The following is a 56,098-nucleotide window of genomic DNA, read 5'->3' as shown; positions in this document are numbered from 1 at the left end:
CAGCCTACCCGCGATGTTCCGCCGCATTCAGGCCGATAACATTGCGCTTGAATCAGTCTGGAGCCATACGCTCAAGATGAGCGCGCAGGAGCGGACACTCCATGCGATACGCCACGCCGTGATTGGACAGATCTGGCTTCTGGCCACGCGTATCCCCTATTTCAGCCCGCGCAATGACATCAATCGGGAGACCCTGCTGCGCCTTGTCTTGCAGCTCGAAATCCCGGCGGTGCTCAAGCGCCTCTCGGAGATCTTCCCGCAATCCGCCGGTATCGTGACCGATCTGGATTTCCATGAGCCAAGCGGCCCGCGTGACGATCACGGCTTCAATCGCGAGCATGAAGAAATCTTCGCTCCCATGGCGCGTCTCTTCGCGGTACTGCGCGAAATCAGCGTCGCCGTCATGCATGCCAATGGATCATTCGGCTGAGACGCCAAGTTGGGAGGGCAGCGCCATGAGAGAACGCGTCTTCGGCATAGGATCATGCCATCCCAAGCGCATTCTCGGGCTGGCGATGACAATGGCCCTGGTTCTCCCGCTCCCGGCGAGCGCCGCCGAGCTGCCACCTCTGCGGCCACTCGCCCTGAACGAGGGTGAAACACGTTTCGCGCTTGGCGGAAAACTGGACCCGAGAGCGATCAGGGAGATCGCGCCCGACGGCGTTCTGCATGTGCTGCAGAGCTGGCGCGAGAATGGGAATGCTTGGGGATATCACGACCTCACGGTGACCGTGCGCGATACCGAAGGTCGCTTTTCTCAGGTAGGCAGCGACCCCCTGCCAGAAAACGCAAAGGACGGGCTGCGCGATCATTTGCAGGATGCCCCCCATACAGGCGAAGACGCCATTCTTTCCCTTGCCTTTGCGACTTCAGCGGACCCGGCGCGCCCCGGGTTTTATCTGGTGGAGTGCCAGAGGATGATCGATGGCCCGGTGCCAGATCCGGCTCCCGTCCGGCTTATCTACTTCAGACTCGTTGCCTCGGATGGCACACCGGGCTGGACACCTCTTTACTTCCAGTTTCAACGCGTCGTTCAACTGGAGGGCCGTTTTGACTCGGCAGACGAGGCCATCAAAAAGGCATTCCCGCCAGGGCGATAGAGAGGGTGCGCACGCGCCTGGCGATATGGACCCGGACTCAGCGAGATGTTAATCACGCAAGCGTGAGGTCTGGCTCTCTTCCGGGGAGCAAGGCCGGTTTTCTCCGTGGAGATTTGACATGCATCTGATCTGGACCCTGATCGTCGGCTTCTTTGTCGGGCTGATCGCCAAGTTCCTGATGCCCGGGCGCGATCCGGGCGGCTTCATCATCACGATCTTCCTCGGTATTGCCGGAGCGCTTCTGGCCAGCTGGATCGGGCAGAAGCTTCATTTTTATCATCCCGGACAACCTGCCGGCTTCGTGGCCTCGGTATTCGGCGCCATGATCCTGCTGCTCGTCTATCGCCTCTTCGCCTCAAACAACCAGCAAGGATAAAAGAAAGCCCCCGGCATCGCTGCCGGGGGGTGAAGGCGGCTGAACCACGGTCCAGGGGATTATTCCCCCGTGCGAAGGGATTATTCCCCCGTCCAGCCCTTGTAGCTGTCCACATTGTCCCGCGTGATCAGCGTCGGGGGCATCAGTCTCACCGTGCCTTTGGCGACCTTGCCGTCCTTGATGGCCTGTCCCATTGCGATACCATCTTTCCCCATCTGATAGGGATCCTGGCTGGCCGAAGCAACGACCGATGAGCGTGGGTCCTTCAGTGAAGAGACGATATCAGGCGCACCGTCGACGGAGGTGACGACAATTCCCTGACGATGGGCCTGACGGATGGCAAGATCGCCGCCAATGGCCTCGGGATCGTTGATTGCGAAGACTCCCTTCAGATTGGGGAAGCGCACCAGGAAGCCCTGCATGACCTTGAAGCCAAGGTCGCGTTCAGCCCCGCCATTCTGATCGTCGCTGACAATCTTGATATCGGGATATTTGGCGAGAACTTCCTTGCAGCCCTTCACACGGTCGATGATCGACGAGACCTGCGGACCGTTTTCGATCGCCACCTCGCCTTTACCATCCAGCTTCTTCGCAAGGTATTCGCATGAGATGCGTCCCGCCGCGACGTTATCGGTCTGCACCGTTCCATCCACACCGGCCGAGGCGACGTCCACTGCGATGACGGTAGCGCCAGCTTTCTGAACGCGCTTGACCGCGGGCATCACAGCCTGGGGGTCCACCCCATTCAGCAGGATCAGGTTCACACCGGAAGTGACGAAGCTGTCCATCTGCGAGAATTGCTTGTTGAGATCGTAATCCGCAGAAAGCGCATTGATACTGGCACTCGGGGCCACGCTCTTGAGCTGCGTGGTAGCGCCTTTCACCAGCGCGACGAAATACGGGTTTCCGAGCGATCCGACTGAGACGCCCACATTGCTGATGCCATCGGCCCGAGCCGCCGGGGCAGCGAGAACAGTGGAAAGGGCGAGCGCGCCGAGGAAGAATTTTGTGCGAGTGATCATCTTGAGACATCCGAAACGGAAGAAAGACAAACTGGGTGAGCGTTTGTGCCGGGGCGAAGGGACAATGGCCCCGGGGGTGAGCCCCTGAGAGGCCCACCCTGGGAGGCCCGGGCAGACCCCGGGGGAGCGCAGTGTCAGGTGCGCGCCGTCGGAGCCCGGAAGCGGTCGAGTGCCACGGCCACGATGATGACCAGACCCTTGACGATAAACTGCCAGATATCCGACACCCCGATGAGGATGAGGCCATTGGTGAGCACGGCGATCAGGAGCGCCCCGACGAGCGTGCCCCAGATCGAGCCGATCCCCCCGACAAAGGACGTACCGCCCAGAATGACCGCGGCGATGGCATCGAGCTCATAGGACTGACCAAGCTGCAGGCCATTTGCCGCGTAGAGGCGGGCCGAGGACATGACAGCGCCAAGCCCTGCGAGCAGACCTGAAGCCGCGTAAACGAACATCAGGACAAGTCCGACGCGAATACCAGCCAGGCGCGCAGCGGAGGGGTTGCCGCCGATGGCGTAGATATGCACGCCCAGAACTGTACGCCGCAGAATAAACCAGCTCGCCACGACTACAGCAAAAGCAATGACTGCGAGCCAGGGAATGGTGAAGGTCGAGGTGATCGCAATGCCATCATTACCGATCCAGGCGAAGGAAAGATCGGGATTGAAGATCGTGCGGTCATTGCCCATCAGCCGGGCGAGCCCTCGTACGGCGGTCAACGTACCCAGCGTCACGATGAAGGGAGGAATCTTGACCCCCGCAATCAGTGCGCCGTTGAATACGCCGATCAGCAGACCTGCGCCGAGACAAGCCGGCACAGCCAGCCAGGCCAGATGGGGCAATAGCGAGACAATCAGGCCGCACATGGCTGCGAAAGCCAGAATGGAGCCGACCGACAGATCGATACCGCCCGTCAGGATGACGAAGGTCATGCCCGAGGCCAGCACGGTATTGATGGAGGCCTGCTGGGCAATGATCGAGAGATTTTGGCCCGACAGGAACCGATGCCCGCCGAGAAAATGAAAGCCCAGCGCCAGAAGGATCAGAACGGGCAGCATGCCAGCTGCCTGCATGATGCTGCGTGTGGTTGCGCGCGCGTTCAGCTGGGCGGCAGGTGAGGCCGCCACCGCCGGGTTGAGAGTATTGCTCATTGACGTGATATCCTAGGCGGCGATTGGCGAAGGGGAGGCAAGCCCGACAGCAAGAGACATGATGGCCTCCTGCGTGATCGCACTGCCTTCAAGTTCACCCGTAAGATGACCCTCGCGCATGACGAGAACGCGGTCACTCACGCCAATGATCTCGGCCATTTCGCTTGAAATGACGATGATCCCCAGCCCCTGCGCCGCCAGATCATTGATGATGCGATAGATTTCGGTCTTTGCCCCGATATCGACGCCACGCGTCGGCTCATCGAGGATCAGCACCTTGGGCCCTGTTTCGAGCAGACGGCCCAGCAGGACCTTCTGCTGGTTTCCGCCGGAGAGTCCACCAACATTGGTGAGCATGTTCTGCGCCTTGATGCGCAGGGCAGAGAACGAGCCCGTTGCACGGGTGCGCCCCTTCGTCTGGTCAAGCACGCCCATTCGGGAGTCACGCTCGACCACACCCAGATTGATGTTGCCGCTGCAGGACATGTCGAGAAAGAGACCGAGCGACTTACGGTCTTCAGTCAGATAGGCAATGCCTGCTGCGAGCGCGTCGCGCGGCGAGCGGATCTCGATTTTTTTCCCATCGAGTAAAACACTGCCGCCCGTTTTGGGGTCTGCCCCGAAGATAAGCCGGGCGAGTTCCGTACGCCCTGCCCCGACCAGACCGGCAATTCCCAGCACCTCGCCCGGACGAAGCGCGAAGCTTGTCGGCTGGACGCGTCGGCCATCCGTCAGGCCCTCGACCTGCATAATCGGGGCCGCATCGCGGCGGACGTGATTACCGTCCTTTTCATAGAAGCTCGACAGATCACGCCCGACCATCATGCTGACGATCCGCGCCGAGGAAAGCTCATGTTTCTCGAGCGTCCCGACATGGGCGCCGTCGCGCAGTACCGACACGCGATCGGCCAGTTCGTCGATCTCATCCATGCGGTGGCTGATATAGATGAGCGCCAGACCCTTCGCGCGAAGCTGGCGGATCAGAGCGAAGAGCCGGTCGGTTTCACGGGCCGAAAGCGCTGTGGTGGGCTCATCAAGCACCAGAATGCGTGCATCGCGGTGCAGGGCACGGGCGATCTCGACGAGTTGCTGCTCCGCGACCGACATGGTTGACAGGCGATCTTCCGGGCCAAAAGGCGCACCGAGTTCCTTCAAGAGGTCCCGGCAGGCCTCGTTCATGGCGGCACGATCAATCATGCCGTTGCGACGCAGCTCCGAGCCTAGATGGATGTTTTCGGCTACCGTCAGGTTCGGCGCGAGGGCCAGTTCCTGATAAATGATCCCGATACCCAGCGCCCGTGCAGAGGCCGGGTTGGTGATTTTCTGGACCTCACCGGCAATGCGGATTTCACCGCCAGGATCGGCTGTATAGGCGCCCGAGAGGATCTTCATCAGGGTGGACTTGCCCGCCCCGTTCTCACCCATCAGCGCCAGAATTTCACCGCCATAGGCGATGAGGGAAACATCCTTGAGAACACGCACCCCGGAGAATGTTTTGGAAATACCCTCGACATGCAGGAGCGGCGTTCCGTCCTGCGTGTCACACGACGTGTGTTGGGCCAGAGTCATGGGACCAGTCTCCCGATTTGCGCCTGAAGCAGCGGGGAAAACTTGCTTGGTCCCCTTCTGCCGAAATCGAGAGAAGCAGATATTTTGTTAAATTTATATAATGTTTTTGCAATCTTTAATTAAGTAACGGAGATGTGATAGTTAATTCGCGTCCATGTTGATCGCATCCCATCAAAGCCGCGCAATGCGCGTCCGTACCCTCTCCCTCGCCGAGCCCCGGAGCGAATCGAACCATCAATCGGCTGAGTTCCTACCCCCGGAATCGAGCGCTTTAGCAAGGAAACCTTCAACGTTATCGAAACCCTCGGCCGCGATCATCGGAGACAGCATTCCGTCTATGGCAAGCATAGCCAGGCCATGGACCCTTCCCCATAGCCCAGCCATACGCGCCGCTCCGCCTTCAATCCCCCCTGTCGCCGGGTCTAAGCCCTGCGCGAGGCCACGCAGGGCCTCGAAGGCGGCCTGCGAGGCCGATTGCAGGACCTCACTGCTCTCCAGAAGCAGGGTACGCCGGAACATGAGCTGGAAGAGGTTCGGATTGGCGATGGCGAAACGAATATAAGCCATACCAGCCTCATGCGCGGTTGAGGCCTTACCCAGTGCGAGCGCCAACTCCCGATATCCCTGTGCGGCGAGGGCCGCCCGAAGCCCGGCCAGACCGCCATAATGCGGCACCGCAGCCGTTGCCGAGACACCCGCCCTGCGGGTGACGGCGCGCAGGCTCAGCGCCTCCAACCCGCCGGTCGCGAGCAGAGCACGCCCTGCCTCAAGAAGCGCATTGGCGAGGTCGCCATGATGATAGGAGGAAGATGGGTCGTTCATGGTGCCTCACAAAGTTCCCGTCGATCTTTACAATAAAAAGTTTGACGCCACCATGATCTGAGCGGCAATCTTTACGGTGGAAAGATACCAAAGCCGATTGAGGTACCCCTATGAGTTTCTCGTCCCGTCTCTCTCGCCTGCCACTCCGGGCAATCGTGCAGGAATTTGGTGGCCTCGCGCTTGTATGGGTTGGAGAGATGGCGGGGCTTGAGGCCTACGCCTTGCCTGCCAGTCTTGCGTTTGTGGGGGTGAGCGCTCTTCATCGCTATCGTCGAGGCGCGGGGTTCCCTCCGCCTTGGGTTGCACTCAACGGTGGCGCGATCGGCTTCGGGCTTGCGAGTATCCTGCTCCGAGACAGGATGAGCCCTGATTACTTCGCCGCGTTCTGTGCCGCCCTGATGGCGGGTTTATTCCTCTGGGGGAGCTTCTGGCGCATCTCCCTGATCGAACATCTGGCGCGGCAACGCGGAGGGGACGCGATGCAAGACCGTGCCGAAGCACCGGGTATCGACCGCTTTTTCAGATTCTACACGCGCATATGGGGAGCGTTTTTCGCGGTGCGTGCCCTCGTCTTCATCGACATGGCGCGCATGCCTGCCCATCACGGTCCCGAGGCCTTTGTTCTTCGGCTCAGCCTTGTCTTCATGATTGCAGCGAGCTTCTTCGGGCCTTCTCTCTATCGGCTCCATCGCGCCTGTCAGAGCACGAGATGACGCCTTATCCTTGAGAGGGGCGCCGCACCTCTCCTGCCCCGTACGCTTCGAAGCGCCAACAGAAAACGAAAAAAGCCGCCCCGAGGGGCGGCTTTTCCATGTTCTGAGACCGAGCCCGAAGGATCAGGCGCTCTTCGCCATGATTTCGTCGGCCACGTTGCGCGGCACCGGATCATAGTGATGGAACTGCATCGTGAACGACGCGCGGCCCTTGGTGGCCGAACGCAGATGCGAGATGTAGCCGAACATTTCCTTCAGCGGCACCTGAGCGCGGATCATGACGGTCGAACCGGCCGTCTCCTGGCTCTGGATGATGCCACGACGACGGTTGAGGTCGCCCACCACGTCACCGACATGGTCGTTCGGGGTCGTGATTTCCACATCCATGATCGGCTCGAGGATGACCGGGCCAGCATTCTTCATGCCTTCGCGGAAGCAGGCCTTGGCGGCGATTTCGAAGGCGAGAGCCGACGAGTCAACGTCATGGTACTTGCCGTCGAGCAGCGTGAACTTGAAGTCCACCGTCGGGAAGCCAGCCAGCACGCCCGTCGAGGACTGCATGCGGATGCCCTTTTCGACAGCCGGGATGTATTCCTTCGGAACCGTACCGCCAACGACCTTGTTCTCGAAGCTGATGCCTTCGTTACGCTCGACAGGCACGAACTCGATCTTGACTTCAGCGTACTGACCCGAACCACCGGACTGCTTCTTGTGGGTGTAGGTCTCGGTGTGGGCACGCGAGATCGTCTCACGATAGGCCACCTGAGGCGCACCGACATTGGCTTCAACGCCGTATTCACGACGCAGACGGTCCACGATGATGTCCAGATGCAGCTCGCCCATGCCGGACAGGATGGTCTGACCCGTTTCCTGATCGGTCTTGAGCTGCAGCGAGGGATCTTCCGCGGCCAGCTTCTGCAGGGCCAGCGTCATCTTCTCGACGCCGTCCTTGGTCTTCGGCTCGACCGAGATGTCGATCACCGGAACCGGGAACTGCATGCGCTCCAGAACAACCGGATCAGCAGCGTCGGCCAGGGTGTCACCCGTCTGGGTGTCCTTCAGACCCACGAATGCGGCGATATCGCCAGCCCCGACCTGCTTGACTTCCTCACGCTTGTCAGCGTGCATCTGGAACATGCGGCCAACGCGTTCCTTGTGACCCTTGGTCGTGTTCAGCACGGTGTCGCCCGACTTCAGGACGCCGCGATAGACGCGCACGAAGGTCAGGGTGCCGTACTTGTCGGAGATGATCTTGAACGCGAGACCGGCGAACTTGCCATCGGGATCGACCGGCACGATCGGCAGGAAGTTCTCGTCAACCTCTTCGCCTTCCGGCGGCGCGATACGGATGCCTTCGACTTCGTCAGGAGCCGGCAGGTAATCGATAACGGCATCGAGGAGCGGCTGAACGCCCTTGTTCTTGAAGGCCGTGCCGCACAGGACGGGACGGAACACGCCGGAGATGGCGCCCTTCTTGATGCACTTCTTGAGCGTTGCGACATCGACATCGCCCTTCTCGAAGTATTCTTCGATAGCGGCTTCATCGACACTCAGCGCGGTGTCCAGAAGGTTCTGGCGAGCTTCAGCTGCCTTTTCCTTCAGGTCATCGGGAATCTCGGCGTAGTGGAACTTCGCGCCCAGCTCGCCGCCTTCCCAGATGATGGCGCGCATTTCGACCAGATCGACCACGCCAACGAAGTTTTCTTCAATGCCGATCGGCAGCTGAAGCGGAATAGCGACGATGTCGAGCTTTTCCTTCAGCGTGTCGAACGCGCGATAGAAATCGGCGCCGGTACGATCGAGCTTGTTGATGAAGATGACGCGCGGCACGTTGTAACGGTCAGCCAGACGCCAGTTGGTTTCCGACTGCGGCTGAACACCGGCAACGCCTTCGATGATGAAGATGGCGCCGTCGAGCACGCGCAGCGAGCGGTTCACTTCGATGTTGAAGTCGATGTGGCCCGGAGTGTCGATGATGTTGATGCGGTGGTTTTCCCACTCGCAGGTCACGGCTGCCGAGGTGATCGTGATGCCACGCTCACGTTCCTGCGCCATGTAGTCGGTGGTCGTGTTGCCGTCATGCACTTCACCGATGCGATGCGACACGCCGGTGTAGTACAGAATACGCTCGGTCGTCGTGGTCTTGCCGGCATCAATATGCGCGGTGATACCGATATTGCGGATCTTCGAGAGAGCCGATTTGGCTTCTGCGACGCTGCTTTCGGACACGGGATACCTCCAGAATGCGATGAAAGGTGCTTCAGGCCGCCCCGAAACACCTTTGCCGTGGCCGTCACAGATCGACGCGCTATGCCAGAATATTCCCGGCGGTATGCCCTTCGGGAAGCTTGGGGAAGACGTCGAAGCCGGATCGACCAAGTCGGGCCTTGTGATCGAGTGGCTGAATGAAACAACCCGACCACGTTTTCAAGGCCAATTGTGTTGCTGCCTGCCTTTTCCGCCGGGGCGTCAGGCTGGCGCCGTCAGACTCAAGCGGTCTGAGCGGCCTTGCTTTCCTGAGCGCGCAGGATGCGACGCTTGATGACCTGAGCTTCAACCGGGAGCTTGCGGTTCGGCGTGCTGATCAGGAACGAGTCCAGGCCGCCATTATGCTCGACCGTACGGATACCCTGGGTGGAGAGACGCAGACGAACGCCCGTGCCCAGAATGTCGGACAGAAGGGTGATTTCCTGCAGGTTGGGCAGGAAACGACGACGGGTCTTGTTGTTGGCGTGGCTGACGTTGTTGCCCGTCAGCACACCCTTGCCCGTGATTTGGCAGCGGCGTGACATGGACTTGATCCTCGGTAGTAATATGATCGCCGAGACCACTCCCGGCATACGACGATGCGTTAAGGCGCGGCTTATGACGGAGCCCCCCGCTCCCGTCAAGCCGAAAGCGTCGCAAACTGTCATTCGCCGTCTGAAAAGGCGTCCGCACAGAGCAGTTCACCCGTGCGGATGCTGTCGATTGCGGTTTGCAGCATCCGCACCATCGTTTCGGCATCGGTGGTCCGGGCGAGCACGCCCAGCGAACCGCCGAGCAATGCCGAGGCGATCAGTTCGGTCGGCAGATTCTGCTCCACAAGATAGCCGATTGCCTTGTCGATCACGGCGCCGCACTGACGCAGTTCTTCGGGGATCTCGACGGCATCAGGGTCGTCAGAGAGCTCATGAGCCGCCTGACCCCGGATTTCCGCCTCGATATTCTGGTCGGGATGGAAGTCCTGGGCGAGGTCTTCGGCCGGCTTGGTCATGAGAGTTCTCCTCTTGAATTGGGAATGCGCGCGGCAGGCGATCTGGTGACCAGCCGGACGCGCATCATCGAGCAACAGTTAGGGAAGCACCGGCGAGAAAACTAGGTCGCTGCGGTGGATTGATGGGTCACCATCTCGAAATAAGGTCCATGTTGCGCCATCAGCACCTCATGGGTGCCCTGCTCGATGATACGCCCGGACTCGATCACCAGAATCCGTGTCGCGTGCCGTATGGTCGATAATCTGTGGGCTATGGCGATCGTGGTCTGGCGGGAAGTCACCTGACGCAAGGCCTCCATGAGCCGCAGCTCGGTGCCGGTATCCAGCGCGCTCGTCGCCTCGTCCAGCAGAAGCAGCCGTGGCTTGCGCAGAATGATGCGCGCCAGAGCGATACGCTGACGCTCCCCACCCGAAAGCTTGAGGCCACGCTCGCCAACCAGCGTTTCATACCCTTCCTCAAGGCCGTCGATGAAATCATGAATCTGGGCCAGCCGCGCGGCCTCTTCAATCTCCTCCTGAGTAGCCTCCAGATGACCATAGGCGATGTTGTAGCCGATCGTATCATTGAAGAGCTGCGTGTCCTGCGGGACCACGCCGATCATGCGATGCAGATCGACAGGAGCGAGGGTCGTCAGGTCCTGCCCATCCAGCAGGATAGAGCCTGAACGCGGCGCATAAGCCCCAAGGATGAGCCGGGCTATGGTTGATTTTCCTGCCCCGGTCGGGCCGACAAGCGCAATCGTCTCGCCCGGCCCGGCATCGAAGGAAAGGGTGTGCAGGATTTCGCGCCCGTCATAATCGAAACTGACATCGCGAAACGAGAGCGAGGCAGGCTCGATCCCTGCCGGAGCGCTGCCAGTATCCCTGCCCTCCCCGCCCCGGGGCGGCTCGTCCATCAGCTCGGTCAGGTGCTCCAGATCGACGCAGGCATTGCGCCACCCCGCATAGACGAGGTTGAGCGAGATGATGGCCTGATAAAGCGTACGCAAATAGGTCCCGATCAGCACGAAGGCCGCAACATCCAGTCTTCCGGCCGCCAGATCGCGCGCCGCCATGAGGAACAGGGCAAGCGTTGCCAGCGCGATCATGGCGTTCTGACTGACCGAGGACAGACCGGCGACAAAGGTCATGCGCAGACTGGCCTTTTCCTGCGCGCGCCGCGCGCGCTCATAGCGCGCATATTCATGGGGCTCATTGGCGAAATGGCGCACGGATTCGAAATTGAGCAGGGAATCGAGCAGGAAGTGCTGCGCGCGGCCATTGGCCTCATTGCGTTGTCGCCGCGCTCTGACCCGTTGGCGCACGAACCATTGCGCGAGGGCGATATAGCTGACGAGCGCTACAGCAATGACTGCCGCATATCGTGGACCAAGGAAATGGAACACGACGGCAATGGTCAAACCCGTATCCAGCACGGCTGGCAGCACATTGAAGAGCGCCAGACGCAACAACGTGTCTGCGGCCTCAGAGCCGCGCTCGATGGCGCGTGTGAGGGCGCCTGTCTGCCTGTCACGATGAAAGCGATAGGGCAGATCGAGCAGGTGCCTGAAGGCCTCCTGTGCCGTCAGCGCCTGGAGCCGCTGTCCAACCGGCTGATACACCAGTTCCTGCAACGCTGAGAAAACGCTCCGGAAGAAAATCAGCCCGGCATAGGACAGGATCAGCATAACAGGCACGACCACCCGCAGATCCGGCACCGAAAAATGCGCGACCAGTCGGCTGAACATGTAGGGTGTGGCCAGAATGCAGAGCCGCTCCCCCAAAAGCAGCAACAGCGTCAGGCCCATGCCGATGCGGAAAAAGCGGATGTCATGAGACAGGACCAGACGCCAGGCCCGGACAAGGCTGGTGACAGCGAGAGGCAAACGCCAGGAGAAGGACATGAGTCCAAATTGTGGTGTGCGTCAGCGTTTTGCAATCGCCTCCTGTTACGCGATATCGTTGCCCCTCAGAGTAGAGAGTACCGCCCTCCATGCACGACAATCGCCTTGCCCTGTTTCTGGCCCATATCAGGCAGTGCAAGACTGCCATTCTCCCCGGGGACAGACGCCTTTTTCGGGCGGGGGAAACGCCATTTGGTCTGGTCGATCCCCGCGCCTTCGCGGCCCTGACGGAGCTTGGTCTGGCTCAGGGGGAGGAGTTCCGCATCGAGGACGGCACACAGCTTGTCGGGCTGGGCGTTACCCTCGCCGAGCGCGGGCTCTATCGGCCTCATGACGAGCTCTTCGACGTGTTCGACAATCAGGGGAAGGTGATCGGCCAGATCGATCGTGGCGCCCTGCCCCTGCTGGGCTGCACCGCCGCCGGTGTGCATCTGAACGGGCTGGTGCAGAAAGATGGCCAATGCCTCATCTGGATGGGCCATCGCGCTGCGAACAAGCGCCTCGACCCGGGCAAACTCGACCATCTGGCGGCAGGGGGCATCTGCACAGGCCTCACCCCTATGGAAGCGCTTATCAAGGAGTCGGGGGAGGAAGCCGCTATTCCGCCCGAGCTCGCGGCACAGGCCCAACCCGTCGCGACCCTGCGCTATGCCATGGCACGGCCCGAAGGCCTGCGTCAGGACACGCTCTACTGCTACGATCTGCTCCTGCCAACCGAGTTCGTCCCGCAGCCGGTGGATGGAGAAGTGGCCTTTTTCGAGCTCATGGCGCTCGAACAGGTCTTTGCTCTGGTACGCGACACGAACGACATCAAATTCAACGTCAATCTCGTGCTGATCGACCTCTTCCTGCGCCATGGGCTTTTCACGCCCGATGAAAGCACGATCCTGCGTGCGGCGCTCGATGACCAGTGAGACCTCTGTCCTTGCTCCGGATTCTTCCGCCCAGCCACGCGCTGATTCTCGGAGTCACGCTGCTTGGGATTTCGGGATGTGCGACCGCACCGGCTCCCGCGCCGCAGGAAAGGATACTCTGCAAGGCGATTGCGGGTGCCCCCTCGGAATCCATCACCCTTGCTTTCGGCCTCTCGCTTCCTGGAGGAGGCGAGATCACGGAGGCCGACTGGGAGGATTTCCTCGCGCGCGAGGTGACGCCTGACTTCCCTGCCGGCCTTTCGGTTACGGAAGTGCGTGGACAATGGCAGGATACGCCCGCGTCACCGATCATCCACGAACGCTCGCGACTGGTATGGATCATCGCGCCTTCTGGTCCCGGTCTGGGCACGAAGCTGAGGGCCATACGCAACGCCTATAAAAAACGGTTCAACCAGAGTTCCGTCGCCGCGTTCATCCACTCTGGCTGCGCCTCCTTTTAGGCGTATCCTGCACCCTAGAGTGGACTGGCATGTTGACGCGCGACCGTAACTTGCCAGAAATGAGAATCGCCCTCCTGATGTGATTCAGGATTTACAGGAAAACAGGCAGCGTCTCCGGAACCGCGAAGCGTCATTTCACGACGGTCGGAGCGGGCGATGCTGGCCCCGAGGAACATGATGACCAACCCGAACGCCATGCCACCAGCCGGCCTGACCCGACCATCTGCCGAGTGTCAGGACCAGCCGGGGGAAGACGATCTTACAGAGGCGACCGGCTCACCCGTCGGGCGAGGACAAAGACGCTCCAGAGGTCTTCTCGGCTTCTTCTTCATTGCGCTCGCCCTGTTCACACTCAAGAACTTCCTGCCAGCCCTGCTTTGGGGCTGCGTCTTCGCCATTGCCTCCTGGCCGCTTTATCAACGTACCGAAAAGCGCTTCGGGCGGACGGAATGGCTTCCCATGCTGTTCACCGCGGCCATCGCGCTCATCTTTCTCGTGCCGCTTAGCCTAGTAGGATACAAGGCTGCCGAGGAGGCGCAGAGCGCGCTGCACTGGATCGACGAAGTGCGCCATACTGGCATACCGATGCCGGAATGGCTCAACGATCTGCCCTTCGAGCGGGCCCAGGTGGCACGCTGGTGGCAGAACAATCTCGTCAACCCGGAACACCTCAATCGTCTGTTCCACTCTTTCGATGCCGGTCATGGCATGGCCGTCACCAGGCAGGTCACCACGCAGGTTGCAAGACGTGCGACGCTCTTCCTGTTTTCTATCCTGACGCTGTTCTTCCTGCTCCGTGATGGTGCGGATATCATCCACCGTGTTCTGGTGGTGTCGAACCGGACCTTTGGCAAGCGCGGAGAGAAGCTGGCACGGCAGATGATCTCTTCGGTGCATGGTACGGTGGCGGGTCTTGTGCTGGTCGGGCTGGGAGAAGGCTTCGTGATGGGCATCGCCTATGTGCTGACCGACACGCCTCAGCCGCTGCTCTTTGCCCTGCTCACAGGCGTGGCGGCCATGATCCCGTTTCTGGGCCTGCCTACGGTCATACTGGCTGCCCTTCTGATCATCGTTCAGGGCAAGATGATCGCGGGCATCGTTATCATCGTGCTCGGGGCGATCGTGATTTTTGTGGCGGACCACTTCATTCGCCCTGCTCTGATTGGCGGAAGCACGCAAATGCCGTTCCTCTGGGTCCTTCTGGGCATTCTCGGGGGTGTGGAAACCTGGGGCTTGCTCGGCCTGTTTCTTGGCCCGGCCATCATGGCGGCCGTCCATCTGCTGTGGCGTATCTGGAGCTCGGATACGGAAAGCCAGCTTCGCGAGGAAGCACAATAGGCCTGCTCTCCAGAGGGCTTCTGATCGCTGAATCATGGGAAGGGCCGGCTCGACCGGCCTTTTTCATGCCCGTTGTCCGGGCGCATCGGTGCACAGACACTGGCACTTCCGCACCGGGCGAGATGCGCGATGCTGCACAGATCGACAGGCAAGTGCGTCTACACGCGGCGAAACCGCTTAGTCTTTGAATTTTGGAGATAAGAACCGCAGGACGAACGATATCGGGCAGGCGGGATTCGAACCCACGACCCCCAGTCCCCCAGACTGATGCGCTACCAGGCTGCGCTACTGCCCGTCAGTCCTGCGGTACAGGCCGTTTAGCAGGGGGGCGCTTATCCTGCAAGCGCCCCAGGCCAGTTTTTTGCACGATCAGCGTTTTCAGGCGCTTGGCAGCATTTCGCGCAGATTATCGAGCTCACCCAGCACATCCTCGAGGGCGAGACGCAGAGCCCGACGCTCGTGGCGCCACCGTTCTTCCTTGGCACGCAACTCTGCCAATTCATCCTGGAGAATGGCGTTCAGCTCTGCCGCGCTACCGCCCTGCGGGGGAGCGGAGACGGCTGCTTCCCCTCGAGCTTCCGCCTCGGCGTTAGCGAGCGGTGAAGTGATAGAGACTTGTGTGAACTCGGCAGGCAGGGCGTTCGTCTCTTCACCTGCATCGACAGCTCCTTCATTCTGAAACGCCCGATGACCTTCTCCAGGCTCTGCGATAGACGCCTCATCAGCATCAGCTGCCGTGGGGCCGGAATCCAGATCCACGCTCTGCTCTTCCACAGCGGGGTGGAATGCTGGAATCTCGAAAGGCGCTCGCGGGGTCTCTGACGCGGCGCTTCCTCCATCAACTCCGGTGGCTTGCCGGAGTTCGGGCTCTGCTGGCGCAGAAGCAACCACTGGAAGCGGCCCCACGGCTCCGTGCTCTTTCAGAACACGCTGCACGCCCTTGATCGTGTAGCCCTGCACGTAAAGCAGGTCCGTGATCTGTCGAAGCGTGTCGATATCCTCGGGACTATAATAGCGCCGTCCGCCACCGCGTTTGAGCGGCTTGACCTCGGGAAAGCGCGTCTCCCAGAAACGCAACACGTGCTGCGGAACATGAAGCTCGTCGGCAACTTCACTGATGGTGCGGTAGGCGTTGGGGCCCTTCACCAGCCGATCAAGATCGCTGCGCTCTTCAGCCCCCCGGAGCAGATCTGGTGCGGAGTGGGTGGTCGTCATGAATCATCGCCTTCACTGGCAAGACCTTCAATCGACTCGCCATTCACCTCGGCCCTGAGAATCTGGCTAGGCCGGAACACCAGCACCGAGCGCGGCAGAATCGGCACCTCGATACCGGTCTTGGGATTGCGGCCGACCCTGCGGCCTTTCTGGCGGACGGAAAAAGTCCCGAATCCGCTCAGCTTGACCGTCTCGCCTTTTTCGAGCCGCGCAGCGATCAGTTCGAGAACCGTCTCGAGCAGATCGGCGGATTCGTGCCGGGACAGCCCTACTTCACTATAGATGTGCTCTGCTATTTGCGCGCGGGTCACCGTGGTCATGACAGCACCGTATCATGACAGTAATGAAAATCAATCAAATCACTGTTCTGACATGACCCGTCGACGGGTTCTACAGACGCAGCAGCGCCGAGCCCCAGGTCAGACCCCCGCCAAGCGCCTCAAGCAGCACCAGGTCTCCCGGCTTGATGCGCCCGTCGCGTACCGCTTCGTCAAGCGCAAGCGGTATGGACGCCGCAGACGTATTGGCGTGACGATCAACCGTCACGACCACGCGATCGAGTGGCAGGGCAAGCTTCTTGGCCATGCCCTCGATGATACGCAGATTGGCCTGGTGTGGAACGAGCCAGTCAATATCCTGTCCCTGAAGCCCGTTCGCAGCCAGAGCCTCGTCCACCACTGAAGAGAGCTTGGCAACCGCGTGGCGGAAGACCTCCCGCCCCTGCATATGCAGCACAGGCTTTGCCGTAGCGGGTCCATCCACGTACAGGATGTCGCCATGGCTTCCATCACTGTGCAGATGGGTGGAAAGAATTCCAAGCCCCTCTTCCTCGGTAGCTTCCAGTACAACCGCACCCGCACCGTCGCCGAACAGGACGCAGGTCGTGCGATCCTCCCAGTCGACAATGCGCGAATAGACTTCCGTGCCGATCACCAGCGCCTTCTTGACCTGACCGCTGCGAATGAATGTCTCGGCGGTAGCCAGGGCGTAGACGAAGCCGGAACAGGCCGCCGTCAGATCAAAGGCGAACCCGGCCGCCATGCCCAGCTCCGCCTGTACGCGGACAGCCGTTGCGGGAAAGCACTGGTCGGGCGTCGCGGTCGCCACGATGACGGCACCAATTTCCTGCGCATCGATTCCGGCATAGGCCAGTGCAGCACGAGCAGAGTTGACCGCCATGCTGACGGCCGTCTCGTCCTCGCCGGCGATGTGACGCTGCGCAATGCCTGTACGCGTCCTGATCCATTCATCTGAAGTCTCGATACGCTCGGCCAGATCGGCGTTCGTGACAACCTGCTTCGGCAGATAGCTGCCAAATCCGGTCAGGCGCGCGCGCAGGGACATGTCGTTTCCTCTTGTACTGATGCCGGGAAGGCAGACCCTGCCGATACCAGCCTAACCGTTATCGCGCCAGTAGCGCCCAAGGCAGTCCCCGGAAAAGACAGACCATGCGTCAGGCCGCCGGGGAGAAGGCAAGGCAGGTTGGAGGCGGGTATGGCCAAGGACCTGTAAGCCCGCATCGGGCCAACAGAACCGATCAGGCCGCCGTCGTGGAAGAAGCGAGCTCTCTCTCGGCCTCGGCGGCCATGAGAGCCTCGACCTGACGCAGGCGATCGCGGATCTTCTCATTGATCGAATGGGTTACGGCATCCATCGCCACATCGATGGCGGCGGCAAAACCTTCGGCATCCGCGCCACCATGAGACTTCACGACAATTCCGTTAAGACCGACGAACACAGCCCCGTTGTATCGGCGCGGGTCGATCCATTCTTTCATGCGCTCCAGTCCGGGACGCACGAGAAGATACCCGATACGGGTCAGCAGGTTGGTCTTGAAGACGCGCTGCAACAGCATCGAAACCAGCTTGAGTGCGCCCTCACCCGTCTTGAGCGCTATATTGCCCGAAAATCCGTCGGTCACGACGACGTCGGTCGTTCCCGCTGTGATGTCATGGCCCTCTACGAAGCCATGAAATTGAGCGGAAAGCGGCGAATCGCGCAGGATATCGGCCGCGGCACGAAGGCGCTCGTCACCCTTCAACTCCTCGGCGCCGACATTCAGCAAACCGATACTGGGCGCAGGGAGACCGAGCACCGCCTTGGCGAAAGCCTCACCCATGACAGCAAACTCGACCAGATTGCGCGTATCGCAGGCAATATTGGCCCCCAAATCGAGCATCACAACGTCGCCACGGGCCGATGGATTAACCGCCGCCATGGCAGGACGCGTGATTCCGGGGAGCGTCTTGAGCACGATCTTGGCAAGAGCGAGCATGGCACCGCTGTTGCCAGCTGACACGACGCCGCCCGCCTCGCCCGAGGCGACGGCATCAATCGCCATGCGCAGTGAGGAATCCCGCATGCGCAGGGCTGCCGTCGGCTTCATTTCCATGGAAATGGAGGAGGGCGCGTGGCGGATTTCGCAGATGCGCTGTGCCTTGGTGTAGCGGGCCAGCTGCGGACGCAGCACGGCTTCATCACCGACCAGCAGAATCTTAGCTGTAGGATGTCGATCGGCTGCCCGATCCAAACCGGCCAGAACGATCTCGGGGGCATGATCCCCGCCCATCGCATCAATAGCCAAACTGTAAGGCGCAGCCTGGCTGGCCGGCACATTCAGGTCAGTCATGCTCCGCCCCGCGTCTCATTTCAAACAAGATGCGCTGGCTCTTTCACCGAGCCAGCCCCATCGAGCCTCAAACGCGAACGGTCGTCTTCAGCGTCTTGCCGGAAGCCACGACTTCACGACCGTCATAATGACCGCAATGCGCGCAAACATGATGCGGGCGCTTCAGCTCACCGCAGTTGCTGCACTCGGCGTGAGCCTGAACGGTCAGGGCGTGGTGGCTGCGACGCATGCCCATGCGGGACGGCGTGGTCTTTCTCTTGGGGACGGCCATGGCAGGAGCCTCTTTCTTCTTAGATCGTCCCTGCAACCGGTCGCCATTCGACCGCAGCGGGAAACGATACTGTTCACTATGATCAGGCGGGCGGCTCTAGCAGACCCGAGGCCGGGTCGCAAGCATCCTGTGCGTTTCTAGCTCAGATCCGTCTTTTTTTTGGGGAGAGACAGACCGGCCAGGGCACCGAACGGGTTGGGTCGGCCACCTGCTTCATCTGCGGTTTCCTCTGCCGCCTCACGGGGGGCTTCGTCAACCGCATTTTCAAGGGCGGCTCCCGGCTTGCGCGGATAGGCGGGTAACATCAGGGCAAGCTGCTCGCTGGCGATCTCTCCCAGGTCGAGTGCATTCCCCTCATAGGGAATCTCGTCAATCGCCTCGAGATCCGAAGCCGTTTCCTCTGAAAAACGACGTGCAGGAACCATCCGTACCGCAAAGGACTCATTCAGGGCGTCTTCGAATTGTTCCCCTGTGATCACGCATTCCAGCACCACATGGGCGGTCAGCACGCCTTCGAGTACAAAATTATCGGACGCTTCAGGAATGATGCGGAAACGACAGTCGAGCGCACGAACCGCCGGAATGTCCAGACGCTTTGCCAGCTTCCTGCACTCGTCCTCCTTGGCCTTGATCGTCTCGCTCAGCCCCTCATGGCCGATACGGTTGATAACCAGACGACGCGAGAATTCCGGCTGGGATGGAGGAACACTTTCGAAATCCTGTCTGTCGCTCATGGCTGCCTTCCTGACACTATCTGCGGCGGGAACATGCTTGCGCATCGGAAAAACCGGCGAGCAAGCTCCCTTTTCCGAATTGCCTTACCGTTGGTGTAAGCAATATAGAAGAGTCTGATCGTCTTGCGACGCTGATGAAACATCGTTTCCATCGCAGCACGACCATCTTACGAATCTGTTTCGATCACTGCAGGACGACATAGCCCGCCATGAAGAGCGCCTCCAAGAAGACCGCCCCGCGGCAGCAATCGCATGCGGGTTTTGCGCGCGCCCTGCTCTGCATCGCGCCGCTCGCTCTGGCCGGCTGTTCCGTTTTCAGCCCGATTCCCCAGAATCGCGGTTCGCTGATCGAGAAAGACGATTATTCCCAACTCGTGCCCGGAACCAGCACGCGCAATGACGTGACCGATCTGCTGGGCTCGCCCACGGCCCATGCCACGTTCGATGACAATACCTGGATCTACATCTCGATGGTGACCGTGCCGCAGCCACTCGGCTTCCCGCGGGTCACGAAGCAGAATGTCCTGGTGCTCGCCTTCGATAATGGCGGCGTTCTGCGTCGTATGGACACGCTGCATCGCAAGAATGGCTACAATGTCGGTATGGTCGGTGAAACCACCCCCACACCGGGCACCAAGATCAATGTCCTGCAGCAGCTGCTGGGCAATGTCGGTCGCTACAACCCGATGAGCAACATGGGCAGCACCTTTGGCGGCACGCAGGGGCCGCTGGGCGCCGGTGTGGGCACGGGTCATGGCGGTACGGGTAACTCGGTTCCCTGATATCTCCAGGGGCCAGGAAACGGTCCCATGGCCATGTTTTTTGGCGCAACCCTTTTCGGACGGGCCCGGTCTCAGGATCGAGCCCGTTTCCGTTCCAGGCACACCAACTGCCGCTCAAGGGATCTTCACCAAAGGTTACGTCCCAGCGCTTCGTCGAGGCGGAGGGAGATCTTTAGCGTTCGCTGAGTGAAAGAGACGGTAACGTCACGCTTTGGACGGGACTTCGATGGGTACGTAGTGCCGCTGTGCCCCGCTCTGCGTTTCAGCGCGGCAGCTTGAGCATCACGCGCAAGCCGCCCAGTGGACTGTTACGCAAAACCACGCTGCCACCATGCGCGGCCATGATGTCACGGGCGATGGTCAGGCCTAGCCCGCTTCCCCCTTCAGGGCCGGAAGTGCTGCTGAAAGCGCGAAATACATCCTTGCGCCGTGACTGGGCGATGCCGGGACCATCATCGTCAATGGTTATCTCGATCATGCGGCCGGTCTGACGCAGAGAAAATGTCATACGGCCTCCATGCCGGCGCGCATTCTCTGCCAGATTGATCAGGACGCGCCGCATGGCATCAGGACGGACCGGCACGATCAGACTCTGCTCGGCGTGAATGGCCAGCACCTCCCCTCCGGCTCGGGTCGTTGCCGCCGCCACATCGCGCAGTATGGCCAGCAAATCGGTGGGAACGGGATCTTCCTCGCCCTCCCCCCGTGCGAAGGAGAGATAGCTGCCGATCAGTCGTTCCATCTCAGCAATATCCGCCACCATGTCCTCGATATCAGGGCGCAGTTCCTGGGCTTCGATCGCTCCCTCCACAGGCATCATGGCCAGTGTCAGGCGCAGGCGGGTCAGTGGCGTGCGCAGGTCATGCGATACGCCCGCCAGAACGGCCGTACGCTGCGTCACGAAGCGGTTCACGCGCGCCTGCATGCGATTGAAGGCCAGGGCCGCCTTGCGGATCTCGAGTGCACCCTGAGGCTGGATCGGACCGTCATCACGTCCAAGCCCGAAATTTTCGGCCGCCTTGGCGAGACGACGCACCGCGCGCACCTGCCGCCCGACAAACAACCCGGCGACGATGAAAAGGAGAATGGCACTCCCAACCTCCCAGGCGACAAACAGCCAGATCGGCCCCACATCGAGGCGCTTGCGCGGCACGATCACATCCAGCACCCCGTCGCCCAACGGAATTTCCAGTCTCACGCTCTGACGTGTGGCGTTCCAGTCGATCTGACAGGGTGCATTGAAGATACGCTGCACCGCGCTCATCAGATCCTCGTCCATAGGACCGAGAACGAAAGGCATGCGGCGCGGCACGAATTTCTGTCCGGGATGGAAGGTGATGTCGAGTTGCATACGCCATCGCGCCTGCGCGATGATCCAGTCCTGTGACGTGGGCTGATGCTCGATCGAGTCCTTGATCAGGGCGAGATCGGCCACCACACTATCGGCGAGACGGCGCGAAACGACATTGAGATAATTCCCATAAAACAGCTGAAGCGCCACGATCTGCGTAATCAGGAGGGGCATGAGCACGATCAGCAGCGATCGCCCCTGAAAGGAGCGCGGGAGCAGCCTGCGTATCAGACGCTCCATCGTCCGTGCGGCCTGCATGACGGAATTCAGCTCCCGGGCTTCAGCACATAGCCCTTGCCACGCACGGTCTGCAGAAAGCGGGGCTCTTTCTGATCGGGCTCGATCCTCCGGCGCAGACGGGTCACCTGCACATCGACGGCCCGCTCACCGATCTCATCCATGCCAAGCGCCTCGGCAATGGCCTCACGTGATAAAATTTCGCCAGGGGACCGTGTCAGCACGCCCAGAAGCGCCGCCTCGCCGCTTGTCAGGTGCACGATCCCCTCCGGTCCCGTCAGGAGACCACGGCCCGTATCGAATTCCAGCTTCCCGAGCCTGAGGATCCGCGGGGCCCCGGTGGGGCGAGGCACATGACGCCGCAGATGGCTCTGAAGCCTGAGCAGCAATTCGCGTGGTTCGAAGGGCTTGCCCAGATAATCATCCGCGCCCGATTCCAGCCCGATGATCCGATCCGCCGGTTCGCCACGGGCTGTGAGCAGGATGATGGGCCAGACTTGCCCCTTTTCGCGCAGCCAGCGCGTCAGGCTCAACCCATCCTCGCCCGGCATGGTGATGTCGGCCACCATCGCGTCGGGCTGGGTCACGGACAGGATCTTGCGCGCGGATTCGGCGTCCATCGCCGTGGTGATCCGGAAACCGTGCTCGGACAGGAAGCGCTGCAAAAGGCGCAACAAGCGCGCATCATCATCCACCACAAGCACATGCGGTTGAGTCATGGCGTCTCTCCCTCCCCCTGCAATGTTGCCAGCACACGTCTGAACCCTTCAACGGCCTGACCGCCCGCAGCCCTGTAGGCCGACGTCATGCGATCGCGCAACGCGGCGAAAATCTCTTCTTCGATCGCCGCGCCCTGAGGCGTGAGGTGCAGATGCTTGAGCCTCTTGTCACGCTCATCGGGGCGCTGCTCCAGCAGGCCGCGCGCCATGAGGTCCTGCAGAACCCGGTTCAGGCTCTGCTTGGTGATGTTGAGACGCCTCAGCAGCGCGCTCATGGTCAGTCCTTGATGGGTCGAGACCAGAAACATCACACGGTGATGGGCCGATCCCAGTTGCTGGTCGCGCTGAAACGGGTCGCAGAGCGCACTCAGTTCGCGCCACGCCAGCAGCATGGCCTCATAGGTCAGGCGTATCTGTTCTTCACGAAGATAGAGATGCGCCTGACCCGGCGCATCGCGCTGTACACGCAGGCCCGACATGCTCACCCCTCGCTGTCGCGCGGAATGGCGAATTCCTCAGCGTAGCCGAAGCTCGCGAAATCGGTCATGCGCATGGTGTAGAGAATACCTTCGAGATGGTCGTATTCATGCTGCAGGACATTGGCATGAAAGCCCCGCGCCTCGCCGCTGATCACCGTGCCGTCCAGGTCGAGCCCCTTGTAAGCCACGGCGGCATGACGTGTCACCACACCGCGCAGGAGCGGCAACGAGAGGCAGCCCTCCGTACATTCCATGACTGCATCGTCCAGAGGCGTGATTTCAGGATTGATCAGCACACGCGGCGGAATCGGCGCCTCGCCCGCCATACAGCGCGGCTCTGGCACGTGGTAAACGAACAAACGCAAGGATTTGTGAACCTGAGGCGCAGCCAACCCGGCCCCCCGCGAATCAAGCATCGTTTCGATCATATCGGAGACGAGCTGCCTTATGGTCAAAGAATGAACGTCTTCAACCGGTTGCGCCTTCTGGAGCAGTACCGGATGCCCCATACGCGCGATCTTCAGCAACGCCATTACCTGATCCAGTCCTTACCCTTGGGGAAAAGTTCCCGTGCTGGCCTGCATCGTGACATGAATAAATTTCGGGCGATACTGCTCAAACCGTTTGTGTCCCCTCGAAAACCTGTGCTAAGGCGGCGACCTCTCTGGAACGCTCTGCCATCGGTATCGCGTTCCTGGCATCGCATTTACAAACAGACCATGATTTCCATGGTCGGACAGGAGATGGCAGACCCGTGCAGGTTCTGGTTCGTGACAACAATGTTGATCAGGCGCTCAAGGCGCTCAAGAAAAAGATGCAGCGCGAAGGCGTTTTCCGCGAGATGAAGCTGCGTCGCCACTTCGAGAAGCCCTCCGAGCGTCGCGCTCGCGAGGCCGCCGAAGCGGTTCGTCGTGCACGCAAGATGGAGCGTAAGCGCCTGGAGCGTGAAGGCTTCTGATCAGCCTGCCGAACCGGCAAACAGAACAACCGCCGTCTTCACGGCGGTTTTTTTGTGCCTGCAGGAGTCAGCTCTGATACTCCCCGACGTGAAATCCGGGTGAGAGGATACGCCCCCTCACCCGCTGGCATCTAAAGCGCGATGCCGTCAGTGCGTCATCGCAGCGTCCTGATCCATCAGGCTCTGCGACAGATAAACCGCTTCGAGCGCACGCTCATGGGCGATTTCGCGGGCATTAACCGTACCGGCATGGCCGCCCTCGGTATCCTCGTAATAATAGAAATCCTTGCCCAGTTCAGCGAGACGCGCGGCGAACAGACGTGCGTGAACCGGCCCGACACGATCATCCTTGGTCGAGGTGAAAATGAACGGCACGGGGTAGGTCCCATCCTTTTTCAGGTTCTGCAGGGGCGATATCTTCTGCAGAAACGCGCGTTCGGAAGGTATGGCCATATGGCCGTACTCGGCCGCCCATGAAGCGCCGGCTGCCATGGTCTCGAAATTTTCCATATCGAGCAGCGGCACCCCAATGATGACGGCCTTCCAAAGCTCGGGATGCTGGGTGAACTCGACCCCCATCAGCAGCCCGCCATTGGAACGTCCCCGTATCCCCAGATGATCCTTGTCGGCGATATGGCGCGCGGCAAGATCACGCCCGATGGCTGCGAAGTCATCATAGGCGTGTTGACGCCCCGATTTCATTCCCGCCTCATGCCATGCAGGACCGTACTCACCGCCTCCGCGTATATTGCCCACAACGTAGACGCCGCCGCGTTCAAGCCAGGTCTTGCCGATATCAGCATAATAAGTCGGCAGATATGAGAGATCGAATCCGCCATAAGCCGTGAAGAGCACCGGGTTGTGGTCGTTCATCTTCCAGTCACGGCGGTGCGTGACGAAATAGGGGATATTGACGCCATCGCTCGACTTGACCCAGAACTGTTCGGTTCGCAACCCTTTGGCGTCGAACAGGGCGGGCGTCGTCTTCACCTTGAGCGCCTTCGCCGCAGCAGCGTCGAAACTCCAGAGCTCTGGCGGGACGATATAGCCCTCGACCTCGAGATAAGCGTGACTCGCGGAGGAGGAAGCGGATTGCAATGAGGCGGAGCTCATGCGGGGCAGGATGAAATAGGCCTCATGCCAGCTCCCATCCTTTCCGGTCGGGGTATAGAGCCGCAAGGATGGCTGCACATCCGTATATACGACCGCGATCACCCCCTTTGAGGTGACGCCGATATCCGTCGTTGTCTCGCTCGTCTTGGGTGTGAAAACAAGGGAGGGCGTCTTGCCTGAAGCGAATGGGTCGACCGCCACGATACTGCCGCGCACAAAATGCCTGCCGGCATTCCAGTCCTGATCGAGACGCAGGATCAGCTTGCCAGAATAGTATCCTAGGAAGCCGATCTTCTGAGGGAGGGCAATCTGCCTCAGCTTGCCGGTCTCCGGGTCATAGATCCGGTATTCACTCCGGAAGAAATCGAGATTGCGTTGGATGATCGCAATCTTGCGTCCGGCCTCATCATGCAGCACCTGAGGCTCGACGATCATATCGCCCTCCTCGCCTCGGAAAATCTCCTTAGCCGCAGCGAGAGGCTGGCCGCGTTTGACCAGCCTCACGCTGAAAGGATAGCCAGAGCGCGTCAGGCTGCCCTCCCCCCAGTCGCGTGAAACCAGCAAGGTATCCAGATCGAGCCAGGCCACGCGCTGCTTGGAGCGCGGCAAATCGAAGCCGTCGGTGACGAAGCTGTTCGTGGTCGTGTCGAACTCACGATAAAACGCCGCATCCTCGCCGGAGAGAGACAAGGCGACGAGGCAACGCTTCGCCTCGGGCTCAAGGCAATCGGCTCCCTGAAACACCCAATCGCGCTTTTCCTGCTTCGAGAGCGCATCAAGATCGATGGCGGTCTTCCAGTCCGGTGCAGACTGAGCGAAGGAGGCGTCAGTCGTGACACGCCAGATTCCCTTGGGATGCGCGGCATCCTGCCAGAAATTCCACAAGCGCCCACCCGCCTGATCCGGCAGTGGCAGGCGGCCTGGTGCCTGTTCGACGCTCAGCACATCATCGTAGAATTTCTGATAGCGCTTGTCGGCTTGCAGGACATTGGCACTGCGGCTGTTCTGCGCCCTCACCCAATCGAGGGCCTGCTGTCCCTCGACCTGTTCGAGCACCGCACGAGGTGGCACGGCCAGGGCTGCCACTGACGGCCCTGGAGCGGCCAGCGCAGTCACGGGCATCATGAGCGGGACCGTAACGACCGGAAGTGACGAGCAAACGAGCAATGTCATCGCCAATAATAAGCGCCTCATGGCGTGTCCCTCCGTTGGATGATCTCGCGAGCCTAGAACACGCACTGACTGAGGGGAACCAGCCCGGCTTACGGAAATTGTCCAACAACGACGGCACGAAGCGCGCTACCGCGCGCCTGGATACTGATGCGACACTACTGTAACCGGCGTGGTGCGGAGCATGGCCTGCTGTACGCGCTTTCTCTGCCATGCAAGGGCTCAATCAGGCGGCGCTCCTGCCGCTTTCAGGGGAGCCGGTACAGGGTGACGTGGGCGGGTAGACTGAGCGTAATCAGCCTGTAGCAGATCATCGGTTCCCCCCTCAGCATCCGGCAGAGATGTCTTGTGACCTCCCCGCCCAGCCACGAGCTCGGGAGATCAGGCTTCTCACTCTCCCGAAGCAGCAGCATCGTCGGGCCTGGAGACTGTTGGGACCGATCCAGATACGCCCAGCGTCGGTCGTAGCTGAATACCGGATGCGCTGGGTCATGATAGGTCATGATCGCAGCCAGTGCATAATCTCCCACCACCAGGGCGCGGCCCGGCGGCAGGGCGTCGCGTACGCGCGCTGTCAAACCCGACCAGTCAGCTGCCTGGCGGGCAATCACGTCGTGATGGGCCGAAAGCCTGAGTGGGGAGAAAATACCTTGAAGCGTCACGAGCGCGGTCAGAGTCAGACCAAGCGCGCATGCCACGCCGATGCTGCGCGCTGTTGCAGCGGCAGCCAGAGCGGCCGCGGGATAGAGCACCACCGGCCAATTGGCCTGAACCCGCCCCCCGAAGGCATGCTGAACAAACACGATGACCGGCACGAGGCAAAGACAGGCCAGCAGCCGGGGGACACTCTCCATACGCGCGCGCCGCACACACCAGATGACCCCGAGACAAAAGAGCAGGAAAACTAGCGGCGTCGCGAGGCCGATCTGCCCCCCGGCGAGCTCGCCGAGAAAATTGAGCGCCCGGAGAGGGTGCCAATCCCCTGTTCTCCCCCCTTGCTTGAGGAAACTCGCCCAATGATGAGTCGCGTTCCAAAACACCACAGGCAGAATTGCCGCAAGGCCCACCACCACGCCCGCCAACACGCTACCCCACTGCCTCCTGATGCCTGGGGTGAAGAGTGCCCACAGGCCGCAGCCGAAAGCAGGCAGAACGGCCGTGTATTTACTGTCGAAGGCGAGGCCGAAAAACAGACCGATTGCCCCCCACCAGAGTCCTCGTCCGGTGACGTGAAGCCGCCCCAGAGCCCAGAGGGCCAGCGTCAGGAAAAAGACGAGAGGCGTATCGGGCGTGGCTGTTGCCGCGCCAAGTCCTAGCATCAACGTCGCATTGAGCAGCAACGCCGCACGATAACCGGCGGCGCGACTTCCGAGCAGGTCGCGACCGGCGCGAACCAGCACGGCGGACCCCAGAAAAGCGGAGACCGGACCAAGCAACCTGATACCCAAAGCATTCTGACCGCATAGATAGGTGCCTATGCGAATCCATGCAGCGATCATGGGCGGATGATCGAGATAGCCGGGCTGAAGATGCTGCGACCAGGTCCAGTAATACGCCTCATCGGGCGTGACGCCGAGCCGCGCGGCAAGAACCAGACGCAGCAGGGTTAGTACGGCCAGAAGCGCCCAGAACAAGCGTGTGGCGGCGCTTCCCTCAACCCGCCAGAAGGAGAACGTATCAGCGCCAGACGAGTGTTGAAGCAATCGCATAATTCCATACCACACCAATCACGGCTCCCGCCGCACTGGCATGACTCCAATGGCCGTGAGTATCGTAAAGGAGCTGCGCGACACCGATGTTACCAATTGCTCCGATCGCTGCGCCAACCACAAAGATACATAATCCGGGCAGCCAGCGTTTGCCGCGCAGCGGACGATCCAGATAGGTGATGCGGTTGTTGAGCTGGAAATTGGCGAGTATGGCGCAGGCCGTTCCGATAATCTGCCCGGTCGCAAAATCGGCGCCTGCGAAACGCGCCAATTCCGAAACCACAAGATTGACCGCAATGCCAATCAGGCCAACCGCTGCAAAGATGATGAAGCGCGTGGGCAGCCAGCCCCCACAACCACGCTCGATGAGCATGCCCAGAAACTGCACCATCACCAGCGGGCTGAGCTTGCTCTCACCCGCAACGCGCGGGCGAAACACGAATGGCACTTCGATCAAGCGTGTGTCGCGGGGCACGGACAACACTACCTCGAGCAGGATCTTGAACCCGGTCCCGGTCAGTCGGGGAACCGCCTGTTCGAACCGGGCACGGCGCATGGCAAAAAAGCCGCTCATCGGGTCAGAAAGCGGCATTGGCAGGATCGATTGTGCCAGCTTGATCCCGGCTTGGGAGAGCATATGACGCCATTGATTGGCGAGACCGCTGCTATCCCCCCCTTCGACATGGCGGCTGGCCACGGCGATATCAGCCCGATCCTCAAGCAGCGGCATGACGAGATCACGCAGGATACCCTCGTCATGCTGCAAATCGCCGTCCATGACAGCAATGACTGGCGCAGTGGAGGACAGGGCCCCTTCGATCACGGCTGAAGAAAGGCCGCGACGCCCCACACGCCGGATCAAACGAACGCGTGAATCGTGCTGGGCAGCCTGTTCGACAGCACGCGAGGTGCCATCTGGGGAATCGTCATCGACGAAAACAATTTCCCAGCGTAGCGACCCGAGCGCGCGGCGTACTGCCTCGATCAGGGGGCGTACGTTATCTGCTTCGTTGTAACAGGGAATGACGAGTGTCAGATCCGCGGGAAGCGGGAGGCTCATACGGGAACACCGGCCCTGTTCAGACTGGTGCGTATGGTCTGCAATGTCTGCACCCGCACGACATGATCCAGATCGGTCAGGCGTTTGGTCAGGTAATTCTGATGGGCTGCATCACGGGCAACAAGACGTACGAGAAAATCGCCGCCGCCACGGATCATGTGGCACTCGCGCACTTCTGCCCAGTCGGCAACTTCAGCCTCGAAGGCCTCGAGCACGCTGCCTTTCTGGCTTTCCAGCCCGATCAGGGCGAAAAAGGTGAGTGACCAGCCCAGGCGTGAGGCGTCGACATCGGCATGATAGCCCTCAATGACCCCGATCTCCTCCAGCCTTCTCACACGGCGCAGACAGGGCGGCGCGGAGATTCCGGTCCGGCGGGCCAGCTCGACATTGGTCATGCGGCCGTCGCGCTGCAATTCAGCGACGATCTGCCGGTCGATCGAGTCCAGATCGACGATCCCGCCACCCGTCTGACCTGAGGATGATGCGGAAGAGGAACTCCCCAGAGGCGAATCGCCTCTCGACGCATGATGATGGGGAATATGGTCGTCTGGGTCGTGGTCAGTCATCGTCACCGTGGGGTCGGTCAAAACTAGTCGGTTGGCAGGCGCGCTGCATCACCTATATCTGCATCCTGAACCAAGAGCCATGTCTCTTCACACTTGTCATGTCATATCGGTCCGACGCTAGCGGCTTCGGACCCCGATCGAGGACCCAATCAGTGACCCAGAGTTTCAAGACCGATCTGCTCGTCATCGGTGCCGGGCCTGCGGGCTACACAGCCGCCATCTATGCGGCGCGTGCCAATCTCAAGCCGATTCTCGTGGCGGGGCTTCAGCCGGGTGGACAACTGACGATCACCACCGATGTCGAGAATTATCCGGGATTTGCAGAGCCCGTTCAGGGTCCGTGGCTGGTCGAGCAGATGCGCCTTCAGGCCGAGCATGTCGGCACCGAGATGCATTATGACCTGATCACGGAATGCCGCCTCGATCAGAAGACCGACGATGGGTATTTCACTCTGACTGCGGATTCGGGCGCACGATATTTCGCGCGGACCGTCGTGATCGCCACGGGCGCCCAGGCGAAATGGCTTGGCCTTCCCTCCGAGGCCCGCCTGCAGAGCGGCGGCGTTTCGGCCTGTGCCACGTGCGACGGGTTCTTCTATCGCGGGAAGAAGGTTGCCGTGATTGGCGGCGGGAATACGGCGGTGGAAGAGGCACTGTACCTGACCCACCATGCCGACCATGTCACGCTTATCCATCGACGGGACACACTGCGTGCCGAGCGCATCCTGCAGGATCGTCTTTTCGCCAATCCCAAGATCACCGTCTTGTGGAACCATGCAGTTGAGGAAATCCTGGGTGCGGGCAAGCCGGAAACCGTCTGCGGCGTTCGACTGCGCGACACGCAGTCAGGGGCGGAGCAGGAACTGGCTGTAGACGGCGTCTTCGTGGCCATTGGCCACAGCCCCAACACGGCACCGTTTCGCGACACCATTGCCTGTGATCCCGAGGGCTATATCATCACCGTACCAGGAAGCACTCAGACCTCCGTGCCGGGCGTATTCGCGGCAGGCGACGTGCAGGACAAGAAATTCAGACAGGCTATTACCGCGGCTGGCACCGGTTGTATGGCAGCGCTCGAGGCCGAGCATCTACTGGCTGGACTTTCCTGAGTCAAAGATCGTTATTTCTGCGTAAGATCCCCCGCATAAAATGACTTGGCAGCGCCGTGGAATGCTGCCAAGTCAGAGTGATCAAGATTGCATGACCGCATGGAACAGCGCAGGATACCGATCATGCGATGCCCCATTTTCGCGCGGTCGAAGACGAGCTCTAGGAAAGCCGCATGGACTGGGACAAACTGCGAATCTTCCATGCCGTTGCCGAGGCGGGGTCGTTTACCCATGCCGGAGATCGACTCAATCTGAGCCAGTCCGCCGTTTCCCGACAGATTTCCGCGCTGGAAGAAACACTGAATGTGCCGCTCTTCCACCGTCATGCACGCGGTCTCATCCTGACCGAGCAGGGTGAGACACTCAATCATACGGTGCGGGAAGTCTTCTCGAAGCTGTCGCTGACCCAAGCCTATCTGAGCGAGAGCAAGGTCAAGGCGAAGGGCGAGCTCAAAATCACCACGACTTCGGGTTTCGGTCTCGGATGGCTGGCGCCGAGGCTACAGCGCTTCCTCGCACTCCATCCGGATATCGAGGTCAGCCTGATCATGGAGGATACGGATCTCGATCTCGGCATGAGAGAGGCCGACGTCGCCATCCGCATGCATCCGCCCAGGCAGGCCGATCTGATCCAGCGTCACCTCGCTAATTTTCCGATGCCCATTTATTCCAGCCAGGCCTATCTGGACCAGCATGGGATGCCCTTGAGCATTGCCGATCTGGCACAGCACCACCTGGTTGGATTTGCCGGACTTTCCCCGCCATTGCCAGACGCCTTCTGGCTGCTGGATCTGGTGCGTCGCCAGACACATGGCTCACTGCGCAACAAGCTCGAGATCAACAGCTTTCCAGCGATTGCGACCGCTATTGCGCATGGTGCGGGCATAGGCTCACTCCCCACCTATCTCGCACAGGCACATCCAGAGTTGGTACGTATCCTGCCCCATGAGCCCGTGCCGACCGTCGAAGCCTTCTTCGTCTATCCGGAGGAGCTCAAGATGTCCAAGCGCATCACCGTCCTGCGCGATTTCCTGCTGAGCGAGATTCACCCGACCAAGCCCTGAGACGACCCTCAGGGGCAAAGCTGTGCATCAGGCGTTCTTGCGGCCCTGGTGGTTCACGCGCTCGCGCAACTCCTTGCCCGCCTTGAAGAACGGTATCGTCTTCTCACCGACGGAAACGGTCGTACCTGTCCTGGGGTTACGACCCTGACGCGCATCACGCCGCTTCACCACAAAAGCACCGAAACCGCGTATCTCCACCCGATCACCTCTGGCAAGCGCTGAGGAGATTTCCGACAGAATGGTGTGGACGATCAGTTCGATATCGCGGGCGCTCAGATGAGGATGCGCTGCCGACAATTCGGCGATAAGTTCTGATTTGGTCATGATAAACTCTGTACGCTCGCGAAATCTGTAGGCAGGGCGATTCCGGCCCGCCCGTATCGGATCGGGACGGTTACCGTGGCAAAATCGCGACCGCACCGTCAAGTTTCTGATAGGCTGTGATCTGTTCAATCGCCTCGGTCACGCCGGACCAGTCTCCGCCGAATTTGTGATAGACGCGTTCCCAGAAGAATTTATCCGACTTGCGCAGAGGCAGCTCACGCACCGGGAGGTCCTTGCCGTTGGCAATCTGGGTCTTGAGCCACTGCGTCGCCTGCTCCTCATTGCCGATCTGATCGATCAGATGCAGTGGTACCGCCTGACGACCGGTATAGGGTCGGCCATCGGCCAGCTGGCGAATCTCGTCTACGGAACGATGGCGCCCTTTCGAAACCATTGTAACGAACTGATCGAACAGATCATCGACGATTCCTTGCAACATCACCCGCCCCTCCGGCTTCAGCGCCACGAAAGGCTGAGACTGATCCTTCATGGGGCCAGAGGTGATGGTGTCCGTTGTGACACCGATACGACCGAGCAGGGCCGATGCATCCGGGCGCACCATGATAACCCCAATTGAGCCCGTGATGGTGGAAGGATAGGCAAAAACGCGCTGGGCAGGAACTGCAATCATGTAGCCTGCCGACGCCGCGACGCCCTGCATCGAGACCGCAACAGGCTTGCGCGCGGCAAAAGCAGCGATAGCGTCGTGAATCGCGACCCCGCCTGTCACACCGCCACCCGGGCTATCGATGACCAGAAGCAGACCCTTGATATGAGGATCCCTCCCGGCCCGGGCGATGGCATCAAGCTGCGGCTTCACCCGATCGCTGATGATTCCCTTGATTTCGAACCGTGCGATCGCATCCGCAGGCGGACCGGCGTGGCGCGGGGCGAACAGAACCCCGCAGGTCACGATCAACGCTGCGATTGCAATGCCACGCCAAAGCAGAAGACGGCGGCGCTGCTGCGCGTAGACCAGGCGCAAATCACCCTGCGGCTCGAGATTCTCTGCCATGACCCGATTCAGCTCCTGCAAATAAAAAAGGCAACTCATCACAGGATGAGTTGCCTTTTCTGTCTCGTCTACAGGTTAAAAGCGTGATTACGCCTTTTTTGCCCGACCGCGGCGGGCGGGACGCTCTTCACCCTCGGCGGATTCTTCGGTGGTTGCGCGAGGCGCGCTGTCAGCACTGGCGTTGATCTTGCGACCCAAGCCGATTTCGCGAGCAAGATGCGAACGACGCTCTGCATAGTTGGGAGCCACGAGCGGGTAGTCGCTCGGAAGACCCCAGCGCTCACGATACTGCTCCGGCGTCATGCCGTAAGCGCTCTGCAGGTGGCGCTTCAGCATCTTCAGCTTCTTACCGTCTTCAAGGCAGACGATGTAGTCCGGGAAAACCGAACGCTTGATCGGCACGGCAGGCTGGGGACGCTCGGGCTCCGGCTCGGCCTGACCTGCGCCCTGAAGCGCATTGTATACTTGCTTGATCATGCCGGGCAGGTCTTCGCCCGTCATCGGGTTATTGGCAACGTGAGAGGAAACGATCTGGGCGGTCAGTTCGAGAAGGGCCACATTGGTTTCAGATTCTGACATTTATTTTCTCTTTGTTGAAGTTTAACTCTTTTAACTGGCTCTTTTATACCATCACTTTTGTGAGGTAAATAGGTTTAACGTTTTCTTCCATTGTTTTGACAATCTGACTCGTTTGTCGTTAAAGACCTCTCGAATTCACGACTTTTTGCCCTTTCCAGCAAGAATTTAATGCCTCTACCGGATGAAGACCTGTGTAATTTTCAGAACACTTCGTCAAAACCCGTGAAAATACAATAGTTATCGATTGTAAAATTTCTACTAAATCGCGCGGCGCACGAGTTGATTTTCTCTCCATGTCGTCAGATTACAAAATTTTTCCCGGCGCTATAGATTAGCCTCACGATTTCCTTTTGAAAACATCCGATATCGACACCCTGCGTCGTGGTGTTCGTTGATAGCGGCAAGACCTCATTCCCCCAGCCCTCTCTGTCACCGGTTTGGTAACAATTGTTCCGACTCGGTTATCACGGGTTTTCATGATCGGGTCCTGGCGAGGATCATAGCCGCTCTTTATGGCTACATTGTTGATTGGATCGATTTCATTGAGTGAACAGACCTTTAACAGAAGCTTTCTTTATAACTACCGATCCGCCGCAGCGTGGTTGGAATCAGCAATAGCGGCATCAACCTTGTCTCCACGGTCAGAATTTGCGTGAAATTCCTCCAAAATGCCCCCTCTCAGGGCGCGGCCCAACGCCGCTGAACATGTGCGAGGAAGTATTGATACGCTGCCATTTCTGTATCTGGCCGCCCTCCCCGGGCTCGCGATCGTCATCTCAGATTACTTGAAGTTCCATGACCATGCTTCACCCAGGGAGCATGCCTCGCGCGAAGACGGCGCCCCAGGAAACTGGACGCCCAATTCCTTTCAGCCGGACGGAGCTCGATATGAGAATCAGCGCGATGCGCGCCTGGCGCCTCACCTAACCAGGAGGCGACTCCCCCCATGCTATCGCGTGCGCGTCCTTGCAAGGATCGCCCCTGACGCCCTCCCTGAGACAGCCTGTGAAGATGACCGTGCATGACGATGCGGCGACTGAGCTTGAGCGGCGACGTTGGCCCGGCTCTGTCGACCCCATGCTTTCGCTTCACCCCAACGCGCTCTGATCTGGCGTTTGGCTACAGCACAAGGCGCCTTCAGATCCGACCGAAGGCCTGGCCTTACTGAATGTTAAGTTCGCACAGTGGCCTGGGCGCTTTTCTTGCAGTAGCCCGACTGCCATCATACTCGGCCCCGGCTCTTTTCGGCCTTCTGCAACGGTGTAAATCCCGCTCGTGCCCGTCTGGCGTTCCCTCTCCCATCTGTTCAGCCTGCCACTCCAGCCTGCCGGGCGCCTCGCGTTCATGCCGCGTCGGGAGAAATGGGCGTGGCTTTATGCTCCGTCGCCCCAGGCGGTCGAATTTGCGCTGCGCAATACAATTGCGGCGCTGCTCGCTCTCGGCATCGCCATGTGGATGGAACTCGACAGTCCGATCTGGGCCACCATGACGGTATGGGCGGTCGCCCAGGGGACGCGTGGAGAGAGCCTTTCTAAGGCGCGCTGGCGTATCGTGGGCACCGTGATTGGCGCCGTCGCTGCCATCGGGCTGTTCACAGTCTTTCCGCAGCAGCCCCTGCTCTTTTTCCTGACCCTGGCGCTCTGGATGGGGCTTTGCGCCGGTATCGCCACGTTCGTCAGTAATTTCAGGTCCTATGCCCTCGTACTCTCCGGCTATACCTGCGCCATCATCGCGATGGGCGCGGTCTATGACCCGGAGAACGTGTTCATGATCGCGGTCTCACGCTCGACCTATATCGCCCTGGGCGTGCTCTGCGAGGCTGGGATGGGGCTCGTCTTCGCCACCAGTCAGGAACGTCACGCCAGACAGGCCGTGCGCAACAAGCTGCAGACCGCGCTCTCTCTGGTGTCGCTTTCGATCGCCGATATTCTGTCGGACGCAGCGACAACGCCGCGCAAGGCGCGCGAGCTTTTCGCCACCATTCTGCGTCTGAACAGCGAGATCGAATTCGCCGAGATCGAAATGGGTCCTCATGGCCACGAGGGCGATCACGCCCGCGCCGCGCTGGCGGCCGTGTCCATTCTCCTTTCGCGCGGTTTTGGCATGGCGGCACGACTGGCCGCGCTTGCCCACAGCCATGGCAGTTTCCGCGAGACGTCCCACCATGCCCAGACCTTTCTGCGCAGTCTCGAGTCGCGCCTGACCGGGCGCGAGCCCATACAGTCGATTCTGGGTGAGTTGCACTTGCTCATCGAGGAATGCCGGATCCATGCAGCCCCCTTCGTCCGATCCGATCAGGAGCCGGTTGTCGAGCTTGGTCCGGTCGATGAACGCGTGCTGCATGTGGCGCTGGGCGAATTGCTGAATGACCTGGAAATCGCAATCATCGAATATGACGCCAGCACCCATCTGATCCCGGGCGACCGCTTCCATTTCAAGCTTCAGTCCCACCACGACCCGCGCAACGCGATCAATAACGGTCTGCGCGTGATGGCCGCCGTCTTGTTCACAGCCCTGGTCTGGGAGGTCACGGCCTGGCCCAACGGAACAGGCTTCATCTCGATGACAGCGCTGATCTGCGGGCTCTTCGCCACGCAGGAAAATCCGGTTCTCGGAACGACCACCTTCCTCAAGGGAACGCTCTGGTCCGTGGTGGCCGGAGGTATCCTGACCTTCATCTTCGTCCCGAAATTCGACACCTATGAGATGTTCATCATGGCCTTTGGACCGGCCATGTTCATAGGCGGCCTCGCCCGGGTCAACGCCGCCACAGCGGGTGCAGCCGCGGCCTACGGGCTGCTCATGCCCAGTATGGTGGGGGTACAGAACCATCACCGTCTTGATGAGATCGCTTTCTATAACGGCGCAACGGCCACAGTCATGGCCGCCTCAGCCGCCGTGCTGGTGTTTCACACCTTCCTGCCATTCAACCCCCAATCGGAGCGCCTGAGATTGCGCCGTCAGATGCTGGACGAGTTGCGCGCGCTGTGCCACCTGCGCAAGGCCCCCGAAACGCGCCAGTGGATCGGTCGCAATATCGACCGTTTTGCGCGCCTGATACGCCATGCCGGCCCGTCTCCCCTGCCCATCGTCGAGAGCTATCTGCAGGGCACGCTGGCAGTGATGACGATCGGGCTCAACGCCATCCGACTCCGCACATTGCTTGATCGCGAGCACCTGCCCGTTACGGCGCGTCGTCCCATCGAATTGCTGCTGGACCGCATGGAATATACCCGTGACAGACATGACCGACCCGCCCGCATCGCCGCAGCAGCCGTACGCCGGCTACGCGCACTCGATCGCACCGAGACGGATCTGGTCACGCGACTTGAGCTCATCCGTGGCATCTCCTATCTGGTGGTGATCCGCGATGAACTCGTCGCCAATGCGGCCTTCCTCGACGAAACCCATAAATTCACCAGCCATACAGTTCTGGAAACGCTGCGATGACGCGCATTCTGCCCTCTCTTGCCCTGCGCGGCACCACCTTGCGCTTCGTAGGCAACCCGTTCGAGATGCCCCCTGAGGAGGCCCTCAGGGCCGAACCAGGCAGCGTGGTCGTGATCGAGAAAGGGCGCATCGCCGCTATCGGCGCCTGGGAGACGCTGCGCAGGACGTTACCTCCCGACATGACGGTCATCGATCACGGCGCCTGCCTGATCGGACCGGGATTCATCGACGCCCATGTGCATTATCCGCAATTCGGTGTCATCGCCTCCTATGGCGAACAATTGCTTTCCTGGCTCGAACGCTACGTTTTCCCCGAGGAGCACCGGTTTGCCGAGCCCGCCTATGCCCACCGGGTGGCCTCGATGTTCCTGGATACGCTGCTGACCCAAGGCACCACGACAGCCGCCGTCTATTGCACGGTCCATCCGGAATCGGTCGAGGCGTTCTTCACCGAGTCCCGGTCGCGCAATACACGCATGATCGCGGGGAAGGTGCTGATGGACCGCAACGCACCGGATTATCTGCGCGACACGGCTCGGAGCGGGTACGACCAGTCCCACGCGTTGATCGAGAAATGGCATGGCAAGGGCCGCGCCCACTACGCCGTCACCCCACGTTTTGCTCCTACCAGCACGGAGGAACAGCTTGAACTGGCAGGCGCCCTGCTCGACACCGCACCCGATCTCTTCATGCAGACGCATCTTCTCGAGACTGTGCAGGAGGAGCTCTGGGTGCGTGCGCTCTTTCCCCATAGGCGCAGCTATCTGGACGTGTACGACAAGGCAGGACTCGTCCGCCCCAGAAGTATATTTGGCCACGCTGTCCACGTGACCGAGCAGGATCTCACCCGCTGCGCCCATTCAGGGTGCACGCTCGCCCATTGCCCCACTTCGAATGCCTTTCTTGGCAGCGGAGCCTTTCGTCTTCTGGATGCCGTCAAGCGCGATCGACCCGTTCATGTCGCCCTTGGCACGGATATTGGCGGTGGCAACAGCCTTTCGATGCTGCGCGTCATGAACGACGCGTACACGGCGGCACAGGCACATGGAACCAGCCTGCATCCGGTTCAATCCTACTGGCTCGCGACGACGGGCGCCGCCAGAGCCCTCGGGCTCGATGCGCTGATCGGCCAGCTCGAGCCGGGTATCGAGGCGGATCTCTGCGTGCTCGATCCCATGGCAACCCCGATCCTGCGTCAGCGCAGTGAGCGGGCCGAGAACGCCTCGGATCTTCTCTTCGCGCTTTCGATGCTCGGTGATGACCGGGCGATCGCCGCAACCTATGTCATGGGCGAGCGTCACAGATCCGTCTCCGCAGGCTGATTTCTCTCGCTGCCCTCAACCGGCGCGCCCGGGGCACGCTCGACCTTCCCCATCGCAGGCTCTGGACAAGGCCTGTCGATCGGTGAGGAAGAATGGGCTGTTCTGCGTTCAGACCATGCCGCGTGCAGCCAGCCAGTCATGATACCATAAGGGCCATTCAGCCGTAACGCGATCGGGCTCGCCCATACCGAAACCATGCCCGCCAGAGGAAAGACGGTGATAGGCCACAGATGTGCCGATCGCCTCGCAGGTCTCGGCCATCAACGCCGCATTATACGGGTTGGCGATGCGATCGTTATTGGCATGCGTCAGAAAGACAGGGGGGTAGCCTGGGGCCACATGGCTCTGGACGGACCAGAGCCGGGCGAGTGCCGGATCCGGATCTGTGCCCACCAAATCGCGATGCGTCGCGGTATGGTCATAGGGCTTTTCAAGCGTGATGACCGGATAGATCAGGGCAGTTCCTGCGGGGCCCAAAGCCGGAGCACCCAGATCAAGCGATGCCAGCGGACCGGCCCCCTGCCAGTGGGTCGCGGTCATACCCATCAAATGTCCCCCGGCGGAAAATCCGAGCAGGGTAACGCGCGCAGGATCGATTCCTTCCGAGCGGGCGCGTTGCCCAATCAGCGCAAGGGCGCGACGGGCATCCTGAAGCGGAGCAAGAGGACCCTCGCTCCATCCCTCACTCGGAAGGCGATAGACCAGAACGAAGGCCGTAATGCCGCGTGCCGTCAGCCAGCGCGCCGCCGGATAAGCCTCTCGCTGCATGCCGATACGCTGATAGCCTCCACCCGCCGCCACAAGAACGGCACTGCCATTGGGGCGTTCGGGCCGGAAGATTTCCAGGCGTGGCTCCGCGACATTATAGAGCGCTCCCGTCTTGGTAGCCTGTTCGACGCCCTTCGGCCCTCCGCCGCCTGGCGGTGCATCAGGCCAGAGCGCGACCTGTTCGGGCGCTTTCGGGCTGGAGGGGCCGTGACAGCCCGCTAAAGTCGCGACCGAGCCAAACAGGGTAGAAGCCAGCATTCTCCGACGATCGATGCGCCTCGCCACAAACCTTTCGCTCGACATGAGGCTGGCTCCTTCGCGTGCCGTCAGGCCCTAGGCCTTTCTGACGAATTCCGATTTGAGATTCATGGCACCGATGCCGGGCACCTTGCAGGAGAGATTATGACCGTCATGCCCGTCAGTAAGACGCACACCCTTGATCTTGGTGCCCCCCTTGATAACGGAAGACGACCCCTTGATCTTCAGATCCTTGATAATGGTCACGGTGTCCCCATCCGCAAGGGGATTCCCATTCGCATCGCGAATGACCGAGTCATCAGCCTGGGCAGGCATACCCTCGGCAATGCTCCATTCGAGCGCGCATTCGGGGCAGACCCAAAGCCCGCCGTCCTGATAGATATGCTCACAGCCGCATTGCGGGCAGATATCGCTTTTCACGATCTTGTCGTCCTGTCTTCCTTGGCGCGAGCACCGGTTATCAACCGGTTCGCATTCCTTTTTCTCAATGGGTAACGAAGCCTCTACCCTTTTCTTCAGGGCATTTTCCAGAGCAACGTCAGAAAGAAATGAAAGGCTCAGCGTGCGGGGCGTCCGGACTAAGAGGCGCAAAACAACCTGCTCACAGGAAAAGCCGCGCACGTTCTGCTTCATCAGAAACAGAGGATTTCACCGCATTATATCAGGGAAAGCGACCGGCTGATCCGAAGGGACCCGTGAGGCGGGTCTGGCGGAGAGGGTGGGATTCGAACCCACGGTGCCCGTGAAGGCACAACGGTTTTCGAGACCGTCCCAATCGACCACTCTGGCACCTCTCCGTAACAGGATCACCCGGTCGTGGGCGGCTTATAGGGGGCAGATCATGCCCCTTGCAAGAGGGGATGAAACGATTCTTTCACCCAGCCCCGATTTGCCAGAGACGCATCGCCGCGATTTTCCGTCCGGCCCGGCTCGATAATCATTGACGGACCGGCCCCCGCTCTTGTAGTGAGCCCCCCTCGCGGGAGCGCTTGCGCCTTCTGCCAATAATAAAAAGCGACTGGGCAATGCCGACTGGGGGAAAACCCCGGCAAAATTGCCAAGAGATCGGATTGATAGAGAGTTAAACCATGTTCGCAGTCATCCGCACCGGCGGAAAGCAGTATCGTGTCGCCCCGCAGGCCACGCTGAAGGTTGAGAAGCTCGAAGCCGAAGCCGGCACGACCATCACCTTCTCCGACGTTCTGGCCGTTGGTTCCGACGCCGGCATCAAGATCGGCGCCCCGCTCGTTGCTGGCGCCACTGTTACGGCAACCGTGATCGCCCAGGACCGCCTGGACACGGTCATCATCTTCAAGAAGCGTCGCCGGCAGAACAGCCGCCGCAAGAATGGTCACCGCCAGCACGTGACCGTCCTGCGCATCGACGCGATCAACGCAGCGTAACTGACGCTAGAGAGAAGGAGAGACCTCCATGGCACAAAAAAAGGCAGGCGGTTCGAGCCGTAACGGACGCGACAGTGCAGGCCGCCGTCTCGGCGTCAAGAAGTTCGGCGGCGAAGCCGTTCTCGCAGGCAACATCATTGTCCGTCAGCGCGGCACGAAGATGATGGCCGGCTCGAATGTTGGCGTCGGTCGTGACCACACCCTGTTCGCCCTCGCCGATGGCGCCGTGAAGTTCACGCGCCGCGCCGAAGGCCGCGTCCACGTTTCCGTGACGCTGGCAGAAGCCGCAGAGTAAAGACTGGCCACAACCAGTTGACGGGAGAGGCCGGTCCGCATGGGCCGGCCTTTCTTGTTTGGACCGTTTATTTTTGGACGAAGACGAGACAGACCATGAAATTCCTCGACCAGGCCAAGATCTATGTGCGTTCCGGCGATGGCGGGGATGGTGTTGTTGCGTTCCGTCGCGAGAAATATGTCGAGTTCGGCGGTCCCGATGGGGGCAATGGCGGTCGCGGTGGCGATGTCGTCTTCCGCGCTGTCCCAAACCTGAACACGCTGATCGATTTCCGCTACACTCAGCATTTCCGTGCCCGCAAGGGCGGGAATGGTGCAGGCTCCGACCGCACCGGTGCCAAGGCCGAAACCGTGATCATCAATGTTCCCATCGGCACTCAGATTTTCGACGATGATCGCGAGACCATGCTGGCCGATCTCGATGAGCCCGGCAAGGAAGTGCTGCTCTGCAAGGGCGGCGATGGCGGGTTCGGGAACGCCAATTACAAGACCAGCACCAACCGTGCCCCGCGCCGCGCCGACAAGGGCTGGCCGGGTGAGGAACGCTGGGTGTGGCTGCGCCTGAAACTGATCGCCGATGTCGGGCTCGTAGGTCTTCCCAATGCCGGTAAATCCACGCTGCTTTCGGTGTGTTCGCGCGCCAAGCCCAAGATTGCCGATTATCCCTTTACCACGCTGCACCCCCAGCTTGGCGTCGTGCGTCTCTCGGCCACGGAAGAATTCGTCATCGCGGACATCCCTGGGCTGATCGAGGGCGCCAGCGAGGGCGCCGGGCTGGGCGATCGCTTCCTCGGCCATGTCGAGCGCTGCGCGATGCTGATCCATCTTCTGGATGGCACAGAGAGCCAGCTGGTCAAGAACTATCGCATGATCCGCGGCGAGCTCGCGGCGTATGACGAGACACTGGCCGAGAAGCCGGAAATCATCGTGCTCAACAAATGCGACGCCCTGACCAAGACCCAGATCACGGCCAAGACCAAAGCACTGGCTAAGGCCTCAGGGGCCGAAGTGTTCACCTTGTCGGCAGCCACTCATGAGGGGCTGGCCGAGTTGCTGCGTATCGTGCAGGATCGCGTCACCCAATACCGTCTGGAAGAACGCGAGAACACCCCGTGACAAACCGTCTGGCCGAAGCGCGCTGCGTCGTCATCAAAATCGGCTCGGCCCTGCTGGTCGATGCCGAAAACGCCGCGCTTCGCCATGACTGGCTCAATACGGTCTGCGAGGATATTGCCCGACTACGTGCCCAGGGCACGGATGTGGTCGTCGTCTCCTCCGGTGCCATTGCTCTGGCACGCACCCGGCTGGGGCTGGTCGGGCGCAGGCTGCGCCTGGAGGAGAAACAGGCCGCTGCCAGTGTCGGACAAATCCAGCTCGCCCAGGCCTGGAGCGCCGCTCTGGCCCTTCAGGGTCTGACTGCGGGGCAATTGCTGCTCACGCCGGGCGATACGGAAGATCGCGAGCGACATCTGAATGCGCGCGCCACCCTGCGTACCCTGCTCGCTCTGGGTTGCGTCCCGGTCATCAACGAAAACGACGCCATCGCCACCACCGAAATCCGCTTCGGCGATAACGATCGCCTCGGCGCGCGCGTGGCGCAAATGATCGGCGCGGATACGCTGATCCTGCTCTCCGATATCGATGGGCTCTACACTGCCGATCCAAGGCTGGACCCGAAGGCCGAGCATCTGCCCGAAATCGAGACCCTCACGGAATCGATCATGGCCATGGGAGGCGCTCCGCCACCGGGCTATTCATCCGGCGGCATGCACACCAAGCTGCTGGCCGCGCAGATCGCCACCCGTGCAGGAGCGCGCATGGCCATTGCGTCCGGGCTCTCGATGCACCCGGTCAGCCGCCTGCTCGATGGAGGACGCTGCAGCTGGTTTCTGGCCAGCGAGGATGCTGGTTCGGCACGCAAGCGCTGGCTTGCCAGCGCGCTTGAGACGAAGGGCAGTCTGATCATCGATCAAGGTGCAGCCCGTGCCTTGCTCAATGGCGGCTCCCTGCTCCCCGCAGGCGTTCGCGAGGTCGAAGGCACGTTCAAACAGGGCGATCTGGTGGTGATACGTGACGCAGCCGGTCACGAAATCGGTCGCGGCCTGACCGCCTATGATGCCGAGGACTCGCGCCGGATTGCCGGTCATCGTTCCGAAGAGATCACGCGCTGCCTTGGCCATAGCGGGCGCGACGAGCTAATTCATCGCGACGATCTCGTCCTGATACGCTGATCCCCACGAGCGAGGAGCTCTGGCCCACACACTCCCTACGCTACCCTATCTGACTTGCAACGGCGCGCGATGACCCGCCGAACACACGCCATGGCGGATCCGGCCATGTCCGCACGGCTTGATGACCGGATCGGAATTCAGGTCATCAGAGCGCTATCCCCTCCATTGACCTCGAATTCCGCACCGGTTGTGAGGGCTGCAGCCTCTGACGCCAGAAATACGGCGATCGGAGAAATATCCTCCGGTTGGAGCCATCCCACCGGTTCGACCTCGCTCCGGGCGCGATCGCGCCAGGCTCTGGCCGGTGAAACCTGGCCCTTGACCGAGTGGTGGGCCTGCTCCTCAACTGCTGCCAGACGCTGGGGATTTAGGGTCAGCGCGGTGCCGACGAGGCCGGGGATCACCGCATTGACCGTCATGCCATACGGAGCGAACTCCATGGCGGCGGATTTCATGAGCCCGATGAGGCCCCATTTGGAGGCCGAGTAGCTCGATCCGTTACGTGTTCCATGACGCCCCTGCATCGACGAGACGATCAGTACGCGGGCTCCGGGACGCTTGATCATATGTGGAACGAAGGCCCGCAGGGTTCGGGCGGTTCCATTCAGATTATTCTCGATCTGATCATCCCAATCGGCGTCATCCATATCGAGTATGGCTTTCCAGCCCTGTATGGCGGCATTTGCGACAAGGATATCGATCTGTCCGAGAGTTTGCGAAACCTGCGCCGCCGCAGCACGCATCTGGGCGATCTGCCGGATATCCGCCTTGATCACCATCGTCCGGCGGCCAAAGGCCCTTATCTGCTGCGCCGTCTCCTCCAGTTCATCGCCCGTTGCGGGCACGGCGTCAGCAACGGAGCTGATGGGCCCTGCGATATCGATCACGGCCACATCGGCCCCATTAGCCGCATATTCCACCGCGATCGCCCGACCTATGCCTCGAGCGGCGCCCGTGACAACCGCGACGCGTCCCGCCAATTGGGACCCACGTCCGGCATGGATGCTCCCCGCGCTGAATGCGGGAGCGGGTTGAGGCGTGGTCCCCTTCGACGAGGCCGCACCGGCCGTTATAGGCAATGCGGTCAACAATGCGGCCCCGCCGGCCAGCAGGGATCGACGGTCGCGTATCTGGGAAGCCTCGGTCGCGGCGCGCTGGGCGACCTCATCATGTCTACGGGTCATGTTGTTGTGACTCCTTGTCCTCACCTTCACCCGTGCAGGATACACGATCGTGCCAAGGGACGATAAACGAGAATCGCCAGCTTTATTTCTTGTATGCAATCAAATTGAGATACTCTATTCGAGATGACAATGCAATTTGTTGGTATTGACTATCGACTTTTTGTATATTTACTATATATTAAATTATTTTTCTCGATTAACACATTGCGTTTACCATTAAGCCGGCCTTGGACGTGGCTTGATTGGCCGCTCGTCAGCTTCGTGCATGGCTCGACATCCAGCTCCCTGAACGAAACATGACCCGTCGAGGGCGCACTCCCGCCCGGCGGCACCCCGGACTGGAGAGAGGGTCACCTATTGAAATGGATCGCGAATGCCCCCCCCCCTTCGGAGGCAACGTGCCCACTGAGATGTGCCTTGGGGGGCGACTATCGCCACAAGGACGGTGCGTGCGCTTTGCCTGAACAGCGGCGCATTGTGTCGCCGCGTGGACCTCAGGGCCGGGGGGGCCAACGCAGGGTCGGCTCGGAACGCACACGACGCGCACCGGCCTCCTCGGCCTGGCGCAACCTCTCCGCCTCGGCCGCGGCGCTGCGGGGAGCCATTTCCTGTCGCTGTCCCTCCACGCGATACCCGTCATGTCGCGAATAGTCAGGGCGAGAGGTATCGGGGCGAGAGGTTTCGGAGCGGGAAGCGTCAGGGCGCGACATGTCCGAACGGGCAGCTTCAGGACGGGTCGCCTTGAGCCGCCACGCCTCATCGCCATCTGGCACGGCCTGATTAGGGCTGCGCGCTTCCTGCCCTACGGGCGGGCGGGGCGGACGCGGGGCCTCGCGCGGTGGTGGGGGGTCGAAATGGGTCGGACGCAGAATACGCTCGATATTCTCCTGCGCACCGGATTCGGCATAGCTGTAATCATCGCGCGCCTCGGGCGGCGGCGTCTGACGCTCCTGGGCTCGATCCACGGGCCGCTCTGGCGCACGATCCCGCCGGTCTTCTGCTGCCATGTCACGCTGAGGAAACGCCTCGCGGGGCGGAGCATCGCCCCGTGCACCGTCATCGCGGGGCTGAACGGGGCGCTGGGGGGCCTGACGGTTCGCCTCGGTCGACCAGGGCATGATTTCAGGCACGCGAGCAGGCTCAGCCGTGCGATTCTCGATAGGCGCGGAGCTGCGCCGCGGGGGCGCATAGACGGGTTCACCTGAAGGGCCTGTCTCGGGAATACTCTGGCCCAGACGCATGGCGATGATCCGCAATTCGGCGCGCACCTCATTGAGCTGCAGCTCGACCTCCTCGAGCCTCGGCTTCACGCCGAAAATCGAGAACGGCATGAGGATGAACATGAGCCCCAGTCCCAGCAGGACAAATCCTGCCAGGAACTGCATCCAGAGCGGAAGTGAGAGAAGCGCGGTCGTCATGATCTGCGATCTATGCTATTTTTATCGACTCCGCCAAGAGGGATATTCTACGGTACCTGTCCAGGACCTGGCTCACGGATTTCGACGCGTGCGAACCGATCTCACCGGCGGCCCGGCGCGAGCAGGACGGCCCCGCCATGACGCAGGTCGAGCCCCCTGCCCTCGCGCAACGCCACCAGGGATTGATGGAACAAACGCACCCGATACGACACCACCCCGGACGGGCTCAGCCAGCGCTCGAATGCCATTGTAGTGTCAGGCGCTGTGCCATCTGGCTGATCGCTGAAATGCCAGTCCAGACCGTAACGAGCGGCAAGGGCATCCAGTGTCGTGTCGTGCCCGGCAAAAGCCAGGAAGCGGGTGGTGCGCCCCAGCGGCATGGTGTCGGACAGCCTCACCGCCTTACCAGAGAGAAAACGCTCAATCACTTCTGCCAGCAGATGCGCCTTCTCCTGTACGAGCACACCCCGGCGCCGTGTGAGACGCGCCATGGCCTCATGCACGGGAAGGACGCGAGACAGGAGCCGAGGATCGATCCGCTTTACCCAGTCTGAACCAGTCTGCTCCCGGTGTGACCGATCGAGGCCCTCGACGTAGATCAGAAGCAGATTTTCAGCGAGAGATGCCGCCAGAACGCCTCCCCCCTCCAGCACTGGGCGGCCTTTTTTCTGCCCGGTCGTAAGCGCTTCGGCAAAACAAGGCTCGGTCTTGTCCGCGCATCCTCGCGGCGCGAGCAAGGCCTGAAGGGATGCAAGTCCCTCGCTTACTGCTGCGGAACGGTGATTGCGGTCTTCCTCCCGCGCGCCTTCGACGTCCTGATGGATGGCCCCGTAATTCTGCGTGATGAAGCCGGGGGACGCACCATCGAACAGAGGATCACGCTTCCCTAACGAGAGACCCTGCGCCCCGATGGCGTCGTTACGCGTAAAGGCAGCCGCCATGATCTCGCCGCTCTGCATCGTGCGTTCATCGGCTGAATCGGCCCAGATGACGGGAGCGGGCCGCGACAGGCAGGGTCTCTCCTGTGCGGAGTGTCTGATCGTCTTGCAGGCCAGATCATAGAAACGGGCGATATCCTTCATCATGACCCGCAGCGTAGCCCGACCGTGATCGGTCAACTGCCCCGCAGCGACAGGCCATTCAGGCCAGATCACCCCGGTTTCCCGGGCCAATGTGGCAGGGTCGTGCGTAGGGCTGCGTATGCCGTGCCGTGCGACAAGCACCACGCGATCGAGCCTGTCCTGCGCGCCAGGCGAGGAGGGCGTCAGGCTCAGTCCTGCAGGGGAAGCCTCACAAGGCGCCAGGCTCGACCCGAGCACGATCAACGAAGCGAGAAGGAGTGCTCTTCTCATGGGAGGGTGACCGTCAGGTTGAAGAACACGGAGCGCCCTGCCAGACGCCAGTAAAGCGGCGCACCATCGGGATAACCCGCGCTGGCTGCTGATTGATTTCCTGCGAAATCACTGATCGCGCGATTATTGAACAGGTTTGAAATCTTGAGGCTGGGCGTCACGTCCCGCATGAAGCCGCCCAGCTTCTTGAAATGCCACCCCAAAGCGAGATCGGCCGTAGTGGTGCTGCCGATACGGTACTGATTGGCAAAGACCGTGTTGCCGCTGCTGTTGGTGGTGCTGTCGAGCCCATAATGATTCCCCACAAACTTACCGATGAGCGAGGCATAGGGGCCTTTGTTATCGTCATAGAGCACGCCGAAAGACGCGAGCACATTGGGAGTCGCCGCAACACGAACCGAGCGGTGCTTGTATTGCGCGTCATTCACGCTGTAATTGCCGTAGAGAGACACGCCATGCCCGATGGCGTATTGCCCTTCGACTTCGAGCCCCTTGTAGATCGCACCACCGCTATTGACCGAAGTGCTTTGGGTACCGAAGCCCGGCACCTTGATCTGGGCCGAGGCAATGAAATTCGAGAAATTGATGTAATAGGCGTCGAAAGACACCGTCCAGCGCTTCTGCTGCACCACCGTGCCGATCTGGTAGTTCAGCGTCGTTTCTGGGCTGACATTGCCGACATTCTGGGTCTGGAACACGCTCATGGGTGGGGCCAGAAAGCCGCGCGCAATCTGGGCGTAGGCGCTCCATCCCGGCAGAATGATCTGATTGGCAGAAATTGACGGCTGCCATGAGGTGAATTTCTGGGTCGCGTTCAGCGGCACTTTGGTCGATTTATTGACCGCAGCATCATAGTCTCGCCGGAAGTAGGAATATTTGATGCCGGGCTTGATGATTGTGTTTTTGAACGGCTTCCAGTCGAATTCGAGATAGGGCTGCACCGTCGTATTGAAATCCGAGATGTCATAGCTGTAGGCCGAGCCGTTCTTGCCGGGCACCATGATCCCGCCCTTTGTCAGGTCGAGTGCATAGGTATAGCGCCGATCATCCTGCAGATCAGCCCAGGCACCGAGCAGCACGTCGCCCTGCGAGGTATGCGCCTTGAGGGTCAGGGTATCGCCGTAATCGCGGAACTTGGCATCAGCGTATTTACCGGGCACGTCGTTCTTGTACGTCGCAAGTTTCTTGCCGCTCGCAGAATAGAAGGTCACGCCATTGGCGCCTGGATCATCCGAGCTGGCATCGGTCGATTCCGTGTAATCATGCTCGAAGCCGTTCGTGTAGAGCCGGTTCTCAACGGTGAGCCAGGGCAGAATCTTGCTCTTGATGTCGACATAATCGAAGTCGGAGGTATAGGTGCTCGGCTGATACCCGGCATAGCACTGCAATGTCGGGTTAGAGCACAACCCGTAATCCTTGCCATACTTGCGATACTGCGCCAGCGTCGCCCCCTGAGTGGTATTCTGATTTTCCCAGTTATAGGTGGTCAGCACAGTCAGGGTCGTGTTCTCCCCCAGTCTTGCCACGTCCTTGAAAAGCAGATTGTTACGCCGCTCGCCCGAGCCGGTCAGATATCCATCCGTTTCCTCATGCTGCAGATCGAGCACCATGGAGCCGAAGCGCATCTTGCCTGAATCGACCTCGACACCGCCTGCACGCGTATTGAAACTGCCATAGGTGCCATAAGGCGTCACCCCGAAACGATTGGCGGGTGTGCGGGATTCAAAGCCGATCGTGCCGCCAAAGGTCGCATTCCCGATGGTCGAGGCCGTGCCAGGACCGCGATTGACCTGCACCTGACCCAGAAAATGCGAGATGAAGAGCGAAGAGGTGGTGTGGTGCAGGTCGCTGGCATTCCCGAAAGGGATGCCGTCGAACAGCATATTGTACTGACCGTCCTGGAAGCCGCGCAGGCTCATCGTCTCAGCCTTGCCCATGCCGGGACCGTTCGGATTCTGGGTCCAGATGCTGGGCTGGAACTTGATGATGTCATCCACACTCGCGAGCGGCACGATGTTGTTGGTGATGAAGCGCCTCTGAATGACGGAAGTCGGCTCGGTAATGGTCAGCGGCACCGTGGAAGGAGCCAGACGCTCGGCGCGCCCGATAACCGTAATATGCTCCTGCCCCGTCTTCTCGCCATGCTGATCATGGGCGAAATTGCTCCCACGCGCAGCATTGGCAATGACCACCGCCCCATCGGACTGGAAATGGGCACTCAGGCCAGACCCGGCCAGAAGCCGGTCCAGCGCCTTATCCAGCGTCAATCTGCCCTTCAGGGCGGGTGCCCTCTTGCCGCGAACCTGATCGCTGGAAAAAAGAATATCGCGCCCCGATTGACGGGCCAGACCGGTCAAAGCGTCCTCCAGCGCGCCTGCGGGCTGGCTCAGACTCAGCGCCTTATGCGTATCAGCAGAGTTCAGCCCGGCCGTATCCGTCCCACCCGGTCCCTGGGCAAGACCCGAGTGCGGCCATGCCGTAAGCGAAAGAAGAACCAGGGCAAGCTTCTTGCGTCTGGCGGACACGTGGCAGGGAACACGGATCATAAGCGCGGTTGTCTTTCAGGATGGGATCGGAAATGGTCTCTGTCCTGCTTGACGACCCAGACCCAATCCTCCTCATCATCCCGCCTGCCGTTTCATCAAAGCTTAACAATCGCGATACGGTCGCGCTCGATCAGCACGCGCAACGGCAACAGATGGGCGAGCGCATTGAAAAAACGCTTCGGGTCACGCGTATGAAATACCCCACTCAAACGCAGATGCGCGAGAGAAGGCGAAAGCAGAACCACGGATCTGTCGCTGTAACGTGCCATTTCCGCCACCGCCTGATCGAGCGGGGTTTCATGGAAGATCGCTCGCCCTTCTCGCCAGGCCAGCAGATCGTCCACCCGCCCCTCCGTAACCCGCGCCTGCAGGGTCCGGCGGTCGAACACCATGAGTTGCCCGGGGCCGAGCCGCGCTGCCGCAGCATGCACATGGTGCAGGTTCAATCCACCCGAAATCACGGCCAGGATCATACGATCGGGCGTGACATCGAGCGCATAATCACCGCGCTCCCCCGAAATGCGCCACGCGCAGCATCCGAAACGGAGGGCCGCCTGATCTGGCCTGAGTGAGAACGCAAACCGTCCCTGGCCGAAATCGAGCTTGTGACGTTCCGGCCCGCAGGTGAGGGCGCTACAGGCGTCCATCTGCACAGTCACGGCACCCATGACGACATGGCGCGTCTGGTTCCTCCCCGTCCTGATGCTTTGCGCATCGGCGGTCTGGGGCGCCGCAACGGTGCCGGCGGCGCAGAGGGCGAATGCGCCTAATACCGCCCGACGAGAGTGCGGCGCCGCACGTTGCGCTGGCGCAAAACTGCCGGATTGCCATATCTGCGAAACCAGATCATAGGCCTTGTGATGAGCCTCGCTCTCTCTTAGCCAGGCGTGGAAACGCGCCCTGTCCTGATCCGAGCAGCGATCGGAGAGAAGACGCGCCTGCCAGTCCGCCGCCTGTTCGACGTGGTCTGGTGTCACGAGCTGCCCTCATCCATGAGGGCGAGCGCCAGATGGGCAAGCGCGCGGGCGATCGATTTCTCGATCGTGCTGACACTTACGACCAGTTGCCCGGCAATCGCGCCATAGGTCAGCCCGTCGAGCCTGTGCAGGAGGAAGATGCGGGCAGTGCGCGCATCGAGCTCGGCAAATGCCGCGCGGATACGGGCCAGTTGCTGACGCCCCAGCACGATACGCTCGGCGCCGGGTGCTGCGCAGACCGGGTCCAGCCCTGCTTCATCGTCGAGTGAGGAAAACCGGATACGCTTCTCGCGCCTTGCCCGATCGATCGCCAGGTTGCGCGTGGCGCGCAGCACATAGGCCTCGGGATGATCGATCCCGTCCAGACCGCGCTCGAACAGATGGAGCAGTGCCGTCTGAAGCAGATCATCGGTATCGCTGCGTCGGCTCTGACGCCGCACACGTTCGTGCAGGGAAACCCAGACGGATTGCTTGAGGCACCATTGAGCCGCTGACATCGCCACCCTGCCAGTTATGAAAAGCCGGAATTGCGGCGGTTCATAACAATGGCGAAACGCCCTGTCAGTCGGGATCGGCCCGTGTCTTCAAATCTTCACGGAACCCGCGGGGCAATGCCGTATCAGGCCCGCCCCGCGAAGGCGTTACATGCCGAGGGCGCGACGATAGATGTCGAGAAGCGTCTCCTGCTCCTCGATCTCGTTGGGCTCTTTCTTGCGCAGCTTGATGATGTTCTTGATCGTGGCCACGTCGAACCCGGCCGACTTGGCCTCGCTAAAGATATCCTTGATATCGCCAGCAAGGGCCTTGCGCTCTTCCTCCAGGCGCTCGACGCGCTCGATCACGCTGCGCAGACGGTCGACGGCAATGCCGCCCACATTCGAGTCAGGATCGGCAGCCTGACGCGCGCGGCTGGCGGCGGCTTCGTCGATATCAAAAGGCATGTCGGACATGATGACCTCGAAAAACGGGGGTTGCGCTTGGCCCTGGCGGACCGAAACCGCACCAGATGCATGAAGGCAGCGCCCGCCTGCATTGGGGGAAGAAGGGGCGGCTTATCGCGCCGGGAGTGTCCGGGTCAACGCCTATCGCATGGGAACCTTGTGCTGCCCTGGTGCATTGCCTTGCACCCTTGTCGCTAACGAGCGGTGCATGTCATAAGACCGCACTGCCCATTTCGGAACCGGAGAGCCAGGAAGATGACCCAGTGCCACCAGGTCGCCCCATTCGACTACGTCATTTTCGGCGCCACCGGCGATTTGACGATGCGCAAATTGCTGCCTGCCCTTTACTATCGTCTGACCATGGGACAGGTGCCTGATACAGCTCGCATCATCGGGACGGCACGCTCACCGCTCAAGCGCAGCGAGTATCAGAGCCGAGCCCGTGACGCGCTCAAGCGCTTCGTTAAGTCGGATGATTTCGATGAGGACGTGGTCGATCGCTTTCTCGACATGGTCCATTATGTGAGCCTCGATGGCTCCAAGCCTGACAGCAACTGGGAAGGCCTGCGCGAGGTCCTGAGCCACAAGGCGGAAGACCATGTGCGCGTGTTTTATTACGCGACCGCCCCCGACCTTTACGGCGCAATCTCGAAGAACCTGCATCATGAAGGGCTGATCACCGAAGACAGCCGTGTGGTGCTGGAAAAGCCGATCGGCATCGATCTGAAGTCTGCCGACGAGATCAATGAGGCTGTGGGCCAGTACTTCAAGGAAAGCTATGTTTTCCGTATCGATCACTATCTGGGCAAGGAAACCGTCCAGAACGTGATCGCCCTCCGCTTCGCCAATCCGCTTTTCGAAGCGGTATGGTCGGGTGAGCATATTGAATCCGTGCAGATCACAGCGGGCGAACTCGTCGGTGTCGAAGGGCGCGCGGCCTATTACGACAATTCGGGCGCACTGCGCGACATGGTGCAGAACCACCTGCTTCAGGTGCTGTGCCTGGTTGCCATGGAAAAGCCCGACACGCTTCAGGCTGATGACGTACGCGACGCCAAGGTGGCCGTGCTGAAATCCCTGGTCCCCCTCGATGCCGCCAGCCTGCGCACCAGCACGGTGCGCGCGCAATATACCAAGGGCCACAGCAAGGGCTCGACGGTCGATGGTTATCTGGACGAGCTTGGCCATGAGAGCAACACCGAAACCTACGTTGCCCTGCGCGCGGAGATCGACACCCCGCGCTGGAAGAATGTGCCGTTCTATATCCGCTCGGCCAAGCGCCTGAAGGCCAAGGTCAGCGAGATCGTCGTCACCTTCAAGCCCTCTGCCACCAAGCTCTTCCCGTCCCAGCCCGAGAAGAACGTGCTTGTGATCCGCATCCAGCCGGATGAAGGCATTTCCTGGCAGTTCAACGTCAAGAACCCGATGGATGACGAATTCGGCCTGTGGGAAACCACGCTGGACGTGCATTTCGAGCGCGAGTTCTCGGTGCGCTATCCCGATGCCTATGAGCGCCTGCTGCTCGACGCAGTCCGTGGCTACCCCGTATTGTTCATCCGCCGCGACGAAGTCGAGGCCGCATGGAAATGGGTGGCGCCGGTGATGGAAGCCTGGGCCAAGAACGAGGTCCCGATGGCACATTACGCCGCTGGAAGCTGGGGTCCGGAAGAAGCACGTCAGATGCTCGCTCGCGATGGGCAGATCTGGCACGAAGACATGGAATAAGGCGCAGACTTGGCCTCCGATCCCAAAACCCCTCCCCGCACGCCGACCTCCGGGTCAGAGAACGCTCCCACACCCCGCCTCGGCTCGGGTCGTGCGGGGCGTCGCAAGCCGCGCACGCTCAAGCAGCATCTCCTGCGGCGGCTCGTCGTACTGGTGCCTGCCTCGCTTCTGGCCATTCTCGTCATGAAAATGGGCTGGCTCGATCAGGCAGCAGACAAGATCCAGTTCGATCGCCTCGCCTGGTTCGACAATACCAAGCTGGTCGAGCATCTGCGTGTTCTCGTCACCCATAATGGCATGACCGATGTCCCGGCAAAATGTCTGGTGCCCATCGTCAACGGCAATGACCCGCCGGAAGCAACGCGTATCGATTTCATGGAACGCAGCAATAATGGCTGTCCAGGCAAGCCGGGCAGTTTCGACCGGCTGTTTACCATCAAGGTCAACCGGGCTGATCGCCTGCTCGCAACGGACCAGGGCACGCCCGGTCGGTTCCACGCCATGGCGCAGCAATAACAAGAAAGGCCGGGGACACTTCCGGCCTTTTTTTTGCTGAACCGCCCAGCGAAGTCACTCATTACGAGATCCTGTCTTCCTGCCAGGCGGCAAACCGCTCCCGAAGATAGCGTCCGCCCACACGCAGGGCCTGACGCCCCTCCACGACGGCCGCATAGAAATTGAGGAAACCGTGGATGGCCCGCCAGTAACAGACAAGCCGCGTCGTCACTCCGGCTTCTCGAAGCAAGCGGGCATAAAGCTCCCCCTCACCGCGCAGCGGATCGAATCCGGCCGTGACGATCATGGCAGGCGGCGCCTGGGCCAGATCGCTGGCGAAGACCGGAGCGAAATCCGGGTTCAGCATGTCGCGGTCACTGCGGATATATTGACGGCCATACCAGTCGAGCAGGCGCGCCGTCAGCATATAGCCCTGGGCGTAGGTCTCACGCGTGACGGGCGACAGAAGCCCACTGACCGTCGGGTAGTATAGAAGCTGTGCGACGACGCGGTCGAGCCCGGCGGCCCCTGCGCGGCGCGCCAGGACCGCAGAGAGATTTCCCCCCGCACTGTCACCGCACACAGCAATCGGCAGATCGAGCATCATGGCCTGCTCATGGAGCCAGAGTAACGCGTCCCATCCATCATCGACCGCCGCCGGAAAGGGATGTTCAGGCGCCAGCCGATAATCCAGGGAGAGCACCATCGCACCGGAATGACGGGCGAGGCGGCAGCAGATTCCGTGATGTGACACCAGGTCGCAATGCACGAAGCCGCCGCCATGAAGGAAAAGCACCAGACCGCGCACGGCTCCTCGTGGGCGATAGAGACGCGCCGGACGATTGTCACAATCCGTCGCGCCTGAACCACAGGGCAACATGACCGGACGCCATGCCCTGATCTGGAAGGAGGAGAACCGCTGAGGAAAACTCGGCATACCGGTCATCCGGCGTAGCGCAGCGAGCGTCTCCGGGGTCAGGCGCTCCGGAAGCGGCAATCCGTCACGCCCTCCTGCCGCACGTTTGAGCCAGTTGAGAAAGAGCCGATAGAGCAATCCGGGACGTTGGGCGGGAGAATCTGTCATGCGCAGGACGGTACTGGCACGGTGACGTCCTGATCCAGATAAAAGCACCATCGAACAGGCGAGCCCCCTCCTGCCCGGCACAGGCCTGCAGCAGGAACATCCGGCGCGGAAACCTGCCGCAGACGCCGGTGGCAGGGTCTTACACACGTGGCCATCAAGGACAGACCAGTCCCTGAAAGTATCGCGCGAATAAGTTTGGCTTACCGCGCATGAAAATAACAGGTTTGACAGTGACACTCCCCGTCACTTTATTCTCTTCATAGAAACGAAGACCTCTTCATCGCATTGATATGTAATAATCATTAAATACCGGAATAAAGTGATGCCTGACGAAGTAGTTCCCGTGAATACTCATGGAGCGAACGCCCTCTACGCGCGCGCTGCTGCGGCGATATCGCCACGGGCCGCCTACGAGCTGGGAGCCACCGGGAAGACGACCACCGTGTCAGCCGGTCAGACCATGCGGTTCAGCGGGTCTTCAGATCGTGCCTCGACGATCAATGTGCGAGGCGCCATCGTCAATAATGGCACGATCGATATTACAGGTATCTCGCTGACGCCCTATCAGCCTGCCTCGATTACCGGGTCGGGCACGATCAACCTCAGAAACGTGCAGCTCAACGGCTACACCCGCAATCCGACCAGTTATTCGCTGTTTCTCGTCTCGGGGCAGACGATCAACATGGAAAATTCGTCTCTGGCCGTGCGCGGTGGGATGACAAATACGACGATCAATCTCAAGGGATCGAATAACTATATCGCCTTCAACTTCCAGTCCGGCCCCGTCAATCTGAAAATACGCGGCTTTTCTCAGGGCGATGTCCTCTATGTCTTCTGTGGATGGCTCCCGTGTTGCAAGAGAAAAATGACACACTGACGTTGATCAGGAGCAGTCTTCTGTCCGGCCTGTTTGCGCAGTCGGTTTTGGACTGCTGGCCCTGATGGGTTCCGCGAACAA

At 60.6% G+C, this 56,098-nt stretch carries 55 protein-coding genes and 2 tRNA genes (1 of these 57 cut by a window edge); 20 read left to right on the top strand and 37 right to left on the bottom strand.

Annotated features, from left to right (window positions below; genetic code table 11):
* From WFJ47_RS10975 to WFJ47_RS10965, 3 genes are all read left to right on the top strand, one after another.
* A protein-coding gene (locus WFJ47_RS10975) for a phosphoenolpyruvate carboxylase (protein WP_336763116.1) crosses the window boundary here: on the top strand, window positions 1-430 show its 3' end. It extends 2,366 nt beyond the left edge of the window; 430 of the gene's 2,796 nt are visible here — the last part of the coding sequence; its start codon lies off the left edge, out of view; its stop codon occupies window positions 428-430.
* 25 nt (window positions 431-455) lie between these two features.
* Complete coding sequence (locus WFJ47_RS10970) at window positions 456-1,100, top strand: hypothetical protein (RefSeq protein ID WP_336762977.1); 645 nt, start codon at window positions 456-458, stop codon at window positions 1,098-1,100.
* 118 nt (window positions 1,101-1,218) lie between these two features.
* Window positions 1,219-1,476 carry a GlsB/YeaQ/YmgE family stress response membrane protein gene (locus tag WFJ47_RS10965; RefSeq protein ID WP_127102594.1) on the top strand — a complete coding sequence of 86 codons (258 nt, stop codon included), beginning with the start codon at window positions 1,219-1,221 and terminating at the stop codon, window positions 1,474-1,476.
* Window positions 1,477-1,556: 80 nt separating this feature from the next.
* On the opposite strand, the gene WFJ47_RS10960 is transcribed toward WFJ47_RS10965, so the two are convergent.
* The 4 genes from WFJ47_RS10960 to WFJ47_RS10945 form a co-directional block, all read right to left on the bottom strand.
* Window positions 1,557-2,498 (bottom strand): ABC transporter substrate-binding protein, encoded by a 942-nt coding sequence (locus WFJ47_RS10960; RefSeq protein ID WP_336762974.1) that lies wholly within the window; start codon window positions 2,496-2,498, stop codon window positions 1,557-1,559.
* A 134-nt stretch (window positions 2,499-2,632) separates the two neighbouring features.
* Window positions 2,633-3,652, bottom strand: coding sequence for an ABC transporter permease subunit (locus tag WFJ47_RS10955; protein ID WP_127102596.1), 1,020 nt, complete (start codon window positions 3,650-3,652; stop codon window positions 2,633-2,635).
* A gap of 12 nt (window positions 3,653-3,664) precedes the next feature.
* Window positions 3,665-5,221 carry a sugar ABC transporter ATP-binding protein gene (locus WFJ47_RS10950; RefSeq protein ID WP_336762971.1) on the bottom strand — a complete coding sequence of 519 codons (1,557 nt, stop codon included), beginning with the start codon at window positions 5,219-5,221 and terminating at the stop codon, window positions 3,665-3,667.
* A gap of 234 nt (window positions 5,222-5,455) precedes the next feature.
* Window positions 5,456-6,043, bottom strand: a complete 588-nt coding sequence (locus tag WFJ47_RS10945) for a TetR-like C-terminal domain-containing protein (protein ID WP_336762970.1) — start codon at window positions 6,041-6,043, stop codon at window positions 5,456-5,458.
* A 110-nt stretch (window positions 6,044-6,153) separates the two neighbouring features.
* Between WFJ47_RS10945 and WFJ47_RS10940 the strand changes: the two genes are divergently transcribed.
* Complete coding sequence (locus WFJ47_RS10940; protein WP_336762968.1) at window positions 6,154-6,756, top strand: hypothetical protein; 603 nt, start codon at window positions 6,154-6,156, stop codon at window positions 6,754-6,756.
* A gap of 123 nt (window positions 6,757-6,879) precedes the next feature.
* On the opposite strand, the gene fusA is transcribed toward WFJ47_RS10940, so the two are convergent.
* The 4 genes from fusA to WFJ47_RS10920 all read right to left on the bottom strand — a co-directional run bounded on the left by fusA (window position 6,880) and on the right by WFJ47_RS10920 (window position 11,895).
* Window positions 6,880-8,985 carry an elongation factor G gene (gene fusA / locus WFJ47_RS10935; RefSeq protein WP_023977515.1) on the bottom strand — a complete coding sequence of 702 codons (2,106 nt, stop codon included), beginning with the start codon at window positions 8,983-8,985 and terminating at the stop codon, window positions 6,880-6,882.
* Window positions 8,986-9,245: 260 nt separating this feature from the next.
* A complete protein-coding gene (gene rpmB / locus WFJ47_RS10930) occupies window positions 9,246-9,548 on the bottom strand; it encodes a 50S ribosomal protein L28 (RefSeq protein ID WP_023977516.1) in 303 nt (100 codons plus the stop codon).
* Window positions 9,549-9,667: 119 nt separating this feature from the next.
* Window positions 9,668-10,012: a hypothetical protein gene (locus WFJ47_RS10925; RefSeq protein WP_336762966.1), complete on the bottom strand. Its 345-nt coding sequence runs from the start codon at window positions 10,010-10,012 to the stop codon at window positions 9,668-9,670.
* 101 nt (window positions 10,013-10,113) lie between these two features.
* Window positions 10,114-11,895, bottom strand: coding sequence for an ATP-binding cassette domain-containing protein (locus WFJ47_RS10920; protein ID WP_336762965.1), 1,782 nt, complete (start codon window positions 11,893-11,895; stop codon window positions 10,114-10,116).
* Between the two features lie 89 nt (window positions 11,896-11,984).
* On the opposite strand from WFJ47_RS10920, the gene WFJ47_RS10915 reads away from it, so the two are divergent.
* The 3 genes from WFJ47_RS10915 to WFJ47_RS10905 all read left to right on the top strand — a co-directional run bounded on the left by WFJ47_RS10915 (window position 11,985) and on the right by WFJ47_RS10905 (window position 14,608).
* Complete coding sequence (locus tag WFJ47_RS10915; RefSeq protein WP_336762964.1) at window positions 11,985-12,809, top strand: NUDIX domain-containing protein; 825 nt, start codon at window positions 11,985-11,987, stop codon at window positions 12,807-12,809.
* An 11-nt stretch (window positions 12,810-12,820) separates the two neighbouring features.
* Window positions 12,821-13,270 carry a DUF3574 domain-containing protein gene (locus WFJ47_RS10910; protein ID WP_336762963.1) on the top strand — a complete coding sequence of 150 codons (450 nt, stop codon included), beginning with the start codon at window positions 12,821-12,823 and terminating at the stop codon, window positions 13,268-13,270.
* 156 nt (window positions 13,271-13,426) lie between these two features.
* A complete protein-coding gene (locus WFJ47_RS10905; protein ID WP_233582158.1) occupies window positions 13,427-14,608 on the top strand; it encodes an AI-2E family transporter in 1,182 nt (393 codons plus the stop codon).
* 221 nt (window positions 14,609-14,829) lie between these two features.
* On the opposite strand, the gene WFJ47_RS10900 is transcribed toward WFJ47_RS10905, so the two are convergent.
* The 7 genes from WFJ47_RS10900 to WFJ47_RS10870 form a co-directional block, all read right to left on the bottom strand.
* A tRNA-Pro gene (locus tag WFJ47_RS10900) sits at window positions 14,830-14,903 on the bottom strand.
* 83 nt (window positions 14,904-14,986) lie between these two features.
* Window positions 14,987-15,823, bottom strand: a complete 837-nt coding sequence (locus tag WFJ47_RS10895; RefSeq protein WP_336762962.1) for a MerR family transcriptional regulator — start codon at window positions 15,821-15,823, stop codon at window positions 14,987-14,989.
* Entirely contained in the window at window positions 15,820-16,143 is a 324-nt protein-coding gene (locus tag WFJ47_RS10890) for an integration host factor subunit alpha (RefSeq protein ID WP_127103013.1), read from the bottom strand. The genes WFJ47_RS10895 and WFJ47_RS10890 overlap by 4 nt, the downstream gene beginning before the upstream one ends.
* Before the next feature lie 70 nt (window positions 16,144-16,213).
* Entirely contained in the window at window positions 16,214-17,167 is a 954-nt protein-coding gene (locus WFJ47_RS10885) for a beta-ketoacyl-ACP synthase III (RefSeq protein ID WP_336762959.1), read from the bottom strand.
* A gap of 193 nt (window positions 17,168-17,360) precedes the next feature.
* Window positions 17,361-18,452 (bottom strand): phosphate acyltransferase PlsX, encoded by a 1,092-nt coding sequence (plsX, locus tag WFJ47_RS10880; RefSeq protein WP_127103015.1) that lies wholly within the window; start codon window positions 18,450-18,452, stop codon window positions 17,361-17,363.
* A 67-nt stretch (window positions 18,453-18,519) separates the two neighbouring features.
* Window positions 18,520-18,723 carry a 50S ribosomal protein L32 gene (rpmF, locus tag WFJ47_RS10875; protein WP_023977526.1) on the bottom strand — a complete coding sequence of 68 codons (204 nt, stop codon included), beginning with the start codon at window positions 18,721-18,723 and terminating at the stop codon, window positions 18,520-18,522.
* A 137-nt stretch (window positions 18,724-18,860) separates the two neighbouring features.
* Complete coding sequence (locus WFJ47_RS10870; protein WP_127103016.1) at window positions 18,861-19,457, bottom strand: DUF177 domain-containing protein; 597 nt, start codon at window positions 19,455-19,457, stop codon at window positions 18,861-18,863.
* A 209-nt stretch (window positions 19,458-19,666) separates the two neighbouring features.
* On the opposite strand from WFJ47_RS10870, the gene WFJ47_RS10865 reads away from it, so the two are divergent.
* Window positions 19,667-20,239, top strand: a complete 573-nt coding sequence (locus WFJ47_RS10865) for an outer membrane protein assembly factor BamE (RefSeq protein ID WP_127103017.1) — start codon at window positions 19,667-19,669, stop codon at window positions 20,237-20,239.
* A gap of 262 nt (window positions 20,240-20,501) precedes the next feature.
* Here the strand turns inward: WFJ47_RS10865 and WFJ47_RS10860 are convergent, their stop codons facing one another.
* The 4 genes from WFJ47_RS10860 to def are packed head-to-tail and all read right to left on the bottom strand — an operon-like array spanning window position 20,502 to window position 23,558.
* Window positions 20,502-21,848 carry an ATP-binding protein gene (locus WFJ47_RS10860; RefSeq protein WP_336762953.1) on the bottom strand — a complete coding sequence of 449 codons (1,347 nt, stop codon included), beginning with the start codon at window positions 21,846-21,848 and terminating at the stop codon, window positions 20,502-20,504.
* 8 nt (window positions 21,849-21,856) lie between these two features.
* Window positions 21,857-22,546, bottom strand: a complete 690-nt coding sequence (locus WFJ47_RS10855; protein ID WP_336762951.1) for a response regulator — start codon at window positions 22,544-22,546, stop codon at window positions 21,857-21,859.
* Entirely contained in the window at window positions 22,543-23,025 is a 483-nt protein-coding gene (locus WFJ47_RS10850) for a MarR family transcriptional regulator (RefSeq protein WP_336762949.1), read from the bottom strand. Before WFJ47_RS10850 ends, WFJ47_RS10855 begins: the two co-directional genes overlap by 4 nt.
* A 2-nt stretch (window positions 23,026-23,027) precedes the next feature.
* The gene (gene def / locus WFJ47_RS10845) at window positions 23,028-23,558 is read right to left on the bottom strand and encodes a peptide deformylase (RefSeq protein WP_336762947.1); all 531 of its coding nucleotides are present in this window, start codon (window positions 23,556-23,558) and stop codon (window positions 23,028-23,030) included.
* 221 nt (window positions 23,559-23,779) lie between these two features.
* Between def and rpsU the strand changes: the two genes are divergently transcribed.
* Window positions 23,780-23,983 (top strand): 30S ribosomal protein S21, encoded by a 204-nt coding sequence (rpsU, locus tag WFJ47_RS10840; RefSeq protein WP_007283570.1) that lies wholly within the window; start codon window positions 23,780-23,782, stop codon window positions 23,981-23,983.
* 147 nt (window positions 23,984-24,130) lie between these two features.
* Here the strand turns inward: rpsU and WFJ47_RS10835 are convergent, their stop codons facing one another.
* From WFJ47_RS10835 to WFJ47_RS10820, 4 genes are all read right to left on the bottom strand, one after another.
* The gene (locus WFJ47_RS10835) at window positions 24,131-26,290 is read right to left on the bottom strand and encodes a prolyl oligopeptidase family serine peptidase (RefSeq protein ID WP_336762945.1); all 2,160 of its coding nucleotides are present in this window, start codon (window positions 26,288-26,290) and stop codon (window positions 24,131-24,133) included.
* Between the two features lie 224 nt (window positions 26,291-26,514).
* Window positions 26,515-27,975: an ArnT family glycosyltransferase gene (locus WFJ47_RS10830; RefSeq protein WP_408868649.1), complete on the bottom strand. Its 1,461-nt coding sequence runs from the start codon at window positions 27,973-27,975 to the stop codon at window positions 26,515-26,517.
* Complete coding sequence (locus WFJ47_RS10825) at window positions 27,944-29,035, bottom strand: glycosyltransferase family 2 protein (protein WP_127103021.1); 1,092 nt, start codon at window positions 29,033-29,035, stop codon at window positions 27,944-27,946. The genes WFJ47_RS10830 and WFJ47_RS10825 overlap by 32 nt, the downstream gene beginning before the upstream one ends.
* The gene (locus tag WFJ47_RS10820) at window positions 29,032-29,601 is read right to left on the bottom strand and encodes an Lrp/AsnC family transcriptional regulator (RefSeq protein WP_127103022.1); all 570 of its coding nucleotides are present in this window, start codon (window positions 29,599-29,601) and stop codon (window positions 29,032-29,034) included. Before WFJ47_RS10820 ends, WFJ47_RS10825 begins: the two co-directional genes overlap by 4 nt.
* Window positions 29,602-29,753: 152 nt before the next feature.
* On the opposite strand from WFJ47_RS10820, the gene trxB reads away from it, so the two are divergent.
* Together trxB and WFJ47_RS10810 are read left to right on the top strand one after the other, a co-directional pair.
* Complete coding sequence (trxB, locus tag WFJ47_RS10815) at window positions 29,754-30,710, top strand: thioredoxin-disulfide reductase (protein WP_233582163.1); 957 nt, start codon at window positions 29,754-29,756, stop codon at window positions 30,708-30,710.
* A 173-nt stretch (window positions 30,711-30,883) separates the two neighbouring features.
* A complete protein-coding gene (locus WFJ47_RS10810) occupies window positions 30,884-31,774 on the top strand; it encodes a LysR family transcriptional regulator (RefSeq protein WP_127103024.1) in 891 nt (296 codons plus the stop codon).
* Between the two features lie 27 nt (window positions 31,775-31,801).
* On the opposite strand, the gene WFJ47_RS10805 is transcribed toward WFJ47_RS10810, so the two are convergent.
* The 3 genes from WFJ47_RS10805 to WFJ47_RS10795 form a co-directional block, all read right to left on the bottom strand.
* Entirely contained in the window at window positions 31,802-32,098 is a 297-nt protein-coding gene (locus tag WFJ47_RS10805; RefSeq protein ID WP_336762940.1) for an integration host factor subunit beta, read from the bottom strand.
* A 70-nt stretch (window positions 32,099-32,168) separates the two neighbouring features.
* Entirely contained in the window at window positions 32,169-33,113 is a 945-nt protein-coding gene (gene sppA, locus WFJ47_RS10800) for a signal peptide peptidase SppA (RefSeq protein WP_336762939.1), read from the bottom strand.
* A gap of 87 nt (window positions 33,114-33,200) precedes the next feature.
* Complete coding sequence (locus WFJ47_RS10795) at window positions 33,201-33,692, bottom strand: MucR family transcriptional regulator (RefSeq protein WP_127103027.1); 492 nt, start codon at window positions 33,690-33,692, stop codon at window positions 33,201-33,203.
* Between the two features lie 1,344 nt (window positions 33,693-35,036).
* Here WFJ47_RS10795 and WFJ47_RS10790 point away from each other — a divergent pair.
* Entirely contained in the window at window positions 35,037-37,142 is a 2,106-nt protein-coding gene (locus WFJ47_RS10790) for an FUSC family protein (protein WP_408868653.1), read from the top strand.
* Entirely contained in the window at window positions 37,139-38,464 is a 1,326-nt protein-coding gene (gene guaD / locus WFJ47_RS10785) for a guanine deaminase (protein ID WP_127103028.1), read from the top strand. Before WFJ47_RS10790 ends, guaD begins: the two co-directional genes overlap by 4 nt.
* Before the next feature lie 108 nt (window positions 38,465-38,572).
* Here guaD and WFJ47_RS10780 read toward each other — a convergent pair whose 3' ends face one another.
* The 3 genes from WFJ47_RS10780 to WFJ47_RS10770 form a co-directional block, all read right to left on the bottom strand.
* The gene (locus WFJ47_RS10780) at window positions 38,573-39,535 is read right to left on the bottom strand and encodes an alpha/beta hydrolase (protein ID WP_336762934.1); all 963 of its coding nucleotides are present in this window, start codon (window positions 39,533-39,535) and stop codon (window positions 38,573-38,575) included.
* Window positions 39,536-39,565: 30 nt separating this feature from the next.
* Window positions 39,566-39,913: a zinc ribbon domain-containing protein YjdM gene (locus WFJ47_RS10775; protein WP_127103065.1), complete on the bottom strand. Its 348-nt coding sequence runs from the start codon at window positions 39,911-39,913 to the stop codon at window positions 39,566-39,568.
* 284 nt (window positions 39,914-40,197) lie between these two features.
* A tRNA-Ser gene (locus WFJ47_RS10770) sits at window positions 40,198-40,287 on the bottom strand.
* 291 nt (window positions 40,288-40,578) lie between these two features.
* On the opposite strand from WFJ47_RS10770, the gene rplU reads away from it, so the two are divergent.
* The 4 genes from rplU to proB all read left to right on the top strand — a co-directional run bounded on the left by rplU (window position 40,579) and on the right by proB (window position 43,418).
* A complete protein-coding gene (gene rplU, locus WFJ47_RS10765) occupies window positions 40,579-40,893 on the top strand; it encodes a 50S ribosomal protein L21 (RefSeq protein WP_023977545.1) in 315 nt (104 codons plus the stop codon).
* 28 nt (window positions 40,894-40,921) lie between these two features.
* Complete coding sequence (gene rpmA / locus WFJ47_RS10760) at window positions 40,922-41,188, top strand: 50S ribosomal protein L27 (RefSeq protein WP_127103030.1); 267 nt, start codon at window positions 40,922-40,924, stop codon at window positions 41,186-41,188.
* Window positions 41,189-41,283: 95 nt separating this feature from the next.
* Window positions 41,284-42,303 carry a GTPase ObgE gene (obgE, locus tag WFJ47_RS10755; RefSeq protein WP_127103031.1) on the top strand — a complete coding sequence of 340 codons (1,020 nt, stop codon included), beginning with the start codon at window positions 41,284-41,286 and terminating at the stop codon, window positions 42,301-42,303.
* A complete protein-coding gene (proB, locus tag WFJ47_RS10750) occupies window positions 42,300-43,418 on the top strand; it encodes a glutamate 5-kinase (RefSeq protein WP_127103032.1) in 1,119 nt (372 codons plus the stop codon). Before obgE ends, proB begins: the two co-directional genes overlap by 4 nt.
* A 137-nt stretch (window positions 43,419-43,555) precedes the next feature.
* Here proB and WFJ47_RS10745 read toward each other — a convergent pair whose 3' ends face one another.
* From WFJ47_RS10745 to WFJ47_RS10715, 7 genes are all read right to left on the bottom strand, one after another.
* Window positions 43,556-44,602 (bottom strand): SDR family NAD(P)-dependent oxidoreductase, encoded by a 1,047-nt coding sequence (locus WFJ47_RS10745; RefSeq protein WP_336762932.1) that lies wholly within the window; start codon window positions 44,600-44,602, stop codon window positions 43,556-43,558.
* A gap of 494 nt (window positions 44,603-45,096) precedes the next feature.
* Complete coding sequence (locus WFJ47_RS10740; protein WP_336762930.1) at window positions 45,097-46,020, bottom strand: hypothetical protein; 924 nt, start codon at window positions 46,018-46,020, stop codon at window positions 45,097-45,099.
* A gap of 101 nt (window positions 46,021-46,121) precedes the next feature.
* Window positions 46,122-47,372 carry a histidine-type phosphatase gene (locus WFJ47_RS10735; RefSeq protein WP_336762929.1) on the bottom strand — a complete coding sequence of 417 codons (1,251 nt, stop codon included), beginning with the start codon at window positions 47,370-47,372 and terminating at the stop codon, window positions 46,122-46,124.
* Window positions 47,369-49,918 carry a TonB-dependent receptor gene (locus WFJ47_RS10730; protein ID WP_336762928.1) on the bottom strand — a complete coding sequence of 850 codons (2,550 nt, stop codon included), beginning with the start codon at window positions 49,916-49,918 and terminating at the stop codon, window positions 47,369-47,371. Before WFJ47_RS10730 ends, WFJ47_RS10735 begins: the two co-directional genes overlap by 4 nt.
* Window positions 49,919-50,013: 95 nt before the next feature.
* A complete protein-coding gene (locus tag WFJ47_RS10725; protein WP_336762927.1) occupies window positions 50,014-50,895 on the bottom strand; it encodes a DUF4880 domain-containing protein in 882 nt (293 codons plus the stop codon).
* A complete protein-coding gene (locus WFJ47_RS10720; protein ID WP_336762926.1) occupies window positions 50,892-51,392 on the bottom strand; it encodes a sigma-70 family RNA polymerase sigma factor in 501 nt (166 codons plus the stop codon). The genes WFJ47_RS10725 and WFJ47_RS10720 overlap by 4 nt, the downstream gene beginning before the upstream one ends.
* 144 nt (window positions 51,393-51,536) lie before the next feature.
* Window positions 51,537-51,836, bottom strand: coding sequence for a DUF2312 domain-containing protein (locus tag WFJ47_RS10715; protein ID WP_051395789.1), 300 nt, complete (start codon window positions 51,834-51,836; stop codon window positions 51,537-51,539).
* Between the two features lie 255 nt (window positions 51,837-52,091).
* On the opposite strand from WFJ47_RS10715, the gene zwf reads away from it, so the two are divergent.
* Window positions 52,092-53,561 (top strand): glucose-6-phosphate dehydrogenase, encoded by a 1,470-nt coding sequence (gene zwf / locus WFJ47_RS10710; protein WP_336762924.1) that lies wholly within the window; start codon window positions 52,092-52,094, stop codon window positions 53,559-53,561.
* A 9-nt stretch (window positions 53,562-53,570) separates the two neighbouring features.
* Complete coding sequence (locus WFJ47_RS10705) at window positions 53,571-54,077, top strand: hypothetical protein (protein ID WP_336762922.1); 507 nt, start codon at window positions 53,571-53,573, stop codon at window positions 54,075-54,077.
* A 61-nt stretch (window positions 54,078-54,138) separates the two neighbouring features.
* Here WFJ47_RS10705 and WFJ47_RS10700 read toward each other — a convergent pair whose 3' ends face one another.
* Entirely contained in the window at window positions 54,139-55,140 is a 1,002-nt protein-coding gene (locus WFJ47_RS10700) for an alpha/beta hydrolase (protein WP_336762920.1), read from the bottom strand.
* Window positions 55,141-55,462: 322 nt separating this feature from the next.
* On the opposite strand from WFJ47_RS10700, the gene WFJ47_RS10695 reads away from it, so the two are divergent.
* Window positions 55,463-56,017 (top strand): hypothetical protein, encoded by a 555-nt coding sequence (locus WFJ47_RS10695; protein WP_336762919.1) that lies wholly within the window; start codon window positions 55,463-55,465, stop codon window positions 56,015-56,017.
* Window positions 56,018-56,098: the final 81 nt, after the last annotated feature.

Origin of the sequence: Asaia sp. VD9, from assembly GCF_037150015.1 — a bacterium.
Classification (GTDB): Bacteria; Pseudomonadota; Alphaproteobacteria; order Acetobacterales; family Acetobacteraceae; genus Asaia.
This window is presented reverse-complemented; position numbering and strand designations above follow the sequence as displayed.

Bases quoted from the DNA above. Each gene is read 5' to 3' on its own strand.
- WFJ47_RS10970 (WP_336762977.1), top strand. From the start codon at position 456: ATGAGAGAACGCGTCTTCGGCATAGGATCATGCCATCCCAAGCGCATT.
- WFJ47_RS10965 (WP_127102594.1), top strand. From the start codon at position 1,219: ATGCATCTGATCTGGACCCTGATCGTCGGCTTCTTTGTCGGGCTGATC.
- WFJ47_RS10960 (WP_336762974.1), bottom strand. From the start codon at position 2,498: ATGATCACTCGCACAAAATTCTTCCTCGGCGCGCTCGCCCTTTCCACT.
- WFJ47_RS10955 (WP_127102596.1), bottom strand. From the start codon at position 3,652: ATGAGCAATACTCTCAACCCGGCGGTGGCGGCCTCACCTGCCGCCCAG.
- WFJ47_RS10950 (WP_336762971.1), bottom strand. From the start codon at position 5,221: ATGACTCTGGCCCAACACACGTCGTGTGACACGCAGGACGGAACGCCG.
- WFJ47_RS10945 (WP_336762970.1), bottom strand. From the start codon at position 6,043: ATGAACGACCCATCTTCCTCCTATCATCATGGCGACCTCGCCAATGCG.
- WFJ47_RS10940 (WP_336762968.1), top strand. From the start codon at position 6,154: ATGAGTTTCTCGTCCCGTCTCTCTCGCCTGCCACTCCGGGCAATCGTG.
- rpmB (WP_023977516.1), bottom strand. From the start codon at position 9,548: ATGTCACGCCGCTGCCAAATCACGGGCAAGGGTGTGCTGACGGGCAAC.
- WFJ47_RS10925 (WP_336762966.1), bottom strand. From the start codon at position 10,012: ATGACCAAGCCGGCCGAAGACCTCGCCCAGGACTTCCATCCCGACCAG.
- WFJ47_RS10920 (WP_336762965.1), bottom strand. From the start codon at position 11,895: ATGTCCTTCTCCTGGCGTTTGCCTCTCGCTGTCACCAGCCTTGTCCGG.
- WFJ47_RS10915 (WP_336762964.1), top strand. From the start codon at position 11,985: ATGCACGACAATCGCCTTGCCCTGTTTCTGGCCCATATCAGGCAGTGC.
- WFJ47_RS10905 (WP_233582158.1), top strand. From the start codon at position 13,427: ATGCTGGCCCCGAGGAACATGATGACCAACCCGAACGCCATGCCACCA.
- WFJ47_RS10895 (WP_336762962.1), bottom strand. From the start codon at position 15,823: ATGACGACCACCCACTCCGCACCAGATCTGCTCCGGGGGGCTGAAGAG.
- WFJ47_RS10890 (WP_127103013.1), bottom strand. From the start codon at position 16,143: ATGACCACGGTGACCCGCGCGCAAATAGCAGAGCACATCTATAGTGAA.
- WFJ47_RS10885 (WP_336762959.1), bottom strand. From the start codon at position 17,167: ATGTCCCTGCGCGCGCGCCTGACCGGATTTGGCAGCTATCTGCCGAAG.
- plsX (WP_127103015.1), bottom strand. From the start codon at position 18,452: ATGACTGACCTGAATGTGCCGGCCAGCCAGGCTGCGCCTTACAGTTTG.
- rpmF (WP_023977526.1), bottom strand. From the start codon at position 18,723: ATGGCCGTCCCCAAGAGAAAGACCACGCCGTCCCGCATGGGCATGCGT.
- WFJ47_RS10870 (WP_127103016.1), bottom strand. From the start codon at position 19,457: ATGAGCGACAGACAGGATTTCGAAAGTGTTCCTCCATCCCAGCCGGAA.
- WFJ47_RS10865 (WP_127103017.1), top strand. From the start codon at position 19,667: ATGAAGAGCGCCTCCAAGAAGACCGCCCCGCGGCAGCAATCGCATGCG.
- WFJ47_RS10860 (WP_336762953.1), bottom strand. From the start codon at position 21,848: ATGCAGGCCGCACGGACGATGGAGCGTCTGATACGCAGGCTGCTCCCG.
- WFJ47_RS10855 (WP_336762951.1), bottom strand. From the start codon at position 22,546: ATGACTCAACCGCATGTGCTTGTGGTGGATGATGATGCGCGCTTGTTG.
- WFJ47_RS10850 (WP_336762949.1), bottom strand. From the start codon at position 23,025: ATGTCGGGCCTGCGTGTACAGCGCGATGCGCCGGGTCAGGCGCATCTC.
- def (WP_336762947.1), bottom strand. From the start codon at position 23,558: ATGGCGTTGCTGAAGATCGCGCGTATGGGGCATCCGGTACTGCTCCAG.
- WFJ47_RS10835 (WP_336762945.1), bottom strand. From the start codon at position 26,290: ATGAGGCGCTTATTATTGGCGATGACATTGCTCGTTTGCTCGTCACTT.
- WFJ47_RS10830 (WP_408868649.1), bottom strand. From the start codon at position 27,975: ATGCGATTGCTTCAACACTCGTCTGGCGCTGATACGTTCTCCTTCTGG.
- WFJ47_RS10825 (WP_127103021.1), bottom strand. From the start codon at position 29,035: ATGAGCCTCCCGCTTCCCGCGGATCTGACACTCGTCATTCCCTGTTAC.
- WFJ47_RS10820 (WP_127103022.1), bottom strand. From the start codon at position 29,601: ATGACTGACCACGACCCAGACGACCATATTCCCCATCATCATGCGTCG.
- WFJ47_RS10810 (WP_127103024.1), top strand. From the start codon at position 30,884: ATGGACTGGGACAAACTGCGAATCTTCCATGCCGTTGCCGAGGCGGGG.
- WFJ47_RS10805 (WP_336762940.1), bottom strand. From the start codon at position 32,098: ATGACCAAATCAGAACTTATCGCCGAATTGTCGGCAGCGCATCCTCAT.
- sppA (WP_336762939.1), bottom strand. From the start codon at position 33,113: ATGGCAGAGAATCTCGAGCCGCAGGGTGATTTGCGCCTGGTCTACGCG.
- WFJ47_RS10795 (WP_127103027.1), bottom strand. From the start codon at position 33,692: ATGTCAGAATCTGAAACCAATGTGGCCCTTCTCGAACTGACCGCCCAG.
- WFJ47_RS10790 (WP_408868653.1), top strand. From the start codon at position 35,037: ATGCCGCGTCGGGAGAAATGGGCGTGGCTTTATGCTCCGTCGCCCCAG.
- guaD (WP_127103028.1), top strand. From the start codon at position 37,139: ATGACGCGCATTCTGCCCTCTCTTGCCCTGCGCGGCACCACCTTGCGC.
- WFJ47_RS10780 (WP_336762934.1), bottom strand. From the start codon at position 39,535: ATGTCGAGCGAAAGGTTTGTGGCGAGGCGCATCGATCGTCGGAGAATG.
- rplU (WP_023977545.1), top strand. From the start codon at position 40,579: ATGTTCGCAGTCATCCGCACCGGCGGAAAGCAGTATCGTGTCGCCCCG.
- rpmA (WP_127103030.1), top strand. From the start codon at position 40,922: ATGGCACAAAAAAAGGCAGGCGGTTCGAGCCGTAACGGACGCGACAGT.
- obgE (WP_127103031.1), top strand. From the start codon at position 41,284: ATGAAATTCCTCGACCAGGCCAAGATCTATGTGCGTTCCGGCGATGGC.
- WFJ47_RS10745 (WP_336762932.1), bottom strand. From the start codon at position 44,602: ATGACCCGTAGACATGATGAGGTCGCCCAGCGCGCCGCGACCGAGGCT.
- WFJ47_RS10740 (WP_336762930.1), bottom strand. From the start codon at position 46,020: ATGACGACCGCGCTTCTCTCACTTCCGCTCTGGATGCAGTTCCTGGCA.
- WFJ47_RS10735 (WP_336762929.1), bottom strand. From the start codon at position 47,372: ATGAGAAGAGCACTCCTTCTCGCTTCGTTGATCGTGCTCGGGTCGAGC.
- WFJ47_RS10730 (WP_336762928.1), bottom strand. From the start codon at position 49,918: ATGATCCGTGTTCCCTGCCACGTGTCCGCCAGACGCAAGAAGCTTGCC.
- WFJ47_RS10720 (WP_336762926.1), bottom strand. From the start codon at position 51,392: ATGTCAGCGGCTCAATGGTGCCTCAAGCAATCCGTCTGGGTTTCCCTG.
- WFJ47_RS10715 (WP_051395789.1), bottom strand. From the start codon at position 51,836: ATGCCTTTTGATATCGACGAAGCCGCCGCCAGCCGCGCGCGTCAGGCT.
- zwf (WP_336762924.1), top strand. From the start codon at position 52,092: ATGACCCAGTGCCACCAGGTCGCCCCATTCGACTACGTCATTTTCGGC.
- WFJ47_RS10700 (WP_336762920.1), bottom strand. From the start codon at position 55,140: ATGACAGATTCTCCCGCCCAACGTCCCGGATTGCTCTATCGGCTCTTT.
- WFJ47_RS10695 (WP_336762919.1), top strand. From the start codon at position 55,463: ATGCCTGACGAAGTAGTTCCCGTGAATACTCATGGAGCGAACGCCCTC.